This window comes from Microlunatus kandeliicorticis, from assembly GCF_014137855.1.
Classification (GTDB): domain Bacteria; phylum Actinomycetota; class Actinomycetes; order Propionibacteriales; family Propionibacteriaceae; genus Microlunatus; species Microlunatus kandeliicorticis.
Map to the genome: position 1 here is coordinate 1 of NZ_JACGWT010000007.1, position 56694 is coordinate 56694.

Below are 56694 nucleotides of genomic sequence, written 5' to 3' on the forward strand. Positions count from 1 at the left end.
AGCACGGCGTTGACCAGCAGGCCGATCAGCCAGATGGTCAGGATCCGCACCGGGCTGAACCGGTCGGCCAGTCGCCCGGTCAGCGTGTTGCCGATCAGGCTGGCCATCCCGTAGCCGAACATGATCACGATCACCGCCCAGCCGCGGGCGAAGCCGAGGATGAGCACGGCGTAGGTGAAGCAGGTGTAGCTCGCGGTGAGGATGCCGGTGCTGACCAGCAGCCCGGCCAGCAGCCGCGGCTGGCGCAGCGGACGCAGCCGGCCGCGCAGCGAGCCCGGCGGCAGCGACAGGTGCGGGAGCTTGATCAGGATCCCGATCAGGGCCACGGTGCCGACCACCGCGACCATGATCAACGGGAACCGCCAGTCCGACTGGCCGAGCAGCAGACCGACCGGGACCCCGAGCGCGGTGGCGGTCATCCAGCCGCCGAGCACGAACGAGAGCGCCTTGCCCCGGTGCTCGACGGGCGCCAGGTGGATGACGTACGCGGTGATCGCCGCGTTCATCACCGCGGCGCCGAGGGCGGCGACGACCCGGCCGGCCAGGGCGACGCCGTAGGCGGGGGCCAGCGCCACCACCAGGTTGCCGAGCACGAAGACGGCGAGCGAGAGCACGATGGTCCGGCGCCGCTCCCAGCCGCTGGTCAGCGCGCCGAGCACCGGCGCGCCGAGCGCGGAGGTGAGGGCGAACACCGAGACCAGCTGGCCGGCGGCGGCGGTGCTGACCTGGAGGCCGGCGGCGATCTGCGGCAGCAGCCCGGCGAGCACGTAGCCGTCGATCCCGTTGGAGAAGGTGGCGACCGCCAGCCAGATCAAGGCGCGGTAGGGGAGGACGTTCCGGGTGGCACCGGCCGGGGACGTGGACATCGGCGCCCAGCATCGCAGCCGCTCGGCGGGACCGTCGGGCGGGGTCGGCGAGCGGGTCCGGCGAGCGGGCCGGGCCGGCGGATCGCGGGCGAGGTCAGCGCAGCGCGCGGAGCAGCTGGTGCCGGTGGCCCTCGCCCCAGAGCACGGCGTTCTGCTCGCGCTCGAGCTCGCCGTCCTCGATCTGCCGGGTCTGCCGGAGCCGGCCCCGGCTGGCCATCTCCTTCATCAGGGTGACGCCGGCCCGCTGGGCGGCCAGGACGTCCTCGACCAGCGACTCGTCGAGGGCGATGCCGTAGGCCTCGGCGAAGATCCGCAGCCGCTTGTGCCGCCGCGGACGCCGGGTCATGCCGAGCAGGTCGTGCCAGTAGCTGCGGTCCCGGAGCGGGATGAGGTAGTGGAGGGCATAGCCGATGTCCTCGCGGCGGGTGCCGACGGTGGCGTACTCCCAGTCGATCAGCCCGACCAGCTCGCCGTCGCGCCAGACCATGTTCCACGGGCCCGGGTCGCCGTGGCAGACCAGCTCACCCGGGCCTCCGGTGCCGCGGCGGCCGTCGAACCAGACCGGCTCCTCCTCGGGCTGCCAGCCCTCGACCGCGTCGTGGTAGCGACGCAGCAGCTGGGCCACCTCGGCCACCTTGTCGTCGTCGGCCACCACTCGGCAGGCGTCGTCGCCGGAGGTCCCCGCCATGAACGAGACCTCGTCGTCGGTCTCGGTCAGCCGGACCGGGAGCGGCGCCTGGGTGAACCCGGAGTCGTGCAGGTGCCGGAGCAGCGCGTGCACCGAGGACGACCACGGGTCGCGCGGGTGCCGGACCACGTCGCCGATCCGGACGACGGGTCGGTCGTCGCGCTGCTGCAGCACCTCGGGGGCGCTCGGGTCGGTCGGCACCGGCCGACGCTAGCCCACCGGGTGGTCGCGCAGCCAACCGAGATAGCGCAGGACGCGGTGGGCTCGCACGGCGTCCCGCACCCCATCGACGACGCACCAGACCGAGACGCCCATCATGACGAGGACGTAAGAGGGGTCGCCGAGCTGCGCGGCATTGACCGTGAGGACGACCGGCCACCCGACGCTCCGCAACACGTGCCCGACCGGCCGACCGCGCTGCTCCGCCACCCCGTCCACCACGCGCAGCCACGGCGTCGGCAGAGGTTCGTGAGATCGGAGCGCCTGCTCGAGACGGCGGCGCCAGGCCCCGGCGATCGCCACCGTGGCATCCCCCGCAGGTCGGCGGCTGGCCCACGAGCCCGGATCACGAGTGTTGATGATGAGCCCGGCCAGGTTGAGGCCGAAGCCGACGAGGAACAGAGCAACCGTCACAGGGAACGGCAGAAAGGACCGGAAGGGGGTGCCGGTGGCGTCCCGCCCCATCCAGTCCCAAACGAGAACCACCAGCACAAACCCAGGGCGATGCCGAGCGCCACCCAGCTCTGGATGCGGCGCCGGCGGCGACGAGCGCGAGCGGATTCGGTGGGTCGATCGTCCAGAAGAGACCAGGCGTCCTCGCAGGCTTCGACCGCCTCCGGGGTGAACCACACCGGATCCGGTCGGCTCGGGGCCGTCGTCTGCACCGCCACGGCGTGAGGTTAGCGCTGGAAAAGCGCGCTCGCGTCCTTCTGCAGGTGGGGAAGGGTGGCTGGCGGTCAGCCGGCGGAAGGGCCCGCCGCGCCGTCGGGGTCGAGGGCCAGCCGGACCAGGGCGGCCAGGTCGCCGGTCAGCTGTGTCTCGCCGACCGTCGCGGACCGGCCCGGGGCGTCGATCGAGTAGACGAAACGATCCGGGCGTCCGGGCACGCCGCCCGCGAACGCCGTGAGGTCGACCCGCTCGAGCAGCTCCCGGGCCTGCCGGCCGCGGTCGTCGCCGTCGAGGGCGATCCGACCCGTCCGGCTGACCCCGGCCAGACCACCCGACCGGCGCACCACGAGCTCGTCGGCCGTCGTCGGTGCATCGTCGGTCATCGTCGTCCTCCTGATCCGGAACACCGTCCATCCATGATGCTCCCGGCGCGCGGGTCGGCGCACCGCTGGTCTGTGGGTCGGCGGAGGCGGAGATGTCCGAACGATGAGACGGACACGCCTCGGGTCGGCGGCTGATTCGGACCCCAGGGAAGAGCGCGAGCGCGGCGGCCCCGGGCTCTTGTCCAGAACCGGACATGTCCAGAAGAGGACCCGGAATCCGGGTCAACGGTGGTCCCGGCACGACTAGGTTGGTGAACGGCGCCGAGCGATCGGCGTCCCGCCGGTACACGAACCGGCAGATCGTCGTGGCGAGGTTGTTACGGAGGACGACCGAGCGACACGGGACGACGAGGGGGCATCCTCGTCGTCGGCGTGATCGGTCGTCGAACGCTTCTACGCCGGCCCTCGTGACGGATCTGCGGCGAGTTGTGTCGGATGGCCGTCGTCTTCGGGGGAACACCCGCTGAGTTCCCGCGAGTTCGACGGAGGGGCCACATCGGGACCCGATCCCGAGTAGGATCCCGAACGAAGGCATGCAGCATTGCTGCAGCCGTGAACCTGGCGACTCAGTCGTGGTCGACGCCGCAGATCGGGCCGTCAGTCGATGAGTGACCATCGAGACGATGGGCACTGATCACATCCCCCCGGGTGGCGCCCGCGGTTCTGTTCCCAGGACCGCGGGCGCTGCCGGTAGAGGAACAGTAGCACGCCTGGGGCCGGTTTGTCCTAAACCGGACATGTCCGGTTTTGGACAGTTTGCGGCTGGGTCGCTCGGGTGCCCGCTGATTAAGTTGTGGCCACGAGCGCCGACTGACCATTTCAACTAGCGGGGTTGAAGGGTCGGCGCCAAGAAGGATGCCCAAAATGTCTCACTTCGTGAACGCTTCAGCGACCCCTCTGGCCCTCGTCGAGGGGTCTTCCACGCTCGTTTTCCGGAGCGGAAACGATTCCCTCCCCACCGGGTACGCCCTGGAGGCCATCAACGGTGTCAAGCCGGTGTCGGTGGCCGAGGCGATCAACGGTGTGAAGGCGATCAACGGTGTGAAGCCGGCGCAGATGATCAACGGTGTGAAGGCGATCAACGGTGTCCGTCCGCAGGTGGCCATCAACGGTGTGAAGGCGATCAACGGGGTGGAGCCCGTCGAGATGATCAACGGCGTCAAGGCGATCAACGGTGTCCGAGCGCACGTCGCCATCAACGGCGTCAAGTCGATCAACGGTGTGCGGCCGGTCCAGATGATCAACGGGGTCAAGGCGATCAACGGTGTGCGTCCGCACGTGGCCATCAACGGTGTCAAGGCGATCAACGGTGTGCGTCCGCACGTCGCCATCAACGGTGTGAAGGCGATCAACGGTGTGCGGCCGGTCGAGATGATCAACGGTGTCAAGGCGATCAACGGTGTCCGTCCGCACGTGGCCATCAACGGTGTGAAGGCGATCAACGGTGTGCGGCCGGTCCAGATGATCAACGGGGTCAAGGCGATCAACGGTTTGCGTCCGCTGTCGATGATCAACGGCGTCTGAGGTTCGTCGGCGAGGCCGCGACCGCCCGCCGGTCGCGGCCTGTCCCGAGTCGCTGACGGCGCGAACCACTGACGACGGGTCCGCGCGCCAGGCCCACCCGTCAGCGCAGCTCCGGGCCCTCCTGCGGGGCCAGCCGCTGCATGTCCTCGCGCATCGCCTCGCTCCGGGCCAGCGCAGCCCCCAGCTGCAGCCGGGTCTGCACCTCGAGCTCGTCCATCAGCTCGGCGATCCACCGGCGGACCGAGCGCTCGGTCACCCCGAGCTGACCGGCGATCGCCACGTCGGTCGCGCCGGTCATCAGCAGGTTGATCAGCGAACCCCGGCGAGGGTCGCGCCGGGGGCCGTCCTGGCCGGCCACGATCGTCACCGACCGGTCCCAGACCGCCTCGAAGAGCGACTGCAGCGCGTCGACCAGGATCGGGTGCCGGACCAGGGTGGCCCGGATCTCGCGGTTCACGTAGGAGCTGGGCGCCGGGATCAGCGCGACGGAGTGGTCGACCAGCACCAGTTTCATCGGGACGTCCCCGGTCCGGGCCCGTTCGCCGTGACTGATGAACAGGCTCATCTCCTTGAGCCGTTCCGGACCGAACCCCGGGTGGTAGACGCCCCGGAGCTCGACCCCACGGTTGAGCGCCTGGTACTCCGCCGAGTTCGCCTCGAGCCACTCGCGGGTGGCGGAGCGGGTGGTCACGTAGGGCGGCTTGTCGAAGCCGCAGATCTCCTTCTTCGCCTCTTCGCAGATCCGGTTGAGCATGCCCTGGACCTCGCTGGGCCCCATCACCGACTGCAGCCCGTCGCCGTTGCCGATCGACCCGAGCAGCCGGGAGTGGAGGGCGTCCGCAGCCTGCAGTGCCGACTCGAGCTCGGCGTCCCGACGAGCCTTGAGCACCCGGACCGCCTCGGGCAGCGGGATCGCCTGCCACTCGCTGCCCATCCGTGCCGCCAGGCCGAGCCGCTCCAGCTCCTGGAGGTCGCGCTCCAGCTCCTCGGGGCACCGTCCGGTGCTGCTCAAGGCGTCCAGATCGGCGCCGCGGCGGAAGGCGAACAGGGCCGTGTAGCAGGCCTCAGCCTCGGGTGACACCCCGAGTGCCTGCAGCACGTCGCGCCTCCTGAGCCTCCGCTTGATCCCAGTGTCTCAGATTCCGGCCCGAACGGACCCGCGAGCGCGTCGTCGATCTCGCGGGGCGGTCCCCCACGCACCGCCGCGCTGGTGCCGGACGCGATGATGGGCGCCGGGCGGGAGGCCCGACGAGGACGAGCAGCGAGGAGCGGACGATGGCGGAGCTGGCACAGATCGGGGTCACCGGGCTGGCGGTGATGGGGCGCAACCTGGCCCGCAACTTCGCCCACCACGGCTACCGGGTGGCGGTGCACAACCGCACGCAGGCCCGCACCGACTCGCTGCTCGCCGACCACGGCGACGAGGGTGACTTCGTCGGCTCGTCCTCGCTCGAGGAGTTCGTCCAGTCGCTCGAGCGGCCGCGCCGGATCATCATCATGGTCAAGGCCGGCGCCGGCACCGACGCGGTGATCGAGGAGCTCATCCCGCTGCTCGAGAGCGGCGACATCGTCATCGACGCGGGCAACGCGCACTTCCCCGACACGGTCCGCCGCGAGAAGCTGCTCGCCGAGCACGATCTGCACTTCGTCGGCATGGGCGTCTCCGGCGGCGAGGAGGGCGCGCTCAAGGGCCCGTCGATCATGCCCGGCGGCCCGGCCGAGTCCTACGAGTCGCTCGGCCCGATGCTCGAGGAGATCTCCGCCCACGTCGACGGGGTGCCCTGCTGCACCTACATCGGCCCCGACGGCGCGGGCCACTTCGTCAAGATGGTGCACAACGGCATCGAGTACGCCGACATGCAGCTGATCGCCGAGGCCTACGACCTGCTCGGCCGCGGGCTCGGGGCCGACGCCGCCGAGATCGCCGGGATCTTCCGGACCTGGAACGAGGGCGACCTCGAGTCGTTCCTCATCGAGATCACCGCCGAGGTGCTCGCCCACACCGACGACCGCACCGGCAAGCCCTTCGTCGACATCATCCTCGACCAGGCCGAGCAGAAGGGCACCGGTCGCTGGACCGTCCAGAACGCGCTCGACCTCGGGGTGCCGATCACCGGGATCGCCGAGGCGACCTTCGCCCGGGCGCTCTCGGGTTCGGTGCCGCAGCGCGAGGCGGCCCGCGAGGCGCTCCCCGCCGACGCCGAGGAGTGGGTGATCGAGGACCGCGACGCCTTCATCGAAGACGTCCGGCTCGCCCTCTACGCCTCCAAGGTGGTCGCCTACTCCCAGGGCTTCGACCAGATCGCCGCCGCCAGCCGGGAGAACGACTGGAACATCGACCGCGGCGCGATGGCCCGGATCTGGCGCGGCGGCTGCATCATCCGGGCCCGGTTCCTGAACCGGATCACCGAGGCCTACGAGCGCGACCCGGAGCTGCCGCTGCTGCTGGCCGACCCCTACTTCACCGAGGCGGTGGGCAACGGGCTCGCCGCCTGGCGCCGGATCGTCGCCGGGGCCGCCCGCGCCGGGGTGCCGACCCCGGCGTTCAGCTCGTCGCTGGCCTACTACGACGGCATCCGGGCCCAGCGGCTGCCCGCGGCGCTGATCCAGGCCCAGCGCGACTTCTTCGGCGCGCACACCTACCGCCGGGTCGACGACGAGGGTGCCTTCCACGTCGAGTGGAGCCTCGACCGCAGCGAGACCAGCGAGGGTCGGCCGGCCGGGAAGAAGGAGGACACCGGGATGGCGCAGGCCGAGAAGGCCGGTCCGGCGCAGTGACCGCGTCGCGGTGAGTCCGGACGCCGACCCGGCGCGGCCGGTCGCGTTGGTCCTCACCGGCGTCTCCGGCGTCGGGAAGAGCACGGTGGCCCAGGTGATCGCCGAGCGCACCGGGTGGGCGTTCTGCGAGGCCGACGAGCTGCAGCCGGCCACGAACGTGGCCCGGATGAAGGCCGGGATCCCGCTGACCGACCTCGACCGGCACCCGTGGCTGATCGCGGTCCGCGGCTGGATCGACGCCCAGCCCGGGCCGGTGGTGGTGAGCTGCTCGGCGCTGCGGCGCAGCTACCGCGCGCTGCTCGCCGAGGCCCGCCGACCGGTCTGGTTCGTCGAGCTGACGGGGGACTTCGATCAGGTGTGGCCGCGGCTGAGCTCCCGGGCCGCGCCGTACATGAACGCGACCCAGCTCGAGTCGCAGTACGCGGCGCAGCAGCCGCTGACCGTCGACGAGCCGGGCGCGCGGGTCAGCGTGGACGGTGACCCGGACACCGTCGCCGACCGGGTGCTGGCCACCCTCGACCGGACCTCTTGACCGCTCACGCCCAGCGGGCGGCGTCCTCCGGGGTGTCGATGTCGTCGGTCAGGGCCGGCTCCAGCGGCAGCCGCACGGTGGCCGGCAGCAGGGCGAGCAGGTCGCGGGCCCGCCCGCCGCTTCGGTCGCCGGCGTCGGCCAGCCGGCGCAGCGACTCCCCGCAGACCGCGAGCTGGAGCGGCTGGTCCCGGCCGTCGGCGTCCACCGCCAGGCAGGCGGTCGCCTCGACCGCGTGCAGCCGCTCGACCAGCGCCACCGCCGATCGACCGCCGGTCGGCAGGTCGCCCGGGACCACCACGACCAGGTCGGCGCCCTCGTCGCGGGCTGCGCGGACCCCGGTGACCAGCGCGGCCGCCGGACCGCCGCCCGGAGGCTGCTCGCGGACGAACCGGAACCGACGTCCCGACCCGCTGGTCGCCCCGGTCGCTCCGGTGATCCCGGAGCCGCTGACCGCGAGGTCGCGCTCGGGCCCGACGATCACCACCAGCCAGTCAGCGGGCAGGTCGTCGAGGCAGCGCTCGAGCAGGGTCCGCCCGGCCCACCGGTGCACGAGCTTGTCGGAGCCGAAGCGCCGGGAGGCACCGCCCGCCAGCACCACGCAGGCGACGCCGGTCATCGTGCCGGTCCCGCGATCAGGACGCGCTCAGAGGCCGCGGAGGAAGTCCGGGTCGTCGTCGGGGGTGCGCGGACGGCCGACCCGCTCGTTCTCGCGTCGCGACTCGGCGTTCGGGCGCCCGAAGACCAGCCAGCAGACCGATCCGGCCAGCGGCAGGCAGATGATGGCGGTGGCCCACAGCCAGCGCGGCATCCGGCGGACGGCGTACGGCTCGGCCTGGGCGACCTCCACGATGCAGTAGATCGCCAGCAGCACGATCATGATCACCGGGAGATACCTGCCCATGAAAACAGGTTAAGCCCGGAGGGCAAGACCGCGCACGGGTTCGGTCGGACCCGTGGGGGCCGCCGCTCAGCCGTCCGTCAGGGCCGGCTGGGGGCTCGTCGGTCCCGGGCCGGGCCGCCGGCCCGCCCTAGGATGACGCGCATGTCCGAGCGGCCCGCGTCCCCTGCCGACGCCGGGCCCGGGTCGGCGGTGCGCGACAACCACCCGTCGCTCGCCGAGCTCCGCGCCGTTGCCCAGCCGCCCAGTGTGGTCGGCCGCCGCAACTCCGAGCACTGGGCCGGCAGCTACCTGCGCCGCGGTTCGATCCACCTGACCCGCCTGCTGCTGCCCACGGGGATCAGCGCCAACGGCGTCACCTGGATGTTCATCGCCGTCGGGATCCTCGGGGCGCTGGTGCTGGTGCTGCCGGGTTGGTGGCCGTTCCTGGCCTGTGCGGTGCTGATCCAGCTGCACATCCTGATCGACTGCTCCGACGGTGAGGTCGCCCGCTGGCGCGACCAGCGCTCGGCCAGCGGCGTCTACATCGACCGGGTCGGGCACTACCTCGTCGAGTCGCTGCTCCCGGTCTGCCTCGGCGTCCACCTCGACGGCGGGATCGCCGGACTGCACGACGGCCGGCTCGGCTGGACCACCATCGGCGCGCTGGTCGCGGTGGTGGTGATCCTCAAGAAGTCGTTCGGCGACCTGCTCCACGTGGCCCGCAACGCGCACGGCTGGACGAAGATGAGCGAGGACGCCGAGATCGCGGCACCCCGGTCGGCCGGACTGCGGTCGCTCCGCGGGATGCTGCGGTTCTTCCCGTTCTTCCGCGCCTTCGGGGCGATCGAGTTCTCGCTGATCCTGCTCGTGGTGGCGACCCTCGACCTGGTGCTCGGGCTCGCCGGTGCCGAACCGGCCGGCGCGCAGCGGGCGCTGCAGGTCTGGATGGTCGTCTGCATCCCGCTGGCGTTGCTCACCGCGGGCGGCTACCTGATCTCGATCCTCGCCTCGAGCCGGCTGCGCCAGCCCTGAGCGGCCCCGTCGCGGACGCTCAGATGATCGGCGGCTGACCGAGCCGGGTCAGCTCGGCCACCGTCCGCCACTTCATCGGCCGCCGCGGGCCCGGGTCGCCGCGCCAGCCCTCGCGCCAGCCGGCCACCCAGGTCTTGGTCGACTCCCAGTCGCCGCGGTTGCGCAGCAGCGAGATCGCCGTCCAGACCCCGACGTAGGCGGGCACCAGCGGGGCGGGCAGGTTCCGACGGGCCACCCAGACCCGGTTCCGGGCGTTGAGCCGCAGGTAGTAGGTGTGCCGCCCCGGCGCCGTCGCCGGGTGGTGGACGATGAGGTCGGCCTGGTACCAGGCGTCCCAGCCGTGGTCGCGGAGCTTCCAACACAGCTCGACGCCCTCGTGACCGAAGAAGAAGTTCTCCGGGAAGCCGCCGACCTCGTCCCAGGCCGACCGGCGGTAGAGGGTGACGCCCTCGGGGCAGGTGAATGCCGGCCCCGACCGGGCCGGGTCGCCGACGTGCGCGCGCGGCACCCAGCGACGCAGCGTGGTGCCGTCGACGTCGGCGATCCGCGGGGCGAGCAGCCCGAGCCGCGGCTGGGCGTCGAAGATCTCCATCGCGCGGCGCAGGAAGCTGCGGTCGCCGAGCCAGCCGTCGTCGTCGAGGAACATGAAGACCTCGCCGGTGGTCTGCGCGACGGCGAAGTTGCGACCGGCCGGGATGCCGAGGTTCTCGGTCAGCCCCATCGTCCGGACGCCCTCGGGGATGCCCGTCGGCTCCCAGGCCTGGCCGAGCAGGAAGACCTCGAACGAGTCGTAGTCCTGGTCGAGGGCGCTGGTCAGACAGCGCCGGAGCTCACCCGGACGGTTGCCCATCGACATCACGACGACGCTCACCCGTGGTCGACCGGCCATCCGGACAGCGTACGAGACCGGCCGTCCCCTGCGAGGATGCGCGCTGTGGAGCCGCTGAACCGAGACGACCCGCGCGGCTGGGTGTCCTGGGCCATCGCCCGGGTCGAGGCCGACGCCAACCGGAGCGCCGACACCCACCTGCACCCGTTCCCGCTGCCCGCGGCCTGGGGGGTCGACCTCTACCTCAAGGACGAGTCGGTGCACCCGACCGGCAGCCTCAAGCACCGGCTGGCCCGCTCGCTGGTGCTCTACGGGCTGTGCAACGGCTGGATCGGGCCGCACACCCTGCTGGTGGACGCCTCGTCCGGGTCGACCGCGGTCAGCGAGGCCTATTTCGCCCGGCTGCTCGGGCTGTCGTTCGTCGCGGTGATGCCGGCCAGCACCGTGCCGGAGAAGTGCGAGCTGATCCGGTTCCAGGGCGGCCGCTGCCACCTGGTCGACGACCCGACCACGATCTACGACGTGGCCGCCGGGCTGGCCGACTGCGAGGACGGTTTCTTCCTCGACCAGTTCACCTACGCCGAGCGGGCCACCGACTGGCGCGGCAACAACAACATCGCCGAGTCGATGTTCGCCCAGCTGAGCCGCGAACCGCACCCGGTGCCGCGCTGGATCGTGGTCGGCGCGGGCACAGGCGGCACCAGCGCGACCATCGGCCGCTACCTGCGCTACCGGCGGCTGCACACCAAGCTCTGCGTGGTCGACCCGGAGAACTCGGCCTTCTACGCCTCGTGGACGACCGGCGACCCGACCGTCCGCGCGTCCGGGTCGCGGATCGAGGGGATCGGACGGCCGCGGGTCGAGCCGAGCTGGGTGCCGACCCTGGTCGACCGGATGATCCCGGTGCCCGATGCCGCCTCGATCGCCGCGATGCGCCGCGGCAGCGCGCTGCTCGGACGACGGGTCGGCGGCTCGACCGGGACCAACCTGTGGGGGGCGTTCACCCTGATCGCCGAGCTGGTCGCCGAGGGAAGGCGGGGGAGCGTGGCCACCCTGATCTGCGACGACGGCCACCGCTACGACCACACCTACTACGACGACGGCTGGCTGGCCGAGCGCTCGCTCGACCTCGCGCCGCACGACGCGGTGCTCGACGAGTTCCTGGCCACGGGCCGCTGGACGGGTTGAGTCCCGACCGCCTGGACGGAGTGCGAGGTCGGCCTCAGGCGCCGGCGGGTCAGAGGCGCTGGTCGGGTCAGGGGTGCTGGCGGGTCAGGGGCGGGCGAGCTCGGCGCGGACCCGGTCGGCGACCGCGGCCGGGTCGAGAGCGGTGGTGTCGATCACGGTGGTCTCCCGGGCCAGCCAGCCCAGCGCGGCCTCGTAGTCGGCCCGGCGCTCGCGCCGCCAGCCGCCGGCGTGCGGTTCGACCTCGTCGGCGGCGATCCGCCGCTCGTGCTCGGCGGCGTCGACGTGCAGGGTGAAGGCCCGCACCCGCTGGCCCGCCGCGGTCAGCCCGGCGCGCAGCTCGCTCCAGTAGGCCTCGACCACCACGGTCTGCGGGACGACCACCGGCCTCTCCCGCTGGCGGGCCACCGCGGCCACGGCGGCCACGCTGACCGCCCGCCAGGCCGGCCAGTCCTGGAAGTCGGGCACCGGGCAGGCCCGCTCGAGCGCGTGCCGGAGCATCAGCCCCACCCTCTCGGTGTCGAACAGGCCCCAGGTCCCGTCCGCGGTGAGCAGGCCGGCGGTCGTCGTCTTGCCCGCGCCGAACGGTCCGTTGAGCCACACGATCACGGTGCTCAGTCTCACAACAGGTCCGCGCCCGCGTGTTTGTTCCGGCGTTCACAAGCTCACTACAGTGGGGATGTTTGCGTCCCGGGCCAGCCGACCCGGAGGAGGGAGGCCGCCGGATGTCGTCCGCGCTGGTGGGCCCCCAGACCGCGAAACGGGCCAGCGCGAAGCGGGCCGCCAAGGAGTCGCGTCCGGCCCGGAGCGTCCCGGAGGCCACCGTCGCCCGGCTGCCCGTCTATCTGCACGCACTGACCGCGCTCGCCGACACCGGCGTCCGCACGGTGAGCAGCGGCGACCTGGCCCGGGCGGCCGGGGTCAAGCCGGCCCAGCTCCGCAAGGACCTGTCGCACCTCGGCTCCTACGGCACCCGCGGCGTCGGCTACGACGTGGTCAACCTGGCCGCGCAGATCGGGCTCCGGGTCGGGGACAGCCAGCCGTGGCCGGTGATCATCGTCGGGCTCGGCAACCTGGGCCGGGCGCTGGCCAACTACGCGGGCTTCCGGTCCCGCGGCTTCCCGGTGGTCGCCCTGGTCGACGCCGCGCCCGAGGTGGTGGGCGGCCGGATCGAGGGTCTGCCGATCACCTCGATCGACGACCTCGACGCCACCGTGGCCGCCACCGGCGCCACCATCGCGGTGATCGCGACCCCCGCCGAGGCGGCGCAGCGGGTCTGCGACCAGCTGGTCGCGGCCGGGATCACCAGCATCCTCAACTTCGCCGCCACCGTGCTGACCGTGCCCTCCTGGGTGCGGGTGCGGAAGGTCGACGTCGGCCAGGAGATGCAGATCCTGGCCTACCACGAGCAGCGGAAGGGGCCGGCCGGGCTGCCCGGCGCACCCGCCGTCGCCCACTTCGCCGAAGGAGAGTCGTGAGCATTCTGGCGGTCAGCGTCTCGCACCGGACGACCGGTATGGACGTCCTGTCGCAGGTCGCGATGGACGCCGACGTCGCCGGCAAGCTGGCGCTCGAGCTGACCGGGTCCGAACACGTCGACGAGGCGGTCGTCCTCTCCACCTGCAACCGGACCGAGCTCTACACCGCGGTCAGCCGGTTCCACGGCGGGCTCGACGACGTCACCCGTGCGCTCGCCGAGGTCAGCGGGCTCGACCCCGCCACCGTCACCCGCAGCTGCGCCGTCTACTTCGACGAGGGTGCGGTCGCGCACGCCTTCGACGTCGCCGCCGGGCTCGACTCGCTGGTGGTCGGGGAGAGCCAGATCCTCGGCCAGGTGCGGACCGCGCTGATCCAGGCGCAGCAGGCCGGCACCGTCGGGCCGGTGCTCAACGCGCTCTTCCAGCAGGGGATCCGGGTCGGCAAGCGGGTGCAGACCGAGACCCGGATCGGGACCGCCGGACGTTCGCTGGTCACCGCCGCCCTGGCCGAGCTGGTCGCCGAGATCGGCCCGCTCGACGGGCTCCGGGTGACCGTGGTCGGCGCCGGCGCGATGGCCGGGCTGGCCGCCCGGACCGTGCACCGCGACGGCGCCGTGCTGACCTGTCTCAACCGCACCACCGATAAGGCCGAGCGGCTCGCCCAGGCGGTCGGCGGACGCGGGCTCCCGCTCGGCGCGCTGCCCGAGGTGCTCGCCGACACCGACGTGGTGATCACCTGCACCGGCGCCCGCCACCAACTGCTCTCGGCCGCCGACCTCGACGGCACCCCGGTCCGCGGGGTGATCGACCTCGCGCTGCCCGCCGACGTGGACGGCGGCGTCGGGGCCCGGCTGCCGCTGGTCAATCTGGCCCGGCTGCTGACCGCCGGCACCGCCGGCAGCGACGCCACCGCGCCGGCCGCCGAGGTCGAGGCGGCCCGCACCCTGGTCGAGGGCGAGGTCCGCGACTTCCTCGGGATGCGTCGCGCGGCCCAGGTCGCGCCCACCGTGGTCGCCCTCCGGACGATGGCCTCCGAGGTGGTGGCGGCCGAGATGGCCCGGCTCGACGCCCGGTTGCCGCAGCTCGGCGGCCGGGAGCGCGAGGAGGTCGGCCGCACCGTCCGCCGGGTGGTGGAGAAGCTGCTGCACCAGCCGACGGTGCGGATCCAGGAGCACGCCGCGGACCCCGGCGCGATGGACTACGCGGCGGCGCTGCGCGAGCTGTTCGCGCTCGACCCGCAGACGGTGGCCGCGGTGCTGTCGCCCGACGTGCACCGGTGACCGGCGCCCCCCGGACGATCCGGATCGGCGCCCGGCGCTCGCCGCTGGCCCGGGCCCAGGCCGAGCTGGTCGCCGCCCGGTTGGAGGCCCTCGGCCACCCGACCCGCTACGTCCCGATCGTCACCCACGGCGACACCGACCGGCGCGAGCTGACCCAGATCGGCGGCACCGGGGTGTTCACCAGCGCGGTCCGCGACGCGCTGCTGGCCGGCGAGGTCGACGTCGGCGTCCACTCGCTCAAGGACCTGCCCACCGCGCCCGCCGACGGCCTCCGGCTGGCCGCCGTGCTCGAGCGTGAGGACACCCGCGACGTGCTGGTCGGGCTGCGGCTCGACGACCTGCGCGACGGGACGACGCTCGGCACCGGTGCGCCGCGCCGGGCCGTCCAGCTGCACGACCTGGCCGGCCGCCGCGACGCCGCCGTCCGGGTGCTCCCGGTCCGCGGCAACGTGGACACCCGGATCGGGCTGATCCTGCAGGGCCGGGTGGACGCCGTGGTGCTGGCCGCCGCCGGGCTGCGGCGGCTGGGCCGGCTGCCGTCCGGGGAGCTGCCGGCGGACGGCGTGGTCGAGGTCGCCGGACTGCCCGCGCAGCTGCTCGGGCACGACGTGATGCTGCCGGCGCCGGGGCAGGGGGCGATCGGCTGCGAGATCGCCGAGCGGCTCGACCCCGCGCTGGCCCAGGCGATCGGACGGCTCGACCACCCGTTGACCAGGATCGAGACCACGGCCGAGCGGGCCTTCCTGCGCGAGCTCGAGGCCGGCTGCACCGCGCCGGTCGGCGTCAGGGCGACGGTCACCGGGCCGACGACGTACCCCAGAGGTGACGAACCAACGGACGGGGGCGGTGACCTTGTCAAATCTGTCCGTGATACAACCGCCGATTTGACTCTGCGTGCCGTTGTTGGCAAAACCATAGGAGACACATTCGACGAACCGACCGAGGGCAGTCCTTCGACTCAACGGGACCCGGCTTGGCCTTCCACCACGCCGGAGCTGATCAACACCGAGGTGATCAGGATCGAAGGGCACGGATCATCGTCCGCTGCCGCCGACGTGGGGAGACGTCTGGCTCGGCTGGCACTGTCGCAGTGAGTCGACCGGAAAGCATGCACGTCTGCGAGCCCGACCGGAGACCCTGGCCGGGATCGCGTTCCACGGGTCACAGACACTGACCCGGCCGCTCAGAACAGAACGTGAGATCTCACCCGTGAGCACTACTGCTGCCCGCAAGTCCCGATCCTCCTCAACCTCAGCCCGGACCTCCACTCCCGTCACTCCGGCCGGCCGCGGCCGGGTCATCTTCGTCGGTACCGGACCCGGCGATCCCGATCTCCTCACCCTCGGCGCGATCGCGGCGCTGGCCGAGGCGAACGCGGTCATCCTCGACAGCGACGGCCAGAACGAGATCCTCGGCCATCCGGCGATCACCCTCGCCGAGGGGGCCGAGGTGGCCTGCCTCGGTCTGTCCGAGGCCGGCAAGCCGCTGACCCCGTCGGCGCGCGCCAAGGTCGTCATCAAGCACGCCCAGGCCGGCGCGCGGGTGGTCCGGCTGGTCACCGGCGACCCGTTCCTCGACAGCGCGGTCTCCGACGAGGCGGCCGCCTGCGTCCGGGGCGGCATCGACTTCGAGGTGGTGCCGGGTGTCTCCAGCCTCACCGCGGTCCCGGAGTACGCCGGCATCGCGCTCAACAACGCGGGCGGCGTGCACTTCGTCTCGGTGACCGAGGGCCGCTTCGCCCGGAGCAGCTCGGCCGAGTGGGCCTCGGCGGCGACGCTGGTGGTCAGCACCCGGGTCGGGATGGTGGCCGACTTCGTCGACGTCGCGCTGGCCGTCGGCCGGTCCGGTGACGACCCGGTGCTGGTCACCTTCCACGGCGGCAGCACCGAGCAGACCTCGGTGGCCACCCGTCTCGACGACCTGGTCGGCACGGTCAAGGCCGTCAAGGCCCCGGCCGTCGACCTCGTCCACATCACCGTCGGTGCCGCGGTCGAGCACCGCGAGGAGCTCAGCTGGTACGAGACCAAGCCGCTCTTCGGCTGGCGGGTGCTGGTGCCGCGGACCAAGGACCAGGCGGCCTCGCTGGCCGCCCGGCTGCGGACCTACGGCGCGCACAGCGACGAGGTGCCGACCATCTCGGTCGAGCCGCCGCGGAGCCCGATGCAGATGGACAAGGCCGTCCGCGGCCTGGTCGAGGGCCGCTTCGAGTGGGTGGCCTTCACCTCGGTGAACGCGATCAAGGCCGTCCGGGAGAAGTTCGAGGAGTACGGGCTCGACGCCCGGGCCTTCTCGGGGCTCAAGGTGGCCGCGGTCGGCGAGCAGACCGCGCACGCGCTCCAGGCCTGGGGGATCGAGCCCGACCTGGTGCCCTCGGGTGAGCAGTCGGCGGCCGGGCTGGCCGCCGAGTGGCCGCCCTACGACGAGGTGCTGGACCCGATCAACCGGGTCTTCCTGCCCCGCGCGGACATCGCCACCGAGACGCTGGCCGCCGGGCTGATCGAGCTCGGCTGGGAGGTCGAGGACGTCACGGCCTACCGGACCGTCCGGGCCGCCCCGCCGCCCGCGCCGGTCCGCGAGGCGATCAAGACCGGCAAGTTCGACGCGGTCGTGTTCACCTCGTCCTCGACCGTGCGCAACCTGGTCGGGATCGCCGGCAAGCCGCACACCTCGACGGTGATCGCGGCCATCGGGCCGGCCACCGCCAAGACCTGCGAGGAGCACGGGCTCCGGGTCGACGTCATCGCGGCCAAGCCGTCGGTGCTGGCCCTGGCCGACGGCCTGGCCGGGTTCGCCGCCGAGCGCCGGGACGCGATGCTCGCGGCCGGTGAGCCGGTGTCCAAGCCGTCGCAGCGCAAGACCCCGGTCCGCCGGCGGAGCTGACCGGGACGAGCTGACCGGACGACGCACGACCCTTCGACGGGCTCAGGGCACCGTGGCCGCGGTGCCCTGGGCCCGTCGTCGTCCCGGGGCCCGTCGAAGGGCGCAACGAAGAGAGAAGTGATTGTGGAGCTGACCCACCGACCCCGCCGGCTGCGGACCACCCCGGTGCTGCGGGCGATGGTCGCCGAGACCTCGGTCGAACCCCGGCAGCTGGTGCTGCCGGTGTTCGTCGCCGACGGCATCGACGAGCCGCGACCGATCGGATCGATGCCCGGGGTCGTCCAGCACACCCTCGACAGCCTGCGGGCCACCGCCGCCGCGGCGGCCGAGGCCGGGCTGGCCGGGGTGATGCTGTTCGGCGTACCGAAGCCCGAGGACAAGGACCCGACCGGCAGCCAGGCGCTGGCCGAGGACGGGATCCTCAACCGGGCGATCGCCGCGGTCCGCGCCGAGGTCGGCGACACCACCCTGGTGATGAGCGACGTCTGCCTCGACGAGTTCACCGACCACGGGCACTGCGGGGTGCTGACCACCATGGCGACGGGTGCGGTGGTGGTCGACAACGACGCCACCGTCGAGCTGTACGCCGAGATGGCCCGGGCGCACGCGGCCGCCGGCGTCCACCTGGTAGCCCCCAGCGGGATGATGGACGGCCAGGTCGGGGCGATCCGCGCCGCGCTCGACGCCGACGGCGCCCAGGACGTGGCGATCCTGGCCTACGCGGCGAAGTTCGCCTCGTCGTTCTACGGGCCGTTCCGCGAGGCGGTCGCCTCCTCGCTGCAGGGTGACCGGCGGGCCTACCAGCAGGACGGCGGCAACGTCCGCGAGGCGCTCCGCGAGGTCGCGCTCGACGTCGAGCAGGGCGCCGACCTGGTGATGGTCAAGCCGGCGCTGCCCTACCTCGACGTGATCGCCCGGGTCCGCGACCTGGTCGACGTGCCGGTCGCGGCCTACAACATCTCCGGGGAGTACGCGATGGTCGAGGCGGCCGCCGCGCACGGCTGGATCGACCGCGAGGCGGCGATCAGCGAGACGCTGACCTCGATCCGCCGGGCCGGCGCGGACGTCGTACTGACCTACTGGGCGCTCGAGTGGGCGCTCGGTCGGGAGCAGGGCCGGGGTCGCCGGGCCGGTGGCCGCTGACCGTCGGCTGAGTCGGGCACCCGGGCGCCGGGGCCACGGCCAGTAGTCTCGAGGACGATGACCACCACCTCGAGCACGTCCTCGGCCCGCGCCCTGCCCGACACCGCGAAGGACGCCCGGTCGGCCGAGCTGTTCGCGCGCGCCCAGCAGGTCACCCCGGGCGGGGTGAACTCGCCGGTCCGCGCGTTCAACGCGGTCGGCGGCACCCCGCGGTTCATCGCGCACGCCCACGGGCCCTACCTGGTCGACGTGGACGGCAACGAGCTGGTCGACCTGATCTGCTCCTGGGGGCCGCTGCTGCTCGGCCACGCCCATCCGGAGGTGCTGGCCGCGGTGGCCGCCGCGTCCGGCCACGGCACCTCCTACGGCGCCCCGACCCAGGCCGAGGTCGAGCTCGCGGCCGCGATCGTCGACCGCACCCCGGTCGACCAGGTCCGGCTGGTCAACAGCGGCACCGAGGCCACCATGACCGTGCTCCGGCTGGCCCGCGGCGTCACCGGCCGGGACAAGATCGTCAAGTTCGCCGGGTGCTACCACGGGCACGTCGACGCGCTGCTCGCCTCGGCCGGCAGCGGGGTGGCCACGCTCGCGGTGCCCGGCACCCCCGGGGTCACCGCGGCCACCACCGACGACACCATCGTGCTGCCCTACAACGACCGTGCTGCGGTGCGGGCCGCCTTCGAGCGGTACGGCGACCAGATCGCCTGCGTCATCACCGAGGCGGCCTGCGGCAACATGGGCGTGATCCCGCCCGGGGTCGAGGACGGCGTCGGGTTCAACACCTTCCTCGCCGAGATCTGCACCTCCCACGGCGCGCTGTTCGTCTCCGACGAGGTGATGACCGGGTTCCGGATCACCCCGTCCGGCCAGTACGGCATCGACGGCGTGGTGCCCGACCTGATGACCTTCGGCAAGGTGATGGGCGGCGGGTTCCCGGCGGCGGCGTTCGGCGGCCGGGCCGAGCTGATGAACCACCTGTCGCCGGTCGGCGGGGTCTACCAGGCGGGCACGCTGTCGGGGAACCCGGTGGCCACCTCGGCCGGGCTGGCCACGCTCCGGCTGGCCACCGCCGAGGTCTACGCGGCCGTCGACGCCGCTTCGGCCCGGCTGCAGGCCGAGGTCGGTGCGGCCCTCGACGCGGCCGGCGTCCCGCACGTCATCCAGCACGCCGGCAACCTGTTCAGCGTGTTCCTGGTGCCCGAGGGGACGACGTCGGTGCCCGACTACGCCACCGCGCAGACCCAGTCGACCCGGGCCTACGCCGCGTTCTTCCACAGCATGCTCGACCACGGCGTCTACCTGCCGCCGAGCGCGTTCGAGGGCTGGTTCCTCTCCGCTGCGCACGACGACCGCGCGCTCGACCGGGTGGTCGACGCCCTCCCGGCCGCGGCCCGGGCGGCGGCCGAGGCGGCCGAGGCGGCCTGAGGCGCAAACCAGTTCGGACGACGGCGCGGGCGTGGGGCAGGACACACAGGCCGACCGTGTAAGACAGCACCCGGCCCGGCGCCCCGGGCGGAACAAGGAGACAGGCCGGCACGCACCGGCCCGAGGACGAAGGAGACGGCGAGCCGATGAGCGGTGAGCGCACCGTGGTCCACCTGATGCGGCACGGCCAGGTGGAGAACCCGCACGGCGTGCTCTACGGCCGCCTGCCCGGCTACCACCTGTCCGAGCTCGGCCGCCGGATGGCGCTCCAGGCAGCGGAGTCGTTCCGCGGGCTGGATCTGGTCCACCTGCGCTGCTCGCCGCTCGAACGCGCCCAGGAAACCATCGCGCCGGTGGTCGAGATCGTCGACCTCCCGGTGATCACCGACGGCCGGGTGATCGAGGCCGACAACTACCTCGAGGGCCGCACCTTCAGCGCCAAGAACTCCGCGCTCAAGGACCCGCGCACCTGGCGCTACCTGCGCAACCCGCTCAAGCCGTCCTGGGGGGAGCCCTACCGGCAGATCGTGGCCCGGATGCGGGCCGCGATCGCCGACGCGCGCGAAGCCGCCGCCGGGCACGAGGCCCTGATCGTCAGCCACCAGCTGCCGATCTGGATGGCCCGCTGCGACGCCGAGGGCCGCCGGCTCGCGCACGACCCGCGTCGCCGCGAGTGCACGCTGGCCAGCGTCACCAGCCTCACCTTCCAGGGCAGCCGGCTGACCGCCGTGAGCTACCGGGAACCCGTCGCCGACCTGCTCCCGGGCAAGGAGCGGTCCACGAAGTTCGTCGCCGGAGCCTGATGGCGCACCCCGTCCAGACCGCCCGTCCCACCCGTCGGTCCCGGCGCACCGGTCTCGCGCTGCTCCTCGCCGGGCTGCTCGCGCTCACCGGCTGCGCGGCCAACAGCGGCGCGGAGCAGACCCGGACCGGCTCGCAGACCGGCTACGTCGGCACCCGCCAGCTCACCCGGGTGCCGGTCGGCGACCGCGAGAAGGCACCGGTGGTGAGCGGGCCGCGGCTCGGCGGCAGCGGGACGATCTCCAGCGCCGACTACGCCGGCACGGTGCTCGTGATCAACGTCTGGGGCTCGTGGTGCCCGCCGTGCCGGGAGGAGGCGCCGGGGCTGCAGAAGGCCGCCGAGGAGACCCGCGGCAAGGCGCAGTTCCTCGGCATCAACAACCGCGACTTCGGTGAGGCCGCGCCGGCCGCGTTCGTCCGGGCCAACAAGATCAGCTACCCGAGCATCTTCGACCCGTCCGGCACCCAGCTGGTGAAGTTCGCCGGCAACCTGCCGCCGAGCGCGATCCCGTCCACCCTGGTGATCGACGCCCAGGGCCGGATCGCGGTGCGCATCCTCGGCCCGATCAGCGCCGACACTCTGGTCGACATCGTCGACGACGTGGCCGCGGGCCGGTGACGGGGCTGGTCGCGATGGACGTCGGCAGCTGGGCGCAGAGCGCGGTGGGCGGCACGATGCTGCTCGCCCTGCCGGTGGCGCTGCTGGCCGGCCTGGTCTCGTTCTTCTCGCCGTGCGTGCTCCCGCTGCTGCCGGGCTACCTCTCGTACGCGACCGGTCTCGGTGCCGCCGAGGTGGTCGAGGGCAGCCGACGCCGCGGCCGAATGCTGGCCGGCTCGCTGCTCTTCGTGGTCGGATTCGCCTTCGTGTTCGTCTCCGGCGGGCTGGTCTTCGGTGCGGTCGGCCAGCTGCTGTACGCCCACCGCCGGGCGATCTCGGTGGTGATCGGTGCGGTGACGATCGTCCTCGGGCTCGTGTTCAGCGGGCTGCTGCCGCTCGGGCGCCGCGAGCTCCGGTTGCGCTGGACGCCCAAGGTGGGGGTGGCGGCCGCCCCGCTGCTCGGGGTGGTCTTCGGGATCGGCTGGACCCCGTGCCTGGGTCCGACGGTCGGCACCGTGCTCACCCTGGCGCTCAACGAGGCCAGCGCGTTCCGGGGCGCACTGCTGGCCTTCGTCTACGCGCTCGGGCTCGGCATCCCGTTCGTCGCGGCGGCGCTGGCCTACGGCCGGATGGCCCGGACGGTCGGGGTGGTGCGGCGTCACCAGCGGGCGCTGATGCGCGCGGGCGGTCTGATGATGGTGCTGGTCGGGGTGCTCCTGGTCAGCGGACTGTGGGACAAGGCGATGATCTGGCTGGTCAGCTGGGCCGGCCGGTTCACGCCGGTGATCTGAGGACGAGGCGATGAGCAGCGATCTGCAGACCGATGCGACCCGGACGGTCGAGGAGACCGAGCCGGGGCGTCCGGACGGCACCGGCGGGTCGGACGGGGCCGGCGGCGGGGACGGCAACGGCCGCGACCCTGGCCCGTCGAAGGGCGCGCCCGCGCTCGGGCTGGTCGGCGGGCTGCGGTTCCTCTGGACCCAGCTCACCTCGATGCGCACCGCGTTGGTGCTGCTGTTCGCGCTCGCCGTGGCCGCGATCCCCGGGTCGGTCATCCCGCAGCGCAAGATCTCGCCGATCGCCGTCGACGACTTCATCAGCCAGCACCGCACGCTCGGCCCGCTCTACGACAAGGTCGGACTGTTCGCGGTCTACAGCTCGCCCTGGTTCTCCGCGGTCTACCTGCTACTGTTCGTCTCCCTGATCGGCTGCATCGTCCCTCGGGTGCTGACCTACGCCAGGGCCGTCCGCGCCAAGCCGGTGCGGACGCCGCGGAACCTCGGCCGGCTGCCGGTCGCGGAGAGCTGGGAGAGCGCCGACGAGGCCTCGGTGGTGCTGGACCGGGCCGAGGCCGAGCTGCGGCGACGCCGCTACCGGGTCGCGCGCCGCACCGACGCCGGCGGCGAGTCGGTCTCGGCCGAGCGCGGCTACCTGCGCGAGGCGGGCAACCTGGTCTTCCACCTCAGCCTGCTGTTCGTGCTGCTCGGAGTGGCCATCAACGGGCTGACCCAGTTCCGCGGCAGCAGCGTGGTGGTGGTCGGGCAGGGCTTCTCCAACAGCCTGAGCCAGTACGACGACTTCAGCGCCGGCGGTCTGTTCAGCGAGCGGCAGCTGGTGCCGTTCAGCCTGCAGCTGACCGACTTCCAGGTGCGGTTCGAGACCGGGCCGGTGCAGACCGGGGCGGCGCGACTGTTCAAGGCCACCCTCAAGGTCACCGACGCCCCCGGCGAGCCGGCCCGGACCGAGACCCTCGAGGTCAACCACCCGCTCAACATCGACGGCACCGACGTCCACCTGATCGGCCACGGGTACGCGCCGGTGGTGACGGTCAAGGACGCCCAGGGCAATGTCGCCTTCTCCGGGCCGGTGGTGTTCCTGCCCCAGGACGGCAACTTCACCTCCTCCGGCGTGATCAAGGTCCCGGACGCCCGGCCCGAGCGGCTGGCGTTCCAGGGGCTGTTCCTGCCGACCGGCGCGATGACCCCGGCGGGACCGCAGTCGGTGTTCCCCGACCTGCTCCAGCCGCAGCTGCTGCTCAACGCCTGGGAGGGCAAGCCGCAGGCCGACACCGGCGTCCCGGAGAGCGTCTACACCCTCGACACCAGCGGGCTGACCCAGGTGCGGGACCCGAAGAACCCGAACCAGCCGTTCCGGTTCCTGCTCCGGCCGGGCTACGAGCAGAAGCTGCCGAACGGGCTGGGCACCATCCAGCTGACCGGCGTCCAGCGCTGGGTCAAGCTGCAGGTCGGCGACAGCCCCGGGGTCGGGGTCGCGCTGGTCGCGATCGGGACCGGCGTGCTCGGGCTGTGCTTCTCGCTGTTCGTCCGGCCGCGCCGGGTGTGGATCCGGGTGCGCCCGGCCGCCTCCGTCGGCGGCCCGGACCCGAATCATCCTGAGGACGGGGACGCGACCGGTGCGGCCGCCGACCCAGCCGCGACTAGGGAAGGGCGTCGTACTGTGGTCGACGTCGGAGCCCTCGACCGGGCCGATGCCCGGACCGGTCTGGCCGAGGACGTGGCCGAGCTGGCCACCACCCTCGGCCGGCCCGCCACGACGCAGAAGGACGTGTGATGAACGAGCAGGTGCTGTCGAACCTCAGCATGGTCACCTCGGTGGTGGTCTATCTGCTGGCGATGTTCGCGCACGCCGCCGAGTGGGCCTCCGCCCGGCGGCTGGACCCGGCCGCCGAGACGGTCGAGGGGTCCGTTACCGAGACCGCCAGCCAGCGGGTCGCCGAGCGCGAGCTGGTGGCTGCGGGTGCCGGTGGCGGCAGCGTGGTCGAGGCGCCGGCCGCCGAGACGCTGGACAGCCACCCGGACGGGACCGGCGGCGCGGACGCGCCCGCCGAGGCCGGTGCGGTCCGGCAGCGGGTCGAGTCGTTCGGACGGATCGGGTTCGCGCTCACCGTGATCGGGTTCGCGCTCAGCGTGCTCGGGGTGGTGCTCCGCGGGGTCGCCGCCGGGCGGGCGCCCTGGGGCAACATGTACGAGTTCACCACCGCCGCGATGGTGTTCATCGTCGCGGTCTACCTGGTGCTCGCCGGCCGGTTCCGGATGCGCTGGCTGGGGCTGCCGGTGACCCTGCTGGCCGCGATCGGCAACGGGCTCGCGGTGACGGTGTTCTACGTCGCCGTGGCGCCGCTGGTGCCGGCGCTGCACTCGGTCTGGTTCCTGATCCACATCGTCGCCGCGGCGATCTCCGGTGCCGCGTTCAACGTCGGCGGGGTCGCCTCGATCCTCTACCTGATCAAGCGGCGGGCCGAGAACAAGGGCGCGGTGCGGGGCTATCTGACCCGGCTGCCCGAGGCCCGCAAGATCGACGTCATCGCCTACCGGTTCAACGCCTTCGCCTTCCCGCTCTGGACGTTCACCGTGGCCGCCGGGTCGATCTGGGCCGAGTACGCCTGGGGTCGCTACTGGGGCTGGGACCCCAAGGAGACCTGGGCCCTGGTGACCTGGGTGATCTACGCCTGCTACCTGCACGCCCGCGCGACCGCGGGCTGGCGGGGTCGGAACGCCGCGATCATCGGGATCATCGGGATGGCGTCGTTCTGGTTCAACTTCATCGGGGTCAACCTGCTGTTCGCCGGCCTGCACTCCTACGCCGGGGTCTGATCCCCGCAGCCTCCGACCGGGGCGGATCGACCGCGACTGCGCGGTCCGATCCGCCCCGTTCGCGCGTTCAGGCGGCTCGGCGGCAGCGCGAGCAGCGGGTCGGTACCCCCGACCAACCCCGCAAGCGTAGGTTCTCGGCGACCTGTGCGGCCACGGCGCAGGGCGACCCGTGCACGTCGGCCCAGCCGAAACGGAGGGTGGTGAGGCCTGCGGTGGCCGCGGCGTTGTCGCGTCGCATGTCGCGGAAGCGCCCGGCGCCGGTGTGGCCGAGCCGGCCGTCGAGCTCGACCAGCACCCCGAAGGCGCGGTAGAAGACGTCGGCAACGGTCGCTCCGCGCCGGACCTGGCGCTCGGCGACCGGGAGCCCGTGGGCTCGTTCCACCTCGCGCAGGTAGGCGAGCTCGAGTGCGTTGTGCGCTCCGTCGGCCAGATCCTTCAGCAGGGCGGTGATGCGCGCCCGGTACCGGAGGCGGCTCCGCCGACGCACAGCGGCGAGCAGCCGTCGTGGATCGGTCCGGTGGGTCTGGACCGCGGCCGTCAGCCAGTCGACCACCTCGTGCTCCGGTCCGGACGACGCCAGGTCGACGGCGACGTCCTCCAGGAGTGCGCGCGGTGGGTCGCCCGGGCTGCGCGGGTCGCGCACCCCCGGGCGTTCGCGGACGAACCGCCAGGGCCCGTCGACCGTCGGTGGTGCGGTCGCGGACGGCACGAGGACGTCGATCTCGCCCGGTGCCCGGTCGAGCAGGCCCCAGCAGAAACCGGCGGCCCGACCGCCGAGCCGCGCGCGGTCGCCGCCGGTCAGCACCCCGGCCCAGGCCCAGGACGGCCAGGGCACCGGCCCCGGGAGCGTCCGGGCCACGCCGGGAGCGAGCCGGGTCCACAGCCCGTCCCGGGTCAGCCGGGTCCAGGTGTGCCGACCCAGACCGCACCCGAGCGCCTGCTCGCGGCTGACCACGTCCGCCTGCGCGCGGGCGAGCCGCAGCAGGATCGCGGGGACGGGTTCGCGCCGGTGCACGCCCCGAGGCTGCTCGATCCGGGGGTGTCCGCACCAGACCCCCTGTGGACAACCGTGACCGGGGCGGATCGGCCGCGACTGCGCGGTCCGATCCGCCCCGTTCACACGTTCAGGAGCGGTCGCGCGGGACGACCCGGGCCAGTGACCGGTCGACCACGGTGATCACCACGAAGAGCCCGGCGGCGACCAGCATGAACCAGGCGAGGTCGTGCAGCCCGGCGCTGTCGGCCCCGCCGGCGAAGAACCGGCCCGAGGCCACCGAGGCGCTGATCGCGCCGAGGTAGAAGAACGTCCGCAGCAACCCGGCCGAGCTGCCGATCCGCTCGGGGTCGGCCTGGAAGTAGACGGCGTTCTGGTTGGCCAGGTTGACGAGTCCCTGCGGGATCCCGGCGAAGAGGGCGAGCGCCAGCAGCGCCCAGACCGCGGTGTGCGGTCCGAGCAGCAGCAGCGCGGCGGCGACCAGCGCCTGGGTGACCGACCCGACCAGCAGCTTGTTCCTGATCCGCGGGTTCCGCCCGGTCAGTGTCGACACCGCGATCGCCCCGGCGAAGATCGGCAGCAGCACCAGCCCGGCGGTCGAGGCCGACAGCCCGCGTCCCTCCTCGAGCCACTGGGTGTAGCCGTAGAGCAGCGCGTACGAGACGCAGGCGCCGAGCAGCGACCGCGCGTAGGTCAGCAGCAGCGGCACGTTCCCGGTGAGCACCGCCAGGTCGACGAAGGGGGTGGCGGCGCGGCGCTCGCGCAGGACGAACCCGACGGCCGCGGCGGCGGTGATCACCAGCAGCCACCAGTCGGAGGCCTGCGGGCGGAGCAGGAACAGCAGCAGCGAGACCAGGGTGGCCACGAACAGCGCGATCCCGGCCAGGTCGATCGACGAGACCAGCCGTGCCCGTGGGGCGTCGCTGGGGTCCTCGGGGCGGTGCTTCGGCAACCGGATCGCCCCGAGGGTCAGGCAGACCGCGGCCAGGGGGACGTTCACCGCGAAGATCGCCCGCCAGCCGGCCAGCCCGATCAGGAACCCGCCGACGGTCGGCCCGATCACCGAGACGGTCTGGGCCGAGACGGCGAGCACGGTGAGGATCCCCGCCGGGCTCTGCCGGCCGGTGCGCTCGGCCTCGCTGCGGATCAGGTACATCGCCGACGGGTAGCCGGCGCAGGTTCCCAGCCCGATCAGCACCCGGGCCACCACCAGCACACCGACCGACGGTGCCAGCAGCCCCAGCACGCCGCCGAGCCCCACCAGCGCGGAGCCGATCAGGAACAGCCGCCGCGGCCCGTACAGGTCGATCAACCGACCGACCACCGGCTGCCCGACCGCGGTGGCCAGGTAGAGCGCGCTGACCAGCCAGGCGGTCTCCGACGGCGGCGCACCGAGCGCGATGCCGATCGGGATCAGGCCGACCGCGATCATCGAGGAGTTGACCGGGTTGAGGATCGAGCCGAGGACCATCGGCACGATCAGCCGCCGGTCGAAACCGTCCGGATGATCGGATCGGCGGTCGGCCCGGTGCCGGGTGACGGTGTCGCGCAGGCTCACCGGTCGGCGACCCGCTGGAGCAGCCGCATCGCCTCGGCGATCAGCGCGATCTGGTCGGGGTCACAGGTCTCGGCGATCCCGTCGGCCAGCCAGTGCTCGCCCTGGCTCCGCGCGCCGGTGACGAAGGCGCGTCCCTCGGCGGTCAGGGACACCAGCTGGCGGCGTCCGTCGTCGGGGTCGGGACGGCGTTCGACCAGACCGCGCTCGAGCAGGATGCCGAGCGTGGTGGCCACGGACTGCGGCCGGACCCTCTCGGCGGTGGCCAGGTCGCTCGCCGAGCTGGGGCCGCCCTGCTCCAGCCGGCTGAGCAGCGAGATCTGCGAGGGCGTCAGCTGCTGCCGGTCGTAGGTCTCGCGGAGCCGTCGTCGGACCCGGCTCACGGTGATCCGCACCTGCTCGGCGCACTCGGTGGCAGTCAGCTGCGTGGTCTGGGGCACGGCACCAGCCTAGATCGACAGTCTGGACTGTTCAATCTGGACTGATGGTTTGCCCTTCGACAGGCTCAGGGCACGTTCGCGGAACGCGCGCTGAGCCTGTCGAAGCGGCCACTCCGGGCGGCCGGAACGCACGCTGAGCCTGTCGAAGCGCGGGTGCTAGAGCGAGCGGAGGGCCTCCCAGCCGCCGATGACGTCGGTGGCGCGCCAGACGCCGAGCTGCTGGAGCGCGGCGGCGGCCAGGCTCGAGGTGTAGCCCTGCTGGCACAGCACCACCACCCGGAGGTCGTAGTCGGCGATCGGCAGCCGGGCGTCCGAGGCCGGGTCGAACCGCCACTCGAGCACGTTGCGTTCGACGACCAGTGCCTGCGACCAGGACCCCTCGGCGGCGCGCTGGGCGGCCGGTCGGATGTCGACCACCACCGCACCCTGGTCGACCGCGGCGAGCGTCTCGGCCGCGGTCAGCCGGTCGAGGCCGGCGCGGGCGTCGGCCAGCAGCTGGTCGATGCTCCGGCGCGGGGCCAGGTGCGGTCGGTCGGCGCTCACGGCCTCCAGCCTGCCGGGCGCGACGGCGAGCGCGCTCACCAGTTCGCCCCGGCCAGCTGCGAGGTGGTCAGCTGCAGCCGGCTGCCCACCGGGGTGTACTCGTTCATCTCGACCAGCGCGGGCGCGTAGACGTGCAGGCTGACCGCAGGGCGGAGGTGGTCGTTGGTCACCCGGTGCAGGTGCCGGGTGCCGAACGCCCGCACCTCGCCGGCGTCGAGATCGCGGAACCCGGCGTCGATCCGTGGGGCCAGATCACTGCGGGGGTCGATCGAGGCGGTCCGCTCGGTGAGTCGGCCCTCGAGCACGGTGAACGCTCCGGCGCTGCCCCCGTGGTCGTGCCATGCGGTGCCCTGGCCGGGGAGCCAGGTGAGCACCCAGGCCTCGAAGTCGGGCTCCGCGGCGAGCCGTTCGTAGTGGCGGTGGGCCGGGTCGAAGGCGACCAGCGGCTGCCAGAGCCGCTGCTGACCGGCGAGCCGGGTGGCCAGCTCGACCAGGTTGATCCGGGGCCGCGTGCTGCGGGAGCCGCGGGTCGGGGCGGTGAAGCGGTCGGTGTGCCTGCTGGCGGGCGTGCGGGCAGGGTCGGAGGCGTAGGGCATGGGAGTTCCTCGAGGGTGGCGCGCGAGAGCGCGCGGGCTGACGGTGGGACGAGCGGCGAGGTGGAGCACCGGACGCGGCGGGAGCCGCGTCCGGTCAACACATCGAGCTGGCCGTCAGCAGCAGATCGACGTGCCGGCGCGCGTGGAGCAGCAGCCGGCGGGCCCGGGTGGGCTCCTCGGTGATCGCGTTCATGGTCGTCCTCGTCTCGGCGCTTGCCGGCCCTCGCGGACCGGCCGGGTCGTCACCCGGAGCACCCCGCCGCCGTGACCACCCGGATCCGTCCGGGGGTCAGGAGAGGGTTGCCGTCGAGCCAGCCGGGGCTTCGCGCTCGATCTCGTGACCTGGCCAGAACGGTAGGGCGGTGGCCACGCCGGACGCAATCCCCTGTCTCACGATAGGAAATAGCGGCATTGCTCTGGTTCGCTGTGGTGCCTGTCGAAGGCTCAGAGCACGGGTTGGGGCGGTCAGGAGGCGTGGGCCGGCTGACCCGCGGTCGTCCCGACCAGGCCGCGGATGTCGGCGGCCATGATCCCGCGGCAGCCGAGCCGGAGCGCCCGGTCGCGGTCGGCGGTGTCGGTCGCCGGCCAGGCCACGGTGGGCTTGCCGTGCGCGTGGGCGGCGGCGACCACCGCGGCGATGAACGCGTCGCTCTCGGCCAGCGGCGCCCCGAGCGCGTCGAGGTCGTCCGAGGCGGCGAAGCGCGACAGGTTCGCGCCGAGGTGCGAGGGCTGGTCGAGCACGTAGCCCCAGGTGCGGAAACCGGCCCGGCGCGCGGCGGCGAACGCGGTCGAGTCGACCGGCTGCTTCCACACCACCTGCCCGGGCCGGCCGGCGCGTGCGAGCACCCGCATCAGCGGCTCCCGGGCCGGGCCGACCTTGGGCTCGGCGAAGACCACGAAACGGTCGAGGTGCGGGAGGACGTCCTCGATCCGGCTCAGCGGCCGACGTGGCTGCTCGGGGTCGAGGGTGCCGGCGGCGCTGACGGTCAGGGTGCGCAGCTCGGCCCAGTCGGTCTCGGCGATCACCCGGCGCACCCCGGTGGCGGCTAGCGTGTCCGCGTCGTGGCAGCAGACCAGCACGCCGTCCCGGCTCAGGCACACCGACACCTCGAGCGCGCGGAGTCCCGGGAGCCGGACCGCCTGGTCGTAGGCGTACGCGGTCATCTGGGGCCAGTCGCGGTCCCCACCCCGGTGCGCGACGTAGAACGGGTCCCCGGCCAGCAACCGCTGCGCCGACGGCGGGCCGGACGACGCGCACCCACCGAGCCCGGCGGTGGCCAGTCCGACTCCGAGCCCACCGGAGAGCCCGCCGATCACCAGCGAGCGGCGGGAGATCCGGGCGGGCACGATCGGCGTCCTGTCTGGTCGGAGGTCGGTCGTCTGTGGTCAGGACAGACGGCGAGGAGTCCAGGGTGCGCACGGCCGCTGTGAACCGGCTGCGAGATCGGCGTTTCGGGCCCGTGACACGATGATCGGCATGCGTCGGTACGACCTCTGCATCATCGGCTCCGGCTCCGGCAACACCATCGTCGACGACCGGTTCGCCGACTGGGACGTGGCCATGGTCGACAAGGGGATCCCCGGCACCGGGGCGTTCGGCGGCACCTGCCTGAACGTCGGCTGCATCCCGACCAAGATGTTCGTGCTGCCCGCCGACCACGCCCGCGCACCGGAGGAGGCGCGCCGGCTGAACGTCGACCTCGACTTCCGGCAGGCGCACTGGGAGGCCATGCGCGACCGGATCTTCGGGCGGATCGACCCGATCGCCGCCGGTGGCGAGAAGTATCGCGCCGAGGCCGACAACGTCACGCTCTACCGTTCGGAGGCCCGGTTCGTCGGCGAGAAGGAGCTCGCGATCGGTGACGAGGTGATCACCGCGGAGACCTTCGTGCTGGCGGCGGGGAGCCGGGCGACCATCCCTCCGATCGAGGGCCTCGACGACGTCACCGTGCACACCTCGGACACCGTGATGCGGCTCGACCGGCTGCCCGGCTCGATCGTCATCGTCGGTGCCGGCTACATCGCGGCCGAGTTCGCGCACATCTTCTCCGCCTTCGGCACCCGGGTGACGGTGGTCTCCCGCGGCGAGCGGATGCTCCGCGCCGAGGACGACGACGTCTCGGCCCGGTTCACCGAGCTGCTCGGCGCCCGGATCGACCTGCGCGCCGGCCAGACCGCCAAGCGGGTCGAGCCGCGCGCCGCGGGCGGTGTGGTGCTGACCACCAGCGCGGGCGACCGGATCGAGGCCGACGTGCTGCTGGTGGCCACCGGGCGCAAGCCGAACGGTGACCTGCTCGACCTCGGGAAGACCGGGATCACCCTCGACGAGGACGGGCGCGTCCCGGTCGACGACCAGCAGCGGGTCCGGCCGGGCTTCTACGCGCTCGGCGACGTGTCGTCGCCCGACCAGCTCAAGCACGTGGCCAACCACGAGGCCCGGGTCGTCCAGCACAACCTGTTGCACCCGGACGCGCCGGTCACGGCCGACCACCGCTACGTCCCGCACGCCGTCTTCTCCGACCCGCAGGTCGCCTCGGTCGGGCTGACCGAGCGCCAGGCCCGCGAGCAGGGGCTCGACTACGCCGCCGTGGTGCAGGACTACGCGACCGTCGCCTACGGCTGGGCGCTCGAGGACGAGGGTCACTTCGTCAAGCTGCTCGCCGACCGCTCGACCCGCCGGCTGCTCGGCGGGCACATCATCGGCCCGCAGGCCTCGACCCTGCTCCAGGTGATCATCCAGGCGATGAGCTTCGGCCAGACCGTGCCCGAGCTGGCCCGCGGGCAGTACTGGATCCACCCGGCGCTGCCCGAGGTGATCGAGAACGCGCTGCTGGCGCTCGACCTGTCCTGACGGGACGCCCGGTGGGCCGGTGACGGCCGGGGGAGTGTCGGACCCAGCCGCCACCCAGCGGGGCTGCTTACCCTGAACCGGCCCGCCCGTCCTTCCCCAGGAGCGCCATGCCCGCACGTCCGCGCCGTCGACCGATGCCGCGCCCCGGCCGAACCCGGACGGCCGCCACCCTCGGCAGCCTGGTCGTCGCCGCGCTGCTGGCGGGCTGCGGGACACCGCCGCCGAGCACCGGTCCGGCCGGTCCGACCGGTGCCGCCTCGGCCAGCAGCGGGACCCCGTCGACGGCGACGAGCGCGAGCCCCAGCGGGTCGGCCACCTCGGCGGCCAGCCCGTCGGCGAGCCGCAGCGCGTCGGCGTCAGCGAGCGCGACGTCCGGCGGGAGCTGCCAGGCGCTGGCCGGCCGGCTCAGCCGGCCCGAGCAGGTGGGGCAGCTGTTCATGGTGGCCGCCAACTCGGTCCGGGTGACCCAGGCCGACCTCGACCGGCTGGCCGGGCTGCACATCGGCTCGGTGCTGCTGCTCGGCAACACCGACGGCGGCGCCGCGGCCGTGCAGAAGCACATCGGCGTGGTCAAGGACGGGGTCGGCTCGGTCGACGGGATCGAGCCGATGCTGGCCGTCGACCAGGAGGGCGGCCTCGTCCAGCGGCTCTCCGGACCGGGCTTCTCGACCATCCCGTCGGCCACCGTCCAGGGCACCTGGTCGAGCAGCACGCTCGAGTCGCGGGCCGCCGGCTGGGGACGTCAGCTGCGCGCGGTCGGTGTCGATGTCGACCTGGCACCGGTCGCCGACGTCGTCCCGGCCTCGTTGACCTCGGTCAACCAGCCGATCGGCGTGCTCAAGCGCGAGTACGGCACCACGCCGGGCGCGGTCGCCCCCAAGGTGGCCGCCTTCGTCCAGGGGATGCGGTCGGCGCGGATCGGCACCTCGGTCAAGCACTTCCCGGGACTCGGCCAGGTCCGCGGCAACACCGACTTCGACACGAACGTGGTCGACTCGGTCACCACCCGGCACGACGCCGACCTGGCCGGGTTCGCGGCAGGCGTCAAGGCGGGCGCCGACATGGTGATGATCAGCTCGGCGACCTACGCGAGGATCGACGCCGACCGTCCGGCCGCCTTCTCACCGACGGTGATCCAGGGCATGGTGCGCGGCGACCTCGGCTTCGACGGTGTGGTGATCTCCGACGACCTGGCCGGCAAGGCGCTCGGCGGCTCCTACGGCAGCCGGGCCACCCGGTTCTTCGCCGCCGGCGGCGACCTGGCGATCATGGGCCAGCCCGCCTCGGCCTCGGCGATGACGCAGGCGACCCTGGCCAAGGCGAACTCGGACCGGCAGTTCGCGGCCACTGTCGAGGCCGCCGCGGCCCGGGTGCTGGCGCTCAAGGCGCGCTACGGGCTCGCCGACTGCTCCTGACCTCCGCCCCCTGAGCCTGGCGCAGGGCCGCACGACCCCTCAGCCTGTCGAGGGGCCCGCTTCGACAGGCTCAGCGTGCGTGACCGCTGGGCGCTTCGAGAGGCTCAGCGTGCGTGACCGTTCGGCGCTTCGAGAGGCTCAGCGGGCGTCACCGCTCGGCGCTTCGACAGGCTCAGCGCGCGGATGAGGTCAGTCGACCTGGAGGCCCTTCAGGGCCTCCTCGGCGGGCTCGAGGTACTGCTTGCTGGTGTCCGGGATCGAGGCGTAGAAGATGCCCGAGGTGACCCCCGCGTTGACGATGACCACGATCATCGTCTCGCCCTTGGTTCTCAGGTTCGGGATGTCGAAGCTCAGGTGGCTGCGGACGATCCAGGCGTCGTGCCCGTCGACCTTGGTCGCCTTGTTCTCGGTGTCGTCACGGGTGACCACGGCGTTGCCGTAGAAGGCGCCGATGATGCACCGGACGACGATCTTCGAACCCTCCTCGGGCGAGTAGAAGCCGTCACCGGCGATCAGCTGGCCGATCAGCACCGAGGCGACCCAGTTGGCGCCCGGCTGGTAGTTGGCCTCGACCGTGATGGTCTGGCTGAGCACGTCGCTACCGAACGGGATCCGGTCGTCCGGCGTCGGAGCGCTCCACGGCGAGCCGAGCAGCGGGTAGGACACCGGGCCGCCGTGCACCCGGCCGTCGTTCGGCTCGTTGCTCTCGGTCGGGGTCTTGGAGACCGTGGGGCAGACGTCGCTGCTGCCCTGGCCGGACGGCGACCCGAACAGCCCGCCGCCGGTCACCCCGCGGACCACCAGCACCACGACCACGGCGACGATCGCCACCACCGCGCCGATGCCGATCCACCACGGCCAGCGCCGGGGCTTGCTGCCCGCCTGCTGGTAGGCCTGGTAGGCACCGGCCGGCTGGCTCTGTCCGTACGCCGGGCCGGTGCCGCCGGGCCGGTAGCCGGTCTGCTGGCCGTACGCGCCGCCGTAGGCACCGCCGGGCCCGCCGCTGGACTGGCCGCCGTAGGGCCCGCTCGACCCGGCGCCGTACGGGCTGCCGGTCGCGCCGGGCTGGGGCGTGCCGCCGAGCGCCTGACTCGGCGGCGGGGAGGCCGGGTTGGTCGACGTCCCCGCCGACCAGGCCTTGCCGTCCCAGTACCGGTAGAGACCCGGCTGACCGCCCGGATCCGGATACCACCCCGCTCTCGCCACGCCGCGATCCTACGTGGGGCCGGGGGCGGCGCCCCGGCTCGACAGCGGGCGCACAGACGGCGCACAAGCGCCGGGGGTGGGCCCGGCGGGCCTCAGCCGAAGCGCCCGGTGATGTAGTCCTCGGTCGCCTTCTTGGTCGGGTTGGAGAAGATCGTCTCGGTCGCGCCGACCTCGATCAGCCGGCCCGGCTTGCCCTGGGCGGCGAGGTTGAAGAAGGCGGTCTGGTCGCTCACCCGGGAGGCCTGCTGCATGTTGTGGGTCACGATCACCACCGTGTAGACCTCCTTGAGCTCACCGATCAGGTCCTCGATGGCCAGCGTGGAGATCGGGTCGAGCGCCGAGCACGGCTCGTCCATCAGGATCACCTCCGGACGGACCGCGATGGCCCGGGCGATGCAGAGCCGCTGCTGCTGGCCGCCCGACAGCCCCGAGCCGGGGGAGTTGAGCCGGTCCTTGACCTCGTTCCAGAGGTTGGCCTGGCGCAGCGACCGCTCGGCGATCTCGTTGGCCTGCGCGGCGGAGATCCGTCGGCTGTTGAGCCGGACGCCGGCCAGCACGTTCTCCTTGATCGACATGGTCGGGAACGGGTTCGGCCGCTGGAACACCATCCCGACCTCGCGGCGCACCATCACCGGGTCGACCTCGGGGGCGTAGAGGTTGTCGCCGTCGAGCTCGACGCGGCCCTCGACGTAGGCGCCCGGGATCACCTCGTGCATCCGGTTGAGCGTGCGCAGGAAGGTCGACTTGCCGCAGCCGGATGGCCCGATGAACGCGGTCACCGTCCGCGGCTGGATGGAGAGGTTGACCCCCTCGACCGCCTTGAACTTCCCGTAGTAGACGTTCAGGTCGGTGACGTCGATGCGCTTGCTCATGGTCTCTCTCTCGGGACGGATGCTCGCGACGGGCGATGGGCGACCGCGGTCGGGACGACGCGCGGGATTCGTCGAGCAGGGCGGCGCTGCGGTCCGGCGACGCCACGATGGTAGTGGAGGATCCGGCTGTTCCGCCCCGTCGCGGACGGCCTCGACCCGGGCCGGGATCCGTTGTGGGCAACGGGTACGCGGATGCGGGGCCGAGCGGCCACCTGCTGTTCACCGTTCGTTCACCGGGCGCGGCCCGAGTGGACATGAGGCGTCCCTAACTTCGCGCTCAGCAGGGTGCCGGTCCGGGGGCGTCTCGGGTATCCGCGCTGCACCCTGCGCACGGAAGGTGTTCAGACACGTGAACCGAAAGACCCTCGGCCGGATCGTGCTTCCCGCCACGCTGGCCCTGTCCCTCGGCCTCACAGCCTGTGGCGGCGCTGCCAACGAGGCGAGCAGCGGCGGCGGCAGCAGCAGCGGCGGGTCCTCCGCCCTCTCCGGCAGCATCAACGGCGCCGGGTCCAGCGCGCAGAGCGCGGCCATGACCGCCTGGATCGCCGGTTTCCAGCAGGCCAACAGCGGGGCGCAGGTGAACTACGACGCGGTCGGCTCCGGCGCCGGCGTCGAGCAGTTCACCAACAAGGGCGTCGCCTTCGCGGGCAGCGACAAGTACCTCACCTCCGACCAGCTGACCGCGGCCAACGCGGCCTGCGCCGGCGGTGCGGCCCTCGACATCCCCACCTACGTCTCGCCGATCGCGGTCGCCTACAACCTCAAGGGCGTGGACGACCTGCAGCTCAGCCCGACCACCCTGGCCGGCATCTTTGCGGGCACCATCACCAGCTGGGACGACGCGGCGATCAAGGCCGACAACCCGAAGGCCGACCTGCCCTCGACGAAGATCACCCCGGTGCACCGCAGCGACAAGTCGGGCACCACCAACAACTTCACCGACTACCTCAACAAGACCGCGCCGGAGACCTGGACCAGCGCGGCCACCGAGACCTGGCCGATCAACGGCGGCGAGTCCGCCAAGGGCACCTCGGGCGTCGTGGCCGTGCTCAAGGGCGGCGACGGCACCATCGGGTACGCCGACGAGAGCCAGGTCAGCGGTCTGCAGACCGCCAAGGTCAAGGTCGGCAGCAGCTGGAACGGCCCGACCGCCGACGGTGCGGCCAAGGCGCTGACCGACTCCAAGGCGGTCAGCGGGCGTCCGGACGGCGACCTGGTCTTCGACGTCAACCGCACCACCACCGCCGACGGTGCCTACCCGGTGCTGCTGGTCTCCTACGAGATCTTCTGCACCAAGTACGCCAACGCCGACCAGGCCAAGCTGGTCAAGGGGCTGCTGACCTACATCGTCAGCTCCGAGGGCCAGCAGGCCGCGGCCAAGGCCGCCGGCTCGGCGCCGCTGCCGAGCGAGATCGCCAGCAAGGCCAAGGAGTCCGTCGACAAGATCAGCACCGACAGCTGATCCCGCCGGTCCCCGACCGACAGCCCCGGGGCGGGTGTGGTCCGGTCCGCGCCCGGCGCAGACTTGGATCCGCCCGCCCCGGTCTGTCAGCATCGTCGGGACGTCGCCCACGGCCGTCCGCGCGTGACCGCTGGGCCCTGAACTGGGAGTGCCCGTGACCACCATCAGCAGCCCGTCGGCCCGCCGGGGCCGGCGCGCCCGGCAGAGCGGTGGCGACGCCGTCTTCGCCGGCGTCTCGCTCGCCGCCGGCATCGCCATCCTGGTCGTGCTGGCCGGGGTGGCGGTCTTCCTGATCGTCCAGTCGGTGCCGGCGTTCTCGGCCGCGAAGAGCGACATCCCGGGCGCCGGCTCGCTGCTCGGGTACCTCGCTCCGCTCGCCTTCGGCACCGTGCTGTCCGCGGTGCTGGCGCTGCTCTTCGCGGTGCCGCTGGCGGTGGCGATCGCCCTGTTCATCACCCACTACGCACCGCGCCGGCTGGCCCAGGCGCTGGGCTACCTGGTCGACCTGCTGGCCGCGGTCCCGAGCGTGGTCTTCGGTCTGTGGGGCATCTTCTGGCTGGCCCCCAAGCTGGTGCCGCTCTATCTCTGGCTGAACGACAACCTCGGCTTCCTGCCGATCTTCGGCTCGCCGTCGGTGACCGGCCGGACCATCCTCACCGCCAGCCTGGTCCTCGCGGTGATGATCCTGCCGATCGTCACCGCGATCTGCCGCGAGGTGTTCCTCCAGGCCCCCAAGCTGCAGGAGGAGGCCGCGCTCGCGCTCGGCGCCACCCGCTGGGAGATGATCCGGATGGCGGTGCTGCCGTTCGGCCGCGCCGGCATCGTCAGCGGCGCCATGCTCGGGCTCGGCCGCGCGCTCGGTGAGACGCTGGCCGTCGCGCTGGTGCTCTCGGTCGACCCGACCCTGATCACCGCGAACCTGATCGGCACCACGAACCCGTCGACCATCGCGGCGAACATCGCCCTGCAGTTCCCCGAGTCCTTCGGGGTGTCGGTGAACATCCTGATCCTGTCCGGTCTGCTGTTGTTCGTGATCACCTTCGTGGTCAACCTGGCCGCCCGGACGATCGTGGCCAAGAGTGCGGTGAAAGTGTGACGTACAGCTCGACGGCAGAGAGGACGACCTTGTCACCCCGGGGCCCGCGGTACGGCAGTCGCACCCAGCGGCAGCTGCCGAACTGGTTCCTCGGCGTCACCGGCGTCGGGTCGGTGGTCGTCGGCACGGCCGGGGCGCTCGGCCTCGGCGGCGGGCCGGTGGCCTGCGTGGTGCTGGCGCTGGTGATCTTCGTGATCGGCAGCAGCGGCATCGCCATCGCGGTGGAGGGACGCCGGCGCGGCATCAACCGGCTGGCCACCATCCTGGTCTGCACCGCCTTCGGGATCGCCATGGTGCCGCTGGTCTCCGTGGTCTACGTGGTGATCAAGAACGGCCTGGCGCGCTTCGACGTCCAGTTCTTCACCTACTCGCTGAGCGGGGTCATCGGCGCCGGCGGCGGCGCCTACCACGCCATCGTCGGCACCGTCTACATCACCCTGCTCACCGCGGTGATCAGCGTGCCGATCGGCATCCTGTGCAGCATCTACCTGGTCGAGTACGGCCGCGGCCCGCTGGCCCGGGCGATCACCTTCTTCGTCGACGTGATGACCGGCATCCCGTCGATCGTGGCCGGTCTGTTCGCGTTCGCGCTGTTCGAGCTGGTCACCCAGGACCCCGGCTACCGCAGCGGCCTGGCCGGTGCGGTCGCGCTGAGCGTGCTGATGATCCCGGTCGTCGTGCGGTCGACCGAGGAGGTCCTCCGGTTGGTGCCCGCCGAGCTCCGCGAGGCGTCCTACGCGCTGGGCACCCGCAAGTGGAAGACGATCGTCCGGATCGTGCTGCCCACCGCGATCGGCGGCATCGTCACCGGCGTGACGATCTCGATCGCCCGGGTCACCGGCGAGACCGCTCCGCTGCTGCTCACCGCGGGCTTCAGCAACGCGACCAACACCAACCTGTTCGACGGCCGGATGGCCAACCTGCCCGAGTACATCTACTTCCAGTTCACCAACCCGGGCGTGCCCGTGCAGGCCGGTGTCGACCGTGCCTGGACCGCCGCCCTGGTGCTGATCATGATCGTGATGCTGCTCAACCTGCTGGCCCGGCTGGTGGCCCGGATCTTCCGGCCCAAGATCAGCTGACCGCGCCCGGCGGCACCGTCCGTGCGGTGTCCGCTCAGGCCTGCTCGGCGAAGATCTCCGCGAACCGGCCGCCGGCCACCAGCAGTTCGTCGTAGCGTCCCTGCTCGACGAGCCGGCCGTGGTCGAGGACGTAGATCCGGTCCATCGACCGCAGCGTCCAGGCCCGGTGCGAGACCACCACGGTGATCCGTCCGGACCGGGTGCGTCCGAGCTCGGCGAAGATCTGCTGCTCGGCTTCGGCGTCGATGGCCGAGGTCGGCTCGTCGAGCACCCACACCGCGGCGTCCCGGAGGTAGGTGCGGGCCAGCGCGAGCCGCTGCCACTGCCCGCCCGACAGCCCGACACCGCCGAACTGCGTGCCGAGCTGGGTGTCCAGCCCGTCCGGCAGCGCCCGCACCAGGTCTCCGGCGTGTGCCGAGTCGAGCGCCGCCCAGATCCGCTCGTCGTCGACGTCGGGATCGGGGCTGCCCAGCCGGACGCTCTCGCGGACGGTGAGCTCGTAGCGCCCGAACTCCTGGGTCAGCAGGCCGAAGCGGGCCAGCCGCTCGGCGGGCGGCAGCCGCGCGGCGTCCTCGCCGTCGAGCCGCACCGTGCCACGCTCGACCTCGACGATCCCCAGCAGCGCGTTGACCAGGGTGGTCTTGCCGGCCCCGTTGACCCCGACCAGCGCCACCATCCGGCCGCGCTCGACGGACAGGCTCACGCCGTTCACCGCCGGGCCGGCGGCACCGGGGTAGCGGACGACGAGGTCGTCGACCTCGATCCGGTCGACCCGCGCCACGATCCGCTGCGGTGATCCCGGCGCGACCCCGGCCAGGAAGCGGCGGTAGGCGGCGACCTTGGGAGCGGCCGAGACGACGTCGCCGAAGGCGAAGCCGGCCGACCGGGTGGCGGCGATCCCGGCCAGCACCCCGACCACGCCGGCGGCGATCCCGGCGCCCGAGGAGCCGCCCACCACGACACCGAGCAGCGCGCTGCCGAGCAGCACCGCCGAGGCGGCCCCGCCGAGGGCGTCGGCGCGGATCAGCAGCACCAGGATCCGGTCCATCACCCGGTTCGCGGCGTGCTGGTGACGGTCGAGCAGGTCGGCCACCCGGCCGCCCGAGCCCAGGGTGGCCAGCTCGGTGCCGGTCCGCAGCTGGACCAGCTGCTCGGCGTGGTAGCCGACCTGGCGCTCGTGCCTCCCGAGCTCGACGAACGCGCGGTCCTGCAGCTGAGCCTCCCACCCGAACACGACCAGGAACGGCACCAGCGCGGCCACCGCGAGGACCCCGGCGACCGGGTTGATCACCGAGACCGAGACGCAGAGCGCCGCGGCGGTGACCAGCGCGCCGACCGCGGCCAGGGTGGCGCTGATCAGCCGGGCCATGCCGAACAGCTCGTCCCGGCAGGCCTGGATGGTGGCGTTGGTCTCGGGCCGGGCGAGCTGCTGCGGCGCCAGCCGGGCGACCGCGTGCATCAGCTCGGACTGGAAGCGGAGCTTGAGGCGGAACGCCGTCCGCTGGCCGGTCAGGTCGCTGGTCTGCCCGAGCGTCTGGCCCAGACCCACGAGCAGCACCAGCGCGAGCAGCGGGAGGGCGGTGGCACCCAGGCCGCGCGGCGCGGCGAGCACCAACCGGCCGACCGCGACCACCTGGAGCGCCGGGGTCACCGCCAGCACCACCGCCGCGGCGACCAGCCGGACCAGCCCCGGGCGGTCCCACCGCCACCCGCGGTGCAGCACGAAGGCCGCGGAGGAGACGGCGGCCCGCAGCGCGCCGATCCGGGTCGGCGGGGGCTCGGAGGACATCCGCACCACCCTCGCACGCGAGCGCCGTGGAGGCAGCGCCATTTTCGCGTGCGCGCTTCGACAGGCTCAGCGTGCGTGGGGCGCTTCGACAGGCTCAGCGAGCGTGGGGCGCTTCGACAGGCTCAGCGTGCGTGGGGCGCTTCGACAGGCTCAGCGTGCGTGGGGCGCTTCGACAGGCTCAGCGAGCGTGGGGCGCTTCGACGGGCTCAGCGAGCGTGGGGCGCTTCGACGGGCTCAGCGAGCGTGAAGGGCGTGTGGCGAGGCGGACGTCAGGTCGGCGGGCGGTGTCGCTCGAGCGCGTGCACCTCGCCGGTGCTGGTCAGGTGCGCGACCAGGCACTCGGCGGTGGCCATCGGGCGGTCGGGGATGTCGAGCGCGGCCAGCATGTGCGGGAGCACCGGACGGTGGCCGCAGACGGCCGCCGGGCGTCCGCTCAGCACCACCCGCTCGCGGACCCGCTCGAGCACGGCGGCGACCGCCTCGGCGTCGCCGGTGCCCTCCTCCTCGGTCAGCCGCTGCTCGCGCTCGGGCTCGATCGCGTAGCGCTGGGCGTAGGGGAGCACCGTGCTCAGGCACCGGCTGGAGGACGAGCTGACCAGGTCGACCACGCCGTAGGCGGCGAGCAGCGGCACCAGCCGGCGCGCCTGCACCCGCCCGGCCGCGCGGAGCGGACGTCCCTGGTCGGGGTGCGTCCAGTCCTTGCGGTCCATCGCCTTGGCGTGCCGGACGATGATCAACGGGGTCGTGGGCGGCTGGTCGAGGGCCTGCTCGACCAGTGCGCGGTCCTCCTTGTAGCTGAGCCGTTTCAGGGCGAGCTTGATCGGCAGCCAGGACACCATGTCGATCTCGCGGTCGGGTGCCCGCTTGTGCACCTCGTGGGCGATCCCCACCCACCAGGCCACGTGCTTGCGGGTGTCCTTGTCGAGCGCGTAGACGGTGCGGTCGAGCGGCGTCCCGAGCCGCACCCGGGCCGCCGCCTCCTCCCACAGCTCGCGCACGGCGGCCACCGGGACGGTCTCGCCGTTCTCGGTCTTGCCCTTGGGCAGCGACCAGTCGTTGTACTTCCGCCGGTGCACGATCGCCACCTCGCGGCGACCGTCGTGCTCGCGGAGGACGACCGCACCACCGGCGTGGACGATCTTGGTCCGGGCCATCGCTGCGCTCAGCCTCGCCGGGGACCGCGGGTCGGACCGGTCACTTCGACCGACGCCGGTTGGCGTGCGCGATCAGGAACTCCTGGAGGTCGACCAGGGGCTCGCCGTCCACCTCGGTGCGCTGGGTCCACGTCCCGTCGGGGTTGAGCAACCACGACGCCGTCCGGTCGTCGAAGGCCAGGTCGAACAGCTGCTCGATCTCCTGGACGTGCGACGGGTTGGTGATCGAGGCCAGCACCTCGACCCGGCGGTCTAGGTTGCGGTGCATCAGGTCGGCCGAGCCGATCCCCACCGACGGGTGCCCGCCGTTCGCGAACCAGAACAGCCGGCTGTGCTCGAGGTAGCGGCCGAGGATGCTGCGGACCCGGATGTTCTCACTCAGCCCGGCGATCTGCGGCCGGATCGTGCAGATCCCGCGGACCCACAGGTCCACCGGGACGCCGGCCTGCGAGGCCCGGTAGAGCCCGTCGGTGACCGCCTCGTCGACCAGCGAGTTGACCTTGATCCGGATCCCGGCCGGCCGCCCGGCGCGGTGGTGCTCGATCTCGTTCTCGATCCGGGCCAGCAGCCCGGTGCGGATGCCGTGTGGGGCGACCAGCAGCCGCCGGTACGACGTCTCCTGGCTCATCCCGGAGAGGTGGTTGAACAGCCGGCCGATGTCCTCGGTGATCACCGGGTTGGCGGTCAACAGCCCCATGTCCTCGTACATCCGGGCGGTCTTCGGGTTGTAGTTGCCGGTGCCGACGTGGGCGTAGCGGCGCAGCCCGTCGGGCTCGTCGCGGACGACCATCGACAGCTTGCAGTGCGTCTTGAGCCCCACCACGCCGTAGACCACGTGGCAGCCGTGCCGTTCGAGCCGGCGGGCCCAGGCGATGTTGGCCTGCTCGTCGAACCGGGCCTTGATCTCCACCAGCGCCAGCACCTGCTTGCCGGCCTCGGCGGCGTCGATCAGGGCGTCGACGATCGGGCTGTCGCCGGACGTCCGGTAGAGCGTCTGCCAGATGCCGAGCACCTGCGGGTCGTCGGCCGCCTGCTCGATGAAGCGCTGGACGCTGGTGGCGAAGCTGTCGTAGGGGTGGTGCAGCAGCACGTCGCGCTGCTTGAGCGCGGCGAACAGGTCGGCCGGCTGCGCGGTCTCCACCTCGCTCAGGTGCGGATGGGTCTTGGGCAGGAAGGTCGGGTACTTCAGCTCGGCCCGGTCCAGGTCGGCGAGGGCGAACAGCGCGCCGAGGTCGAGCGGCGCCGGCAGCTTGAACACCTCGCGCTCGCTGACGTCGAGCTCGCTGACGAGCAGCTCGAGCATCTTGGGGTCGATGTCGTCCTCGACCTCGAGCCGCACCGGCGGCCGGCCGATCTTGCGCCGCAGCAGCTCCTTCTCCAGCGCGACCAGCAGGTTCTCGGCGTCGTCCTCCTCGACCTCGAGGTCCTCGTTCCGGGTGACCCGGAAGACGTGGTGCTGGACGATCTCCATCCCGCTGAACAGCTGGTCGAGGTGCCGGGCGATGACGTCCTCGAGCGGGACGAACCGGCCCTCGTCGAGCTTGATGAACCGGCTCAGCACCGTCGGCACCTTGACCCGGGCGAACTGCCGGACGCCGGTCTCGGGGTTCTTCACCAGCACCGCGAGGTTGAGCGACAGCCCGGAGATGTAGGGGAACGGGTGCGAGGGGTCGACGGCCAGCGGGGTCAGCACCGGGAAGATCCGCTCCGCGAACAGCTCGCGCATCCGGTCCTTCTCACCCGGCTCGAGCTGGTCCCAGCGCAGGATCTCGATGCCCTGGGCGTCCAGCTCGGGGCGGACCACCTCGGTGAACACCCGGGCCTGCTCGGCGACCAGCTCGCGGGCCCGGTTGAGGATCGCCTCGTGGGTGTCGCGCGGCATGGTGCCGGTCACGCTCGGCACGGCCACGCCGGCGGCGATCCGGCGCTTCAGGCCGGCCACCCGCACCATGAAGAACTCGTCGAGGTTCTGGCTGAAGATCGCCAGGAACTTGGCCCGCTCGAGCAGCGGGATCCGGGTGGTGTCCTTGGCCAGGTCGAGCACGCGGTTGTTGAACGCCAGCCAGCTGATCTCGCGGTCGAGATAGCGGTCCTCGGGCAGCTCGGGGTCGGCCCCCGGCCCGTCCTTGTCGGCGTCGATCAGGTCGGCGGCCAGGTCGAAGTCGACCGCGGCCAGCGACTGGCCCGACTCCTGGGTGGTGTCGACACCCGAATCCAACGACTCCATCCGACTCTCCCTCCCGGTCACCCGATCAGCTGGCCCCGGGCTGACGCTAGCGGTTCGAGGTGAACGCCCCTGAGCGCGGTCCAGCGACGGGACGTCCACGGCACGCCCGATCCGGCGGTCGCGCCGGCCGCGGGCCGACGGTCAGACCTGCGGGGCCCGTCCCGGCTCGTCGGCGGCGGGCAGCACCAGGTGCTGGGCGTAGAGCACGTCCCGCTTGACGGTCCGGAAGCCGTACTTCTCGTACAGGCCGATCGCCTTGTCGTGGTCGCCCTCGACGTAGAGGATCGCCCGCCGGCAGCCGTGCTCGCGGAGCCGGGCCAGCCCGCGGACCAGCAGCGCCTTGGCCAGCCCGCGCCCCTCGGTGTCCGGGTCGACGCCGAGCACGTAGACCTCGCCGACCCGCTCGCCGCCGTCCTCGTCGACGTGCTCCTTGGTCCAGTGGAACCCGACGATCCGGCCGTCCTTGGTCAGCCCCGGGACCACGGTCGCCCCGTCCTCGTCGTCCCCGTCGTCGTCCCCGGTGACGTACTCGCTGGCCGGTGCGCCGGTCGCGAACGAGGGGGCGACCGACGGGTCGACGGCCAGCAGGAACCCCGAGCGGTCGAACCACGGCTCCCTGATCTTGGTCCGCAGCCCGGCCGCACCCAGCCGACCCTGCTCGGGATGGTCGGCGAAGGCGCGCGCGTTGACCTCGAGGAAGCCGGGCTGGTCGCGGCTGATCACGAAGTTCCTGATCTTGAGCCCGGCCGGGACCGGGGCGCGCGGCAGCGGCTCCTCCAGGGAACGACCCATCACCAGCAGCTCGCGGACCGGCACCATGTGCGCGGCCCGGGCCAGCCGCTGGGCGGCCGCGGAGTCGTTCGGCGCCCACAGGTGGACGTTGCCGGCGGTCGCCTCGTGCATCCGGGCGACCAGCGCCCGACCCAGACCCTGCCGGCGGTGGTCGGGGTGGACGAACAGCGTCCCGGTCGGGCGGTCCCGGTCGGCCGGGCTCAGCCCCTGCTCGATCAGCTGGCCGTACCCGACCAGGTCGCCGGTGGCGTCGTCCCGGTCGACGGCTTGGCGCATCGGGAAGTGGGTGACCTCGGCGTCGGCGGGGAGCCCGCCGGGGTGCTGCAGCGCCATCAGCTGCTCGTCGTTGAGCGGTGGCGCCGCGTCGGTGGACTCGGCCGCCTGGGCCGCCGCCAGCACCCCCGCGGTGAGCTCGGCGCTCAGCCGCGGAGCGGGGTCCACCGACAGCCGACGCAGTTTCCGGCCCGCATCCATGAACAGAACCTAGGCGATGCCGACCGTGGTTCGGCGGAACAGGGGCCTCGCTGGGGCCGCCGCGTACAGTGGCCGGTCGTGGTGAGCGCGACGGCCGAGCGGATGCGACCCCAGCTGCAGCTGACCCGTCTGGGCGCGGTCGCCGGAGTGCTGGCTGCCGGGCTGTGCGGTGCGGCGGTCGCCAGCTACCCGCCGGACGCCGGTCCCGACCTCGTCTTCCCGCTGCTCGCGCTGGCCGCGGCGGTGGTGCTGCTGGCGGTCTGCGTCCTCCAGCTGGCGCTCTGGTCGCGGGTCTTCGACGTCTGGAACCACGACCGCGACTACACCGACACCCGCACCGTCCGGGTCTCCTGGTGGACGCACTGGCTGTCCTACCCGGTGCTGCTTGCCGGTCTCTACCTGTGCATCGAGGCCAGCGCGCTCGGCGGGTTCAGCGAGCTGCCCGGCTTCTGTCTCGGCCTCGCCGCGCTGGCCATGCTGGTCGCCCAGACCACCTCGGCCGTCCAGTACCTGCGGGAGGACGGCCCGCCCGGGACGGTGCCCACCCACGTCCGGCGGCTGCTCGCCTGGGTGCGCAGCCAGCGCTGAGCCGGTTGTGTGACAAACGTCAGGTCGCACCGGTGAAGCGGTCCCGCGGCCTGGTGAGGCCGGGCACTGCCGGTCGGCCGGGCGCGGCCCGAGGCTGGATCCATGACCGCGAACACCTACGACCCGACTCCCACCGTCGTCCCTGCTGCCGAACCCGCCCGCCCCGACCAGGGCCACCGTGACCGGCCCTACCCGATCGGGCTGGGCCGTCCGGGACTGCGTCGCTGGCGCGGCCTGGTCGCCGTGCTCGGCGTCCTCGCCGGCTACCTCCTCGTCAGCATCGGGCTGAGCATCGGGGCCGTCGCCCTTGACGCCGCCCAGAGCCGCCCGTCGGGCACCGTCACCCCGTGGCTGTTCCTGGCCAACAACCTGTCGCTGGCCGCGCTCTGGCCGATCGCCATGCTGCTGCAGTGGGCGCTCTTCGGCGTCCGGCCGGGCCGGCTGAGCTCGGTGGCCGGCCGGTTCCGCTGGGGCTGGTTCGGCCGGGCGGCGCTGCTGGTGGTGCCGTTCTGGCTGCTCTACGGCGGGCTGTTCACCTGGCTCGGTCGCGACCGGCTGACCGGGCTCAGCCCCGACGCGCTGCTCTGGGCTCTGATCATCCTGCTCACCACCCCGCTCCAGGCGACCGGTGAGGAGTACGGCTTCCGCGGCCTGATCACCCGGGCGGTCGGCTCGTGGGCGGTCCGACCGGCCATCGCGCTGGTCCTCGGCCTGAGCGTCGGCAACCTGCTGTTCATGGCCGCGCACCTGGCCACCGATCCGTGGCTGATCGCCTACTACCTGGTCTTCGGGCTGAGCCTGGGGCTGCTGAGCTGGCGCACCGGCGGGCTCGAGGCCGGCGTCCTCATCCACGTCGTCAACAACGTCGTCATGCTGGTGCCGGCCGCGGTCTTCGGTGACATGAGCGGTGCGTTCGAGCGCGGCCCCGGGGCCGGCGGGCCGGTCATGCTGGTCCCGATCGCGATCCTGGCCCTGTCGGTGCCCGTGCTCGGCTGGTGGGCCCGTCGGCACGGCGTGGCGCAGCCTTGGTCGACCGGTGTGGAGGCTGACAGGATCACCCGGTGAGCACCGCTGCAGGACCGCCGGCGGGCGGTCTGCCGGGCGTCCCGCTGGGCACCAGCGCCCGCCGGTTCGAGACCTACACCCGGTTGTCGCTGTACGTCCTGCTCGGCTTCGAGCTGTTCTTCTCGGTCGGGCTGCTGGCCGGGGCGGTCCGGGACGACGCCTCGCTCTGGCTGCTGTTCGTGCTGACCGTCGCGCAGACCGGGCTGGGCATCGCCGTCTGCCGGTGGGCGCTCGGTGCGATGCGGGCCGCGCGACGTCGGCCCGAGGGAAGGACCCGGTGGCTGTTCCTGGCCTGGGGGCTGGTCACCCTGGCCAGCTGGGCGGCCGCGGTGCTGCTCCCGGTCGACGACCGGGCCGCGGACCTGGTGGTCCGGCTGGTGGCGGTCGCGCCGTTCTGTGCGGTCGCCCCGGTGCTCGGACGCCGCGGGATGCTGCTGGCCGGGGCCGGCTGCGTCCTGGTCACCGCCGCCCTGCTGGTGCCGGTGCTCGTCGACGTCCGCGGCTGGGGCTACCTGGTCGGGATCATGGTCGGCTGGAGCTTCGGGATCTTCGCCATCGGCTTCTCGTTCTGGGCCTCGGGCTGGATGCTCCGGGTGGTGTGGGCGCTCGACGCGGCCCGCGGGCAGGCGGCCTCGCTGGCCATCGCCGAGGAGCGGCTGCGGATCTCCCGCGACCTGCACGACGTCTTCGGACGCACCCTCACCGCGGTGGCGGTCAAGAGCGAGCTGTCCGCCGAGCTGGCGCGCCGCGGGCGGCCCGAGCAGGCGGCGGACGAGATGGCCGCGGTCCGGCGGATCGCCGACGAGGCCGCCCGCGAGGTGCGTCAGGTGGTCAGCGGCGTCCGGCACGCCGACCTCACCACCGAGCTGGCCGGCGCCCGGTCGCTGCTCGACTCCGCCGGCGTCCGCTGCCGGGTGACGGGCGGGCCGCCCGACGGGCTGCACCCGGCTGCCGCGGCCGCGCTGGCCTGGACGCTGCGCGAGGCGGTGACCAACGTGATCCGGCACAGCCGCGCCACCTGGTGCGACGTCGAGTTGGGCGGCACCGACCCGGTGCTGCTGCGGATCCGCAACGACGGCGCCGCCCCGGACCCGGCGGCTCCGGTCGACGCCGGCGGTCGTGGCGGTCACGGGCTGGTCGGGATCGCCGAGCGGCTGGCCGCCGTCGGCGGTCGGGTGCGGCACGGGTGGACCGACGGGGGCGTGGTGTTCGCGCTCGAGGCGGCGGTGCCGCTCGGGCCGACCGGTTGGGTGCCGGTGGGTCCGGACAGGCTGGGTGGGGTCCGACCGGGGGAGCCGGTCGGCGCCGGACGGAACGAGGAGCGTGCACGGTGATCCGGGTGCTGGTGGCCGACGACGAGACGCTGATCCGGGACGCGTTCGTCACCCTGCTCGGGCTGGAGGACGGGCTCGAGGTGGTCGCCCAGGCGGCCAGCGGGCCGGAGGCGGTCGCCGCGGCCCGGCACCAGCGTCCGGACGTGGCGCTGCTTGACCTGCAGATGCCGGGGCTGGACGGGATCGCGGTCGCCGAGCGGCTGGCCGCCGAGGTGCCCGAGTGCCGGTGCCTGATCGTCACCTCGCACGGGCGTCCGGGCTATCTCAAGACGGCCCTCGCGGCCGGGGTGCGTGGCTTCCTGCCCAAGACGGCGTCGTCGGCGCAGCTGGCCGAGGCGATCAGCGTGGTGGCCGGCGGCGGGCGGTTCGTCGACCCGCAGCTCGCCGCCGAGGCGATCGGCGCCGGCGACTCGCCGCTCTCGCCGCGCGAGGCGGACGTGCTGGCGCTGGCCGCCGAGGGCAGCCCGGTCGAGGAGATCGCCGACCGGGCCTCGCTGTCGGCGGGGACCGTCCGCAACTACCTGTCCGCGGCGGTCACCAAGCTCGGGGTGGCCAACCGGCACGAAGCGGCCCGGCTGGCCCGCGACCGCGGCTGGATCTGAGCCGGTCCGCCCGCCGGCTCAGCGGACGGGGTGGGCGGGCCGCACCAGGAAACGGCCGACCAGCCAGACCAGCAGATAGCTGCCGAGCAGCAGCGTGCTGGTCAGCAGCCCGAACTTGAGCAGGAACGGGTTGCCCAGCGGGTCGGTGAGCCGGTGCAGCACGGTGGCGAGCAGCCCGTGCGGGTTGGTGATCACGTCCCAGGAGTTGAACCGCGGGTAGCGACCGAGGTAGATCCCGACCGCGCTGAGCACCAGCGAGCCGACCGCGACGCACCAACCCCACAACCGGCCGAGCCGGGCCTCGACCACCCGGTGGACGATCAGCAGCGAGGCGAGTCCGAGCGCCAGCCCCGTGCCGGCGAACAGCGCGATCAGGCCGGCGTCGAACCACAGCGGCGCGCCCCACGCGGTCCCCAGGTGGATCACGTCGGTGACCAGGTACGGCGCGTTCGGCAGGAACAGCAGCCAGGCCAGTCCGAGCGCGACGAGCAGCGGGCGCGGACCACGGCTGCGGTGGACGGCGGCGATCAGCAGCGCCAGCAGATAGGGGATCCAGGCCAGGAACAGGTTCCAGGGCATGAAGTCGAAGGCTGACACCCCGACGTGGTGGGCGCGGAACGCGCGGAGCCCGAGCGCGGCCACCGAGAGCCCGGCCACCAGCACGGTAAGCAGCACCAGACCACCGACCGGCCCCAGTCCCCACACCGGCCGTCTCGCCTCGTTCGCACCCCCGCTGGCCATGCCTCTCAGCCTAGGGCCGCTCGGATCGGTTCACGCTGAGTTCGGCCGACCCACCCCGACTTCGCGCGCTGAGCGCTCGGTGTCGGGGATCTGGCCGGGTCGTCGCGGTCGAATCCCCGACGCGGCCGTCAGGACGGCAGACTCGCGTGGTGCGACCAGCGACGAGCGCGGCGGTGACGGAGACGGTCCGGAGGGCCTACGGCTGGTCTCCTGCCGCGATCGAGCAGATCCACGCGGGCACCGCCACCGACAACTTCGCGCTGACCGACGGTGCCGGCCGCCGGTGGTTCGCCAAGGTCTACCGCGAGGCGGACCGTCTCCCGCTCGAGGAGGCGGCGATCGGCCTGGCCGGCTGTGCCCGCGACGGTGGCGTCCCCGTCCCGGCGCAGCACCCTGACCTGCAGGGCCGGACCTTCGGACGCAGCGGGCCACTGGTGCTGTCACTCTGGGACTTCGTCGAGGGCGCCGAAACCGCCGAGGGCGGGCTGCGCGGACCACGGTGGGCGGCCGTGGGGTCCGTGCTCGGCCGGCTGCACCGGCGCCTGGCCGGTCATCCGGCCGGTCCCCCGGTGCTGCGTCCGGCCGTCGAGCTCCGCGACGGCAGCGGCGCCCGCCGACGGTACGACCGGCTGATCGACGCCTACCGCACACGCCGGAAGCTCTCCGACTTCGAGGCGTGGGCCCTCGAGGCCGCCGTCCAGCGGCGGGCGATGCTGCCACGGGTAGAGGCGATCCTCCGCGGTCTGCCGGCGCTGACCACGCAGATCGTCCACGGCGACCTCGCCTCGCCCAACCTGCTGCTCCGGGGTGACGAGATCGCTGCGGTGATCGACTTCCAGCCGCCGGCTGCGCGTTTCGCAGCGTGGGAGATCGCCAGGATCGGGTGCGATCCGCGCACGGTCCTGGGCACACCCACCTGGGACGCTGAGCTCGGTCGGCTGATCGACGCCTATCGCGAGGAGAACCCGCGGCTCCCCGAGGCGGATCTCGCCGCCGTGGTCGCCGTCGGCTGCGCTTTCACGCTGTCTTCGATCTATCCGCTGGCCGTGCCCCTCGAGCACCCCCAGGAGCTGGACGAGAGTCTGACCACCTACGCGAGGGCCCGGCACGAGGCCGCCCTGCAGATGCTGGACGCGATCGGCGGCTGAGCGGTCGTCGTGTCGGGGATCTGGCCGCCTCGTCGCGGTCGGATCCCCGACGCGACGGGTTCCTCAGGCGTCGAAGACGTTCCAGCACAGCGGGTTGCGGATCCGCTGGTCGTCGAGCACCAGGTCGCGGACGGCGTCCGGCAGCCGGTCGCGTTGCCAGCGGCACTCGGCGCGGCCCGCCTCGACCGCCTGGTCCGCGGTGGCGCCGTCGGCCTCGGCGGCGGCCCGGACGGCCTTGATCGCGTACGCCGCGGCCCCGAGGTCGTGTGCGGCGACGTGGGGGACGACGCCCGCCTGCCCGGCGGCGTAGGCGGCGAACCGGGCGGCGCCGCGCAGGTCGCGGGCCGCACCCATGGCGTGCCCACCGGAGGCGCGGGCGACCATCATCCGCACCTCCCCGCGGGTCCAGGCCCGGTTGTGCGCGATCGCCTCGCGCGGACGCGGGTCGTCGGGCCGGGCGGCCTCGAACAGACCGAGCACGTGCTCGGCGCACGACGCCGCCCAGAGCGCGAGCCGGTGGTGGTCGGGGTCGGTCAGCGAGCCGCCGCGGCGAACCGTGATCAGCCGCGGGTCGCGGTCGGGGGAGAGGATCACCGCCGGTCGAAGCGAGCGCCGGCGGGGCTGGGACCTTCGATGCAGAGGACCAGGACGATGAGGCCGCCGACACCGACGATCAAGCCGACGACTCCTTGCAGGACGAGTGTCGGGCTCAGACCACCGCTCAAACCTGCCGGTACGAACGCATCCGGCCGGACGATCGAAAACAGGCTCACCGCGTCGCCGGGGACGCACAGAACGTAGAACCATCCGCTGCGGCCGGCATCGTGCAACCGTCGGATCGTCACCGCGATCGAGGGGCACAGCGTCACCACGGTCCACAGGTCGGCCGGCACGTCCTCCATCCGCGGGCCGGTGGCCGTGGCCATCCATCCCCCGGGAGAGAGCGCTGCCCCTGCCAAGCCGAGCGCCACGCTCACGATCAGCGAGATGAGCGTCCACCACCAGAACTCGCTGCGGCTGGCGCGACCGGTGAACGTCGCGTACTTGAGCCAGAAGCGCTTGGTCGCCTGCCACGGACTGGCGCCGTAGAGCGGCAGGAGCAGAGCTCCACCGTCAGGCGGGTCGGGCTGGGACACCACAGGCTCCGCTCCCGGGCACGCGGCGTGCCCGACGAGACATCTTGACCCGACGGAGGCTCCCTCGCAGCGTCCCGAAGAGCTCAGGACCGCGAGGCGGAGCTGCTCTGCTCGTCCGAGGGTGCCGGGGTGACGAACCGGTAGCCGACGTTGCGGACCGTGCCGATCACCGACTCGTACTCGGCCCCGAGCTTGGCGCGGAGCCGCCGGACGTGGACGTCGACGGTCCGGGTGCCGCCGTAGTAGTCGTAGCCCCAGACGTCGCTGAGCAGCTGCTGGCGGCTGAACACCCGGCCGGGGTGCTGGGCCAGGTACTTGAGCAGCTCGAACTCGGTGTAGGTCAGGTCGAGCTGCTGGCCGTTGAGCTTGGCCGAGTAGCCGGCCTCGTCGATCACGATGCTGCCGGTGTGGATCAGCTGCTCGGACTCGGTCTGCTGGGCCGGGCTGGTCACCAGCCGCAGCCGGACGTCCACCTCGGCCGGGCCGGCCGAGGTCAGCAGCAGGTCGTCGAAGCCCCAGTCCGAGCTCAGCGCGGCCAGCCCGCCCTCGTTGACGATCACCACCAGCGGGGCCTCCTTGCCGGTGGTCTGGATCAGCCGGCACAGCGACCGGGCGCCGACGAGGTCGCGACGGGCGTCGAGCAGGATGACGTCGGCGGTGGGCGCGTCGAGCAGCGCGGTCGGCTCGGCGGAGAGCACCCGGACGTGGTGCGGGAGCAGCTCCAGGGCGGGCAGCACCTCGGTGGAGGCCTGCATGTCGTTGGTCAACAGCAGCAGGGTGGCCATGGCGATCCTGCCCTTCGAACGTGGGGCGCCCCGAGGGTCCGGCGCGGACGGACAAGTGGCAATCAGCTGGCAGTCAGCGGCAGCATGCGGTGAACCGAGGTCAAACTAACAGGAAACGATGCGAGGCCCGGAGCTGTCGCTCGGGCCTCGGTGCTTGGGGGTGACGATAGCAAGATGACGCGGGTGGTGGTGACGTTCTGGGGTGGCGCCCGTGCCGCCGCGGGCTGCGCGAGCGAGCAGCTCGAGGCCGACACCGTGGCCGACGCGCTCGCCGTGCTCCGCGACCGGCACCCCGATCCGGGCTTCGCCCGGGTGCTCACCGCCTCGTCGGTGCTCGTGGACGGGCACGCGGTCCGGCCGGACCGCCGACGGGACGCGCTCACCCCGGATGCGGACGGTTGCGTCCGGCTCGAGGTGCTGCCACCGTTCGCCGGCGGTGCCTGAGACCTCGATCACCGGTCCAGCATCCGGACCATCGTCTCGGATGCTGGCAGTACCGCTGGGCGGCGCGCACGGCGATCCGTACAGTGGAAACGTGACCGTGACGAACCCGGGTGCCTCAGGGCTGACCCGGCGCCTGGCCGTGGACTACGGCCTGATGCGTTCGTCGCTGTGTCGAATGATCTAGAGACGCGCCGTACCCGGCCGTCCCGCCGCGCCCGACCGGGTCGGTGTGGAACGCCCAGGCAGCGTCTCGCCTCCGCCGGCCCGTGACCCGGGCCCGATCGCGCGGACGGCTCCGGAGTCTCGACCCGTCCGCGCCGCCACCGATCACCGCAGCCGACCGGCCCGCGCACCCGTGCGGACCCACGATCACCAGGAGACACCGGATATGAGCAGGCAGGAAGTCCTCGTCGACGCCGACTGGGTGGCCGCCCACCTCGACGACGACAAGGTGGTGCTCGTCGAGGTCGACGAGGACACCACCGCCTACGACGGCGGCCACATCAAGGGCGCGATCAAGCTGGACTGGAAGGAGGACCTCCAGGACCCGGTGCGGCGCGACTTCGTCAACAAGGAGCAGTTCGAGAAGCTGCTCAGCGAGCGCGGGATCGCCAACGACGACACCGTCGTGCTCTACGGCGGCAACAACAACTGGTTCGCCGCGTACGCCTACTGGTACTTCAAGCTGTACGGCCACTCCGACGCCCGGCTGCTCGACGGCGGCCGCAAGAAGTGGGAGCTCGACGCCCGCGAGCTGAGCAGCGAGACCGTCACCCGCCCGGCCACCGAGTACAAGGCCTCCGAGCCCGACACCTCGATCCGCGCGTTCCGCGACGAGACCGTGGCCGCGATCGGCACCAAGAACCTGGTCGACGTCCGCAGCCCCGACGAGTACGCCGGCCGGCTGCTCGCCCCGGCCCACCTGCCGCAGGAGCAGGCCCAGCGCGGCGGCCACGTGCCGACGGCGGTCAACGTGCCGTGGAGCAAGGCGGCCAACGACGACGGCACCTTCCGCTCCGACGACGAGCTGACCAAGCTCTACGGCGACGCCGGGCTCGACTTCGAGCAGGACACCATCGCCTACTGCCGGATCGGCGAGCGCAGCGCGCACACCTGGTTCGTGCTGCACGAGCTGCTCGGCCAGCAGAACGTCAAGAACTACGACGGCTCGTGGACCGAGTACGGCTCGCTGGTCGGCGTCCCGGTCGCGGTCGGCGACGAGCCCGGCCAGGCCTGAGCCCCGGAGACAGGAGAACACCATGTGCGGAGCCACTCAGGGCGGTCTGAGCGTCGAGGGCCTCAACCTGACCAAGGAGGCCGTGATCCAGGGCCGGGTGCTGCGGGAGGGTGAGCCGGTCGCAGGCGCCTACGTCCGGCTGCTCGACTCCACCGGCGAGTTCACCGCCGAGGTGCCCACCTCGGCCACCGGCCACTTCCGGTTCTTCGCCGGCGACGGCTCCTGGACCCTGCGCACCCTCGCGCCGGGCGCCCAGACCGACCGCAAGGTCGTGGCCAGGCGGGGCAACGTCGCCGAGGTCGAGGTCGAGCTGGCCACCAGCGCCGCCTGACCGTCGGACCGAGCCGCACGAGCCCGTCGGGACCTCCCGGTCCCGGCGGGCTCGCGGCGTTCCGGGCCCGGACGACGGCTCGGTGCACGCCGTCGGTCCCGATAGCCTGACCCACCGATGTCCGAGCCCACCCAGTCCCCGCCGACCCCGTCCGAGCCCGCGTCCGAGCCCGCGTCCGAGCCCGCAGTCGAGCCCGGCACCGAACCCGCGCCCGCTGCCGGCACCGACGCGCCGGAGGCGCTCCCGGAGGCCCCGGTCGAGCCGCGCCGTGCCCCGCGTCCGAGCAGCGCCCAGTGGCACGCCGGACTGCTCTACGACCTGCGCTCGGTGATCGAGGCGCACCCGCAGGACGCCCAGCCCGGGTCGGCCTGGACCACGCACGGCACGGTCACGCCGGTCGCGGGCGACGAGCCCGGCTGGTTCCGCACCGGCCGGCTCACCGAGGCCCAGGTCGACCGACTGGACCGCGCGGTCCTCGCGCCCGCCGGCCAGCCGGACCGCCGCCGCTACGGCGTCCTCGGCTTCCGCCGGGGCGAGTCCGGCTGCCTGGTCCGGGTCCAGCCCGGAGCGCCGGAGGACGGGCTGGTGCTCTGCCTGCCGCGGCGCGAACCCACCGCGGTCTACCGGACGCTGCTCCGCGGCCTGAGCACCGCGGAGGCGGTCAAGCCGTTGCAGCCGTTCGCCCGCGGCGACCTCGACCGGCTGCCCCGGCAGCCCGAGGACGCCGCCCCGCACACCCGGGCCCTGGCGGCCGCGTTCGCCGCCGGGCTGAACGCCGTCTGGGCGCCCCCGGCCACCGGTGCGACCACGGTCATCGCCGACGCGCTGGGCCGCGCCCTCGACACCGGTCAGCGGTGCCTGCTGGTCTCCGCCGACCCGTTCGCCGTCGACGAGGCCGTGCTCCGGCTGCTCGCCGCCCGGCACCCGCGCGCCGGGGCGGTGGTGCGGGTCGGTCCGGCGCACCTGGCCGGTCTGGCCGAACGGTCCGACGTGCTGGCCGACGCGCTGGTCGAGGCCGCCCAGCCCGAGGCGCTCGCCGCCCGGGACGCCGCCACCGCCCGGGTGGTCGGGCTCCGCGAGGCGGCCGCGCTGGTCGAGCTGCGCGAGGCCCGCACCCGGCTGGCCGCCTTCCGGCCGTCCGGCTCCGAGGACACGTCGGCGCAGGGGTTCGACCTCGAGGAGTACCGCGCCGCCCGGCGTCGGCTGGACGACCGGGCCGAGCGCGAGCGGACCGCCGAGCAACTGGTGCTCGCGGAGGCCGAGACGGCCCGGCGCCGGACCGCCGAGACCGATGCGCACACCGAGCTGCTGGCTGCCGCGCGCCAGCTCCAGGACGCCCGGACCCGGACCGCGGAGGAACGGCTCGAGCGGACCCGGGCCGAGCTCGCCGGGCTGCCGCGCGGCCCGCGGCACTGGCGGCTGCGCCGCGAGCTGACCACCGACGCCACCCAGGCGGAGAGCGCCGCCGCCGAACAGCGGCGTCGGAGCGAGGGCCTGAGCGCCGAGCGCCCGGCCGCCGACCTGCTCGACCGCGTCCTGGACGCCGGTGACCTCGCCGGGCCCGGCGACCGCGGGGCCGCCGGCCCGAGCGGGACCGGCGCCGGCGAGCGGGCGCTGCCCCGCGCCGCCGCCTGGACCCGCGCCGCCGACCGGGCCCGACCGGCCCAGGAGCGGGCCCGCGCGGCCCGGTCCGCGCTGGCCGCCGCGGAGGACGCCGAGTCGGCGCTCCGCACCCGCGCCGCCGAGCTCGACGCCCGCCCGCGGGTCACCGACGGTGACGAGGAGCTGTGCGCCCGCGCCGAGGCGGCAGGGCTGCCCGCGCTGGCCGAGCAGCTGCCGGCGCTGGTCGAGGCGGGCCGGCAGGCCGAGGCCGATCTGGCCGAGGCCGCCGAGGCGCTCGAGCGGGCCCACCAGGCGCTCCGCGACGCCGC

The 56694-nt window shown here is 73.1% G+C and carries 55 protein-coding genes and 1 riboswitch (1 of these 56 only partly in view); of the genes, 30 read left to right on the plus strand and 25 right to left on the minus strand.

Annotated features, from left to right (window positions below):
- The 4 genes from FHX74_RS18940 to FHX74_RS18955 form a co-directional block, all read right to left on the minus strand.
- Positions 1–866: MFS transporter (locus FHX74_RS18940; RefSeq protein ID WP_182561800.1), on the minus strand; the 866-nt coding region annotated here is incomplete at its 3' end.
- Positions 867–960: 94 nt separating this feature from the next.
- Entirely contained in the window at positions 961–1755 is a 795-nt protein-coding gene (locus tag FHX74_RS20575) for a phosphotransferase (RefSeq protein ID WP_182561801.1), read from the minus strand.
- 9 nt (positions 1756–1764) lie between these two features.
- Positions 1765–2259 carry a hypothetical protein gene (locus FHX74_RS18950; RefSeq protein WP_182561802.1) on the minus strand — a complete coding sequence of 165 codons (495 nt, stop codon included), beginning with the start codon at positions 2257–2259 and terminating at the stop codon, positions 1765–1767.
- Between the two features lie 251 nt (positions 2260–2510).
- Positions 2511–2825 (minus strand): protealysin inhibitor emfourin, encoded by a 315-nt coding sequence (locus FHX74_RS18955; RefSeq protein ID WP_182561803.1) that lies wholly within the window; start codon positions 2823–2825, stop codon positions 2511–2513.
- Between the two features lie 864 nt (positions 2826–3689).
- Here FHX74_RS18955 and FHX74_RS18960 point away from each other — a divergent pair.
- Positions 3690–4349 carry a hypothetical protein gene (locus tag FHX74_RS18960; RefSeq protein WP_182561804.1) on the plus strand — a complete coding sequence of 220 codons (660 nt, stop codon included), beginning with the start codon at positions 3690–3692 and terminating at the stop codon, positions 4347–4349.
- Positions 4350–4449: 100 nt separating this feature from the next.
- On the opposite strand, the gene FHX74_RS18965 is transcribed toward FHX74_RS18960, so the two are convergent.
- Positions 4450–5448 carry a helix-turn-helix domain-containing protein gene (locus FHX74_RS18965; protein WP_182561805.1) on the minus strand — a complete coding sequence of 333 codons (999 nt, stop codon included), beginning with the start codon at positions 5446–5448 and terminating at the stop codon, positions 4450–4452.
- Positions 5449–5624: 176 nt separating this feature from the next.
- On the opposite strand from FHX74_RS18965, the gene gndA reads away from it, so the two are divergent.
- Both gndA and FHX74_RS18975 read left to right on the plus strand, forming a co-directional pair.
- A complete protein-coding gene (gndA, locus tag FHX74_RS18970; RefSeq protein WP_182561806.1) occupies positions 5625–7127 on the plus strand; it encodes an NADP-dependent phosphogluconate dehydrogenase in 1503 nt (500 codons plus the stop codon).
- Between the two features lie 10 nt (positions 7128–7137).
- Positions 7138–7659 carry a gluconokinase gene (locus FHX74_RS18975; protein ID WP_182561807.1) on the plus strand — a complete coding sequence of 174 codons (522 nt, stop codon included), beginning with the start codon at positions 7138–7140 and terminating at the stop codon, positions 7657–7659.
- Between the two features lie 4 nt (positions 7660–7663).
- Here the strand turns inward: FHX74_RS18975 and mobA are convergent, their stop codons facing one another.
- Together mobA and FHX74_RS18985 are read right to left on the minus strand one after the other, a co-directional pair.
- Positions 7664–8275: a molybdenum cofactor guanylyltransferase gene (gene mobA, locus FHX74_RS18980; RefSeq protein ID WP_182561808.1), complete on the minus strand. Its 612-nt coding sequence runs from the start codon at positions 8273–8275 to the stop codon at positions 7664–7666.
- A 27-nt stretch (positions 8276–8302) separates the two neighbouring features.
- A complete protein-coding gene (locus tag FHX74_RS18985; protein WP_182561809.1) occupies positions 8303–8560 on the minus strand; it encodes a PLD nuclease N-terminal domain-containing protein in 258 nt (85 codons plus the stop codon).
- Between the two features lie 141 nt (positions 8561–8701).
- Here FHX74_RS18985 and FHX74_RS18990 point away from each other — a divergent pair, with 141 nt between their 5' ends.
- On the plus strand, positions 8702–9571 hold the full coding sequence (locus FHX74_RS18990; RefSeq protein WP_182561810.1) for a CDP-alcohol phosphatidyltransferase family protein: 870 nt from the start codon (positions 8702–8704) through the stop codon (positions 9569–9571).
- Between the two features lie 19 nt (positions 9572–9590).
- On the opposite strand, the gene FHX74_RS18995 is transcribed toward FHX74_RS18990, so the two are convergent.
- Complete coding sequence (locus FHX74_RS18995) at positions 9591–10460, minus strand: glycosyltransferase family 2 protein (protein ID WP_182561811.1); 870 nt, start codon at positions 10458–10460, stop codon at positions 9591–9593.
- 36 nt (positions 10461–10496) lie between these two features.
- Here FHX74_RS18995 and cds1 point away from each other — a divergent pair, with 36 nt between their 5' ends.
- Positions 10497–11588, plus strand: coding sequence for an L-cysteine desulfhydrase Cds1 (cds1, locus tag FHX74_RS19000; protein ID WP_220484228.1), 1092 nt, complete (start codon positions 10497–10499; stop codon positions 11586–11588).
- Between the two features lie 84 nt (positions 11589–11672).
- Here the strand turns inward: cds1 and FHX74_RS19005 are convergent, their stop codons facing one another.
- Positions 11673–12209 carry an AAA family ATPase gene (locus FHX74_RS19005; protein WP_220484229.1) on the minus strand — a complete coding sequence of 179 codons (537 nt, stop codon included), beginning with the start codon at positions 12207–12209 and terminating at the stop codon, positions 11673–11675.
- A gap of 101 nt (positions 12210–12310) precedes the next feature.
- On the opposite strand from FHX74_RS19005, the gene FHX74_RS19010 reads away from it, so the two are divergent.
- From FHX74_RS19010 to ccsB, 11 genes are all read left to right on the plus strand, one after another.
- Positions 12311–13063 (plus strand): redox-sensing transcriptional repressor Rex, encoded by a 753-nt coding sequence (locus FHX74_RS19010; protein WP_182561813.1) that lies wholly within the window; start codon positions 12311–12313, stop codon positions 13061–13063.
- Positions 13060–14343, plus strand: a complete 1284-nt coding sequence (locus tag FHX74_RS19015) for a glutamyl-tRNA reductase (protein ID WP_182561814.1) — start codon at positions 13060–13062, stop codon at positions 14341–14343. The genes FHX74_RS19010 and FHX74_RS19015 overlap by 4 nt, the downstream gene beginning before the upstream one ends.
- The gene (hemC, locus tag FHX74_RS19020) at positions 14340–15437 is read left to right on the plus strand and encodes a hydroxymethylbilane synthase (RefSeq protein WP_328823935.1); all 1098 of its coding nucleotides are present in this window, start codon (positions 14340–14342) and stop codon (positions 15435–15437) included. Before FHX74_RS19015 ends, hemC begins: the two co-directional genes overlap by 4 nt.
- A gap of 115 nt (positions 15438–15552) precedes the next feature.
- A complete protein-coding gene (locus tag FHX74_RS19025) occupies positions 15553–17223 on the plus strand; it encodes a bifunctional uroporphyrinogen-III C-methyltransferase/uroporphyrinogen-III synthase (protein WP_182561815.1) in 1671 nt (556 codons plus the stop codon).
- A gap of 120 nt (positions 17224–17343) precedes the next feature.
- Positions 17344–18366, plus strand: a complete 1023-nt coding sequence (hemB, locus tag FHX74_RS19030) for a porphobilinogen synthase (RefSeq protein ID WP_407941503.1) — start codon at positions 17344–17346, stop codon at positions 18364–18366.
- A gap of 57 nt (positions 18367–18423) precedes the next feature.
- A complete protein-coding gene (gene hemL / locus FHX74_RS19035) occupies positions 18424–19791 on the plus strand; it encodes a glutamate-1-semialdehyde 2,1-aminomutase (RefSeq protein ID WP_182561817.1) in 1368 nt (455 codons plus the stop codon).
- A gap of 146 nt (positions 19792–19937) precedes the next feature.
- On the plus strand, positions 19938–20594 hold the full coding sequence (locus FHX74_RS19040) for a histidine phosphatase family protein (RefSeq protein WP_182561818.1): 657 nt from the start codon (positions 19938–19940) through the stop codon (positions 20592–20594).
- Positions 20594–21211 (plus strand): TlpA family protein disulfide reductase, encoded by a 618-nt coding sequence (locus tag FHX74_RS19045; protein WP_182561819.1) that lies wholly within the window; start codon positions 20594–20596, stop codon positions 21209–21211. Before FHX74_RS19040 ends, FHX74_RS19045 begins: the two co-directional genes overlap by 1 nt.
- 56 nt (positions 21212–21267) lie before the next feature.
- Positions 21268–21981 carry a cytochrome c biogenesis CcdA family protein gene (locus FHX74_RS19050; protein ID WP_182561885.1) on the plus strand — a complete coding sequence of 238 codons (714 nt, stop codon included), beginning with the start codon at positions 21268–21270 and terminating at the stop codon, positions 21979–21981.
- Positions 21982–22183: 202 nt separating this feature from the next.
- The gene (gene resB / locus FHX74_RS19055) at positions 22184–23761 is read left to right on the plus strand and encodes a cytochrome c biogenesis protein ResB (protein ID WP_407941504.1); all 1578 of its coding nucleotides are present in this window, start codon (positions 22184–22186) and stop codon (positions 23759–23761) included.
- Complete coding sequence (ccsB, locus tag FHX74_RS19060) at positions 23761–24804, plus strand: c-type cytochrome biogenesis protein CcsB (RefSeq protein ID WP_182561821.1); 1044 nt, start codon at positions 23761–23763, stop codon at positions 24802–24804. The genes resB and ccsB overlap by 1 nt, the downstream gene beginning before the upstream one ends.
- 67 nt (positions 24805–24871) lie before the next feature.
- On the opposite strand, the gene FHX74_RS19065 is transcribed toward ccsB, so the two are convergent.
- From FHX74_RS19065 to FHX74_RS19090, 6 genes are all read right to left on the minus strand, one after another.
- Positions 24872–25819 (minus strand): type IV toxin-antitoxin system AbiEi family antitoxin domain-containing protein, encoded by a 948-nt coding sequence (locus tag FHX74_RS19065; protein WP_182561822.1) that lies wholly within the window; start codon positions 25817–25819, stop codon positions 24872–24874.
- Positions 25820–25928: 109 nt separating this feature from the next.
- Positions 25929–27356 (minus strand): MFS transporter, encoded by a 1428-nt coding sequence (locus FHX74_RS19070; protein WP_220484230.1) that lies wholly within the window; start codon positions 27354–27356, stop codon positions 25929–25931.
- Positions 27353–27793, minus strand: a complete 441-nt coding sequence (locus FHX74_RS19075; RefSeq protein ID WP_220484231.1) for a MarR family winged helix-turn-helix transcriptional regulator — start codon at positions 27791–27793, stop codon at positions 27353–27355. Before FHX74_RS19075 ends, FHX74_RS19070 begins: the two co-directional genes overlap by 4 nt.
- Before the next feature lie 156 nt (positions 27794–27949).
- Complete coding sequence (locus FHX74_RS19080) at positions 27950–28336, minus strand: rhodanese-like domain-containing protein (protein ID WP_328823936.1); 387 nt, start codon at positions 28334–28336, stop codon at positions 27950–27952.
- 35 nt (positions 28337–28371) lie between these two features.
- The gene (locus FHX74_RS19085) at positions 28372–28932 is read right to left on the minus strand and encodes a cysteine dioxygenase (RefSeq protein WP_182561823.1); all 561 of its coding nucleotides are present in this window, start codon (positions 28930–28932) and stop codon (positions 28372–28374) included.
- Between the two features lie 204 nt (positions 28933–29136).
- Positions 29137–29275, minus strand: a riboswitch (SAM riboswitch).
- A 122-nt stretch (positions 29276–29397) separates the two neighbouring features.
- Positions 29398–30279: a glycerophosphodiester phosphodiesterase gene (locus tag FHX74_RS19090; RefSeq protein ID WP_182561824.1), complete on the minus strand. Its 882-nt coding sequence runs from the start codon at positions 30277–30279 to the stop codon at positions 29398–29400.
- A gap of 130 nt (positions 30280–30409) precedes the next feature.
- Here FHX74_RS19090 and FHX74_RS19095 point away from each other — a divergent pair, with 130 nt between their 5' ends.
- Together FHX74_RS19095 and FHX74_RS19100 are read left to right on the plus strand one after the other, a co-directional pair.
- Positions 30410–31783 (plus strand): mycothione reductase, encoded by a 1374-nt coding sequence (locus FHX74_RS19095; RefSeq protein WP_182561825.1) that lies wholly within the window; start codon positions 30410–30412, stop codon positions 31781–31783.
- Between the two features lie 107 nt (positions 31784–31890).
- Positions 31891–33198 (plus strand): glycoside hydrolase family 3 N-terminal domain-containing protein, encoded by a 1308-nt coding sequence (locus tag FHX74_RS19100; protein WP_235971443.1) that lies wholly within the window; start codon positions 31891–31893, stop codon positions 33196–33198.
- A gap of 189 nt (positions 33199–33387) precedes the next feature.
- On the opposite strand, the gene FHX74_RS19105 is transcribed toward FHX74_RS19100, so the two are convergent.
- Together FHX74_RS19105 and pstB are read right to left on the minus strand one after the other, a co-directional pair.
- On the minus strand, positions 33388–34404 hold the full coding sequence (locus FHX74_RS19105) for a DUF2510 domain-containing protein (RefSeq protein WP_182561826.1): 1017 nt from the start codon (positions 34402–34404) through the stop codon (positions 33388–33390).
- 92 nt (positions 34405–34496) lie between these two features.
- Positions 34497–35276: a phosphate ABC transporter ATP-binding protein PstB gene (gene pstB / locus FHX74_RS19110; RefSeq protein WP_182561827.1), complete on the minus strand. Its 780-nt coding sequence runs from the start codon at positions 35274–35276 to the stop codon at positions 34497–34499.
- 349 nt (positions 35277–35625) lie between these two features.
- Between pstB and pstS the strand changes: the two genes are divergently transcribed.
- The 3 genes from pstS to pstA all read left to right on the plus strand — a co-directional run bounded on the left by pstS (position 35626) and on the right by pstA (position 38916).
- Positions 35626–36738: a phosphate ABC transporter substrate-binding protein PstS gene (gene pstS / locus FHX74_RS19115; protein WP_182561828.1), complete on the plus strand. Its 1113-nt coding sequence runs from the start codon at positions 35626–35628 to the stop codon at positions 36736–36738.
- Positions 36739–36892: 154 nt separating this feature from the next.
- On the plus strand, positions 36893–37834 hold the full coding sequence (gene pstC / locus FHX74_RS19120) for a phosphate ABC transporter permease subunit PstC (protein ID WP_182561829.1): 942 nt from the start codon (positions 36893–36895) through the stop codon (positions 37832–37834).
- Between the two features lie 29 nt (positions 37835–37863).
- Positions 37864–38916 carry a phosphate ABC transporter permease PstA gene (pstA, locus tag FHX74_RS19125; RefSeq protein WP_220484232.1) on the plus strand — a complete coding sequence of 351 codons (1053 nt, stop codon included), beginning with the start codon at positions 37864–37866 and terminating at the stop codon, positions 38914–38916.
- 34 nt (positions 38917–38950) lie between these two features.
- Here the strand turns inward: pstA and FHX74_RS19130 are convergent, their stop codons facing one another.
- The 4 genes from FHX74_RS19130 to FHX74_RS19145 form a co-directional block, all read right to left on the minus strand.
- Positions 38951–40705, minus strand: coding sequence for an ABC transporter ATP-binding protein (locus FHX74_RS19130; protein WP_182561831.1), 1755 nt, complete (start codon positions 40703–40705; stop codon positions 38951–38953).
- 269 nt (positions 40706–40974) lie between these two features.
- Positions 40975–41859 (minus strand): NUDIX hydrolase, encoded by an 885-nt coding sequence (locus FHX74_RS19135; RefSeq protein WP_182561832.1) that lies wholly within the window; start codon positions 41857–41859, stop codon positions 40975–40977.
- Positions 41860–41899: 40 nt separating this feature from the next.
- Positions 41900–44086: an RNA degradosome polyphosphate kinase gene (locus FHX74_RS19140; protein ID WP_182561833.1), complete on the minus strand. Its 2187-nt coding sequence runs from the start codon at positions 44084–44086 to the stop codon at positions 41900–41902.
- 141 nt (positions 44087–44227) lie between these two features.
- Positions 44228–45352 (minus strand): GNAT family N-acetyltransferase, encoded by a 1125-nt coding sequence (locus FHX74_RS19145; protein ID WP_182561834.1) that lies wholly within the window; start codon positions 45350–45352, stop codon positions 44228–44230.
- 78 nt (positions 45353–45430) lie between these two features.
- Here FHX74_RS19145 and FHX74_RS19150 point away from each other — a divergent pair, with 78 nt between their 5' ends.
- The 4 genes from FHX74_RS19150 to FHX74_RS19165 all read left to right on the plus strand — a co-directional run bounded on the left by FHX74_RS19150 (position 45431) and on the right by FHX74_RS19165 (position 48941).
- The gene (locus FHX74_RS19150) at positions 45431–45940 is read left to right on the plus strand and encodes a hypothetical protein (protein WP_182561835.1); all 510 of its coding nucleotides are present in this window, start codon (positions 45431–45433) and stop codon (positions 45938–45940) included.
- Between the two features lie 102 nt (positions 45941–46042).
- Entirely contained in the window at positions 46043–47005 is a 963-nt protein-coding gene (locus FHX74_RS19155) for a CPBP family intramembrane glutamic endopeptidase (protein ID WP_182561836.1), read from the plus strand.
- Positions 47002–48339 carry a sensor histidine kinase gene (locus tag FHX74_RS21260; RefSeq protein WP_182561837.1) on the plus strand — a complete coding sequence of 446 codons (1338 nt, stop codon included), beginning with the start codon at positions 47002–47004 and terminating at the stop codon, positions 48337–48339. The genes FHX74_RS19155 and FHX74_RS21260 overlap by 4 nt, the downstream gene beginning before the upstream one ends.
- The gene (locus tag FHX74_RS19165) at positions 48336–48941 is read left to right on the plus strand and encodes a response regulator transcription factor (protein WP_182561838.1); all 606 of its coding nucleotides are present in this window, start codon (positions 48336–48338) and stop codon (positions 48939–48941) included. Before FHX74_RS21260 ends, FHX74_RS19165 begins: the two co-directional genes overlap by 4 nt.
- Positions 48942–48959: 18 nt before the next feature.
- On the opposite strand, the gene FHX74_RS19170 is transcribed toward FHX74_RS19165, so the two are convergent.
- A complete protein-coding gene (locus FHX74_RS19170; protein WP_182561839.1) occupies positions 48960–49682 on the minus strand; it encodes a DUF1361 domain-containing protein in 723 nt (240 codons plus the stop codon).
- Positions 49683–49855: 173 nt separating this feature from the next.
- On the opposite strand from FHX74_RS19170, the gene FHX74_RS19175 reads away from it, so the two are divergent.
- Positions 49856–50830, plus strand: a complete 975-nt coding sequence (locus tag FHX74_RS19175) for a phosphotransferase enzyme family protein (RefSeq protein ID WP_220484234.1) — start codon at positions 49856–49858, stop codon at positions 50828–50830.
- A gap of 63 nt (positions 50831–50893) precedes the next feature.
- Here FHX74_RS19175 and FHX74_RS19180 read toward each other — a convergent pair whose 3' ends face one another.
- The 3 genes from FHX74_RS19180 to FHX74_RS19190 form a co-directional block, all read right to left on the minus strand.
- Complete coding sequence (locus FHX74_RS19180) at positions 50894–51424, minus strand: putative immunity protein (protein ID WP_182561841.1); 531 nt, start codon at positions 51422–51424, stop codon at positions 50894–50896.
- A complete protein-coding gene (locus FHX74_RS19185; protein WP_182561842.1) occupies positions 51421–51966 on the minus strand; it encodes a DUF805 domain-containing protein in 546 nt (181 codons plus the stop codon). The genes FHX74_RS19180 and FHX74_RS19185 overlap by 4 nt, the downstream gene beginning before the upstream one ends.
- A gap of 83 nt (positions 51967–52049) precedes the next feature.
- The gene (locus FHX74_RS19190; RefSeq protein WP_182561843.1) at positions 52050–52751 is read right to left on the minus strand and encodes a winged helix-turn-helix transcriptional regulator; all 702 of its coding nucleotides are present in this window, start codon (positions 52749–52751) and stop codon (positions 52050–52052) included.
- Between the two features lie 174 nt (positions 52752–52925).
- Here FHX74_RS19190 and FHX74_RS19195 point away from each other — a divergent pair, with 174 nt between their 5' ends.
- The 4 genes from FHX74_RS19195 to FHX74_RS19210 form a co-directional block, all read left to right on the plus strand.
- Positions 52926–53195 carry a MoaD/ThiS family protein gene (locus FHX74_RS19195; RefSeq protein WP_182561844.1) on the plus strand — a complete coding sequence of 90 codons (270 nt, stop codon included), beginning with the start codon at positions 52926–52928 and terminating at the stop codon, positions 53193–53195.
- Positions 53196–53583: 388 nt separating this feature from the next.
- On the plus strand, positions 53584–54432 hold the full coding sequence (locus FHX74_RS19200) for a sulfurtransferase (protein WP_182561845.1): 849 nt from the start codon (positions 53584–53586) through the stop codon (positions 54430–54432).
- Positions 54433–54454: 22 nt separating this feature from the next.
- Positions 54455–54763: a DUF1416 domain-containing protein gene (locus FHX74_RS19205; protein WP_182561846.1), complete on the plus strand. Its 309-nt coding sequence runs from the start codon at positions 54455–54457 to the stop codon at positions 54761–54763.
- Positions 54764–54880: 117 nt separating this feature from the next.
- Positions 54881–56694, plus strand: the 5' portion of a protein-coding gene (locus FHX74_RS19210) for an AAA domain-containing protein (protein WP_182561847.1). It continues 1024 nt past the right edge of the window; only the first 1814 of its 2838 coding nucleotides appear in the window; the start codon lies at positions 54881–54883; its stop codon lies off the right edge, out of view.

Coding starts and splice junctions, on each gene's coding strand:
- FHX74_RS18955 (WP_182561803.1), bottom strand. CDS start 2,825: ATGACCGACGATGCACCGACGACGGCCGACGAGCTCGTGGTGCGCCGG.
- FHX74_RS18960 (WP_182561804.1), top strand. CDS start 3,690: ATGTCTCACTTCGTGAACGCTTCAGCGACCCCTCTGGCCCTCGTCGAG.
- gndA (WP_182561806.1), top strand. CDS start 5,625: ATGGCGGAGCTGGCACAGATCGGGGTCACCGGGCTGGCGGTGATGGGG.
- mobA (WP_182561808.1), bottom strand. CDS start 8,275: ATGACCGGCGTCGCCTGCGTGGTGCTGGCGGGCGGTGCCTCCCGGCGC.
- FHX74_RS18985 (WP_182561809.1), bottom strand. CDS start 8,560: ATGGGCAGGTATCTCCCGGTGATCATGATCGTGCTGCTGGCGATCTAC.
- FHX74_RS18990 (WP_182561810.1), top strand. CDS start 8,702: ATGTCCGAGCGGCCCGCGTCCCCTGCCGACGCCGGGCCCGGGTCGGCG.
- FHX74_RS18995 (WP_182561811.1), bottom strand. CDS start 10,460: ATGGCCGGTCGACCACGGGTGAGCGTCGTCGTGATGTCGATGGGCAAC.
- cds1 (WP_220484228.1), top strand. CDS start 10,497: ATGCGCGCTGTGGAGCCGCTGAACCGAGACGACCCGCGCGGCTGGGTG.
- FHX74_RS19010 (WP_182561813.1), top strand. CDS start 12,311: ATGTCGTCCGCGCTGGTGGGCCCCCAGACCGCGAAACGGGCCAGCGCG.
- hemL (WP_182561817.1), top strand. CDS start 18,424: ATGACCACCACCTCGAGCACGTCCTCGGCCCGCGCCCTGCCCGACACC.
- FHX74_RS19040 (WP_182561818.1), top strand. CDS start 19,938: ATGAGCGGTGAGCGCACCGTGGTCCACCTGATGCGGCACGGCCAGGTG.
- FHX74_RS19045 (WP_182561819.1), top strand. CDS start 20,594: ATGGCGCACCCCGTCCAGACCGCCCGTCCCACCCGTCGGTCCCGGCGC.
- FHX74_RS19050 (WP_182561885.1), top strand. CDS start 21,268: ATGCTGCTCGCCCTGCCGGTGGCGCTGCTGGCCGGCCTGGTCTCGTTC.
- resB (WP_407941504.1), top strand. CDS start 22,184: ATGCGCACCGCGTTGGTGCTGCTGTTCGCGCTCGCCGTGGCCGCGATC.
- ccsB (WP_182561821.1), top strand. CDS start 23,761: ATGAACGAGCAGGTGCTGTCGAACCTCAGCATGGTCACCTCGGTGGTG.
- FHX74_RS19085 (WP_182561823.1), bottom strand. CDS start 28,932: ATGCCCTACGCCTCCGACCCTGCCCGCACGCCCGCCAGCAGGCACACC.
- FHX74_RS19095 (WP_182561825.1), top strand. CDS start 30,410: ATGCGTCGGTACGACCTCTGCATCATCGGCTCCGGCTCCGGCAACACC.
- FHX74_RS19100 (WP_235971443.1), top strand. CDS start 31,891: ATGCCCGCACGTCCGCGCCGTCGACCGATGCCGCGCCCCGGCCGAACC.
- pstB (WP_182561827.1), bottom strand. CDS start 35,276: ATGAGCAAGCGCATCGACGTCACCGACCTGAACGTCTACTACGGGAAG.
- FHX74_RS19130 (WP_182561831.1), bottom strand. CDS start 40,705: ATGTCCTCCGAGCCCCCGCCGACCCGGATCGGCGCGCTGCGGGCCGCC.
- FHX74_RS19135 (WP_182561832.1), bottom strand. CDS start 41,859: ATGGCCCGGACCAAGATCGTCCACGCCGGTGGTGCGGTCGTCCTCCGC.
- FHX74_RS19140 (WP_182561833.1), bottom strand. CDS start 44,086: ATGGAGTCGTTGGATTCGGGTGTCGACACCACCCAGGAGTCGGGCCAG.
- FHX74_RS19145 (WP_182561834.1), bottom strand. CDS start 45,352: ATGGATGCGGGCCGGAAACTGCGTCGGCTGTCGGTGGACCCCGCTCCG.
- FHX74_RS19155 (WP_182561836.1), top strand. CDS start 46,043: ATGACCGCGAACACCTACGACCCGACTCCCACCGTCGTCCCTGCTGCC.
- FHX74_RS19170 (WP_182561839.1), bottom strand. CDS start 49,682: ATGGCCAGCGGGGGTGCGAACGAGGCGAGACGGCCGGTGTGGGGACTG.
- FHX74_RS19190 (WP_182561843.1), bottom strand. CDS start 52,751: ATGGCCACCCTGCTGCTGTTGACCAACGACATGCAGGCCTCCACCGAG.
- FHX74_RS19195 (WP_182561844.1), top strand. CDS start 52,926: ATGACGCGGGTGGTGGTGACGTTCTGGGGTGGCGCCCGTGCCGCCGCG.
- FHX74_RS19200 (WP_182561845.1), top strand. CDS start 53,584: ATGAGCAGGCAGGAAGTCCTCGTCGACGCCGACTGGGTGGCCGCCCAC.
- FHX74_RS19205 (WP_182561846.1), top strand. CDS start 54,455: ATGTGCGGAGCCACTCAGGGCGGTCTGAGCGTCGAGGGCCTCAACCTG.